The sequence below is a fragment of the Microvirga sp. CF3016 genome (assembly GCF_036314085.1).
GTDB lineage: Bacteria > Pseudomonadota > Alphaproteobacteria > Rhizobiales > Beijerinckiaceae > Microvirga.
In genome coordinates, this window is the sequence record NZ_JAYGGM010000013.1 from 1 (window position 1) to 57671 (window position 57671).

The window sequence follows — 57671 nt, forward strand, 5'->3', positions numbered from 1 at the left end:
GGTTCAGGGTGGGGGCGACCTCTACAGGCTCAGCCGAGTTCTTGGTCACACGACTCTCCAGATGTCCGCTCGATACGGACACCTTCGAACCGATGACCTCCACGATGAGCTTGAGCGTGTGGCACAAAAGCGGTCACAGGAGCACCAGATCAAAGCTCCAAAATCATTTTCGGAGGATCTGGAAGAGCATGCCCAGCAGCATGCAAAACCCTTGCCAAGTAAGGGTTTGAAGGCATCGAACCTACGAAGGGGGAATGGTACAGCCGCCCCGGCTCGAACGGGGGACCCCCAGATCCACAATCTGGTGCTCTAACCAACTGAGCTACGGCTGCACGTGAGGCAGGGTGTAATCGTCCGGACGGGCAATTTCAAGCCCTGTTCGAGCTCTCACGGCCTGAAATGAAAACGGCGGGCCAGGAAGCCCGCCGCCTCGAATGCTCAAGCTGAGAGTGGCTTATTCGGCCGTGGCGCCGGCAGCCTTGAGGACCGGGGTCCAGCGAGCCACCTCGCTCTCCACGAGCTTCTGCAGGCCCTCGGGGGTCCGCTCTGCCGCCGTCGGCAACACGCCGCCGAGGTCGAGAAGGCGCTTCTTGGTGGTCTCGTCCTCGAGGGACTTGATGAGCGCGTCGCTGAGCTTCTTGACCACATCCGGCGGGGTGCCCTTGGGCGCGAAGACCGCGTTCCAGGCGCTGACCTCATAGCCCTCGAGACCGGCCTCCTTGGTGGTCGGCACGTTCGGCAGCACCGGCGAGCGCTGCGGGGTCGCGATGGCGAAGGCCTTGATGTTGTTGCCCTGGATCTGCGGCGCCACGTTGACGATCTGGTCGGTCATGAAATCGACCGTATTGCCCATCAGGTCGTTCAGGGCCGGGCCCGTGCCGCGATAGGCAACCATCGTCGGCTTCACCTTGACCACGGAGTTGAAGAAAATGCCCGTGGAGTGGGAGACGGAGCCCACGCCCGCATGGGCCATGTTCACCTTCTCGCCGTTGGTCTTCAGATAATCGAGGAAGCCCTTCAGGTCGTTGGCCGGGAAGTCCTTCCTGGCCACGATGACGATCGGCGTGCCGGCCGCCACGCCGATGGGCGCGAAGTCCTTGGCCGGGTCGTATTTAAGGTTCGGGTACAGGGCCGGGGCGGCCCCGTGAGTGCCCATGTGGCCCATCATGATCGTATAGCCGTCGGGCTGCGATTGTGCGGCACGAGTGATGCCGGTGGTGCCGCCGGCGCCGGCCACGTTCTCGATCACGACCTGCTGGCCGAGCGTCCGGCTCATGTGATCGCCGACGATGCGGGCGATCACGTCCGTCGGGCCACCGGCCGCGAAGGGCACGACCATGGTGATCGGGCGGGTCGGATAGTTCTGGGCCTGAACGCCCGTTGCGGCCAAGCCGGCGACAGCGGCTAGAGCCAGTACAGCTTTCTTCATCATTCTTCCTCCCTGGAAAGGGTTATGGCCTTACATGTGGGCAAGGCGGGCTCGAAGGCAAGCTACTCCGTGAACACCTCGTCCCTTCCCTTGCGGATGGAGGGCAGGAGGGCGATCACGAGAAGAATGGCGGCAACAGCCAGCAGTCCGGCGCTGATCGGTCGCTCGATGAAGGTCTCCAGCGACCCGCGCGAGATGATGAGCGCACGCCTGAGATTCTCCTCCATCAGCTTGCCGAGGACGAAGCCGAGCAGCATCGGAGCGGGCTCGAAGCCGAACTTGATCAGCACGTAGCCCACGAAGCCGAACAGCCCGATGAACATCACATCGGTGGGCAGCGAGTTGATGGAGTAGATACCGATGCAGCAGAACATCAGGATCGCCGGGAACATCAGGCGATACGGCACCTTGAGCAGCCGCACCCACATGCCCACCAGCGGCAGGTTGATGATCAGGAGCATCAGATTGCCCACCCACATGGACGCGATCATGCCCCAGAACAGGGTCGGGTTCTTGGTCATCACCTGCGGGCCCGGAATGATGCCATGGATCGTCATCGCGCCCACCATCAGGGCCATCACGGCGTTCGGCGGGATGCCCAGAGTGAGTAATGGAATGAAGGAAGTCTGCGCGCCGGCATTGTTGGCGCTCTCCGGCCCAGCCACGCCCTCGATGGCGCCGCGGCCGAAGCGCCTCGGATCCTTGGCTAGCTTCTTTTCCAGCGTATAGGCCGCAAACGGTCCCAGCACCGCGCCGTTGCCGGGCAGGATGCCGAGGATGGCGCCGATCAGGGTGCCGCGCAGCACCGGCTTGTAGGCCTGCTTGAAGTCGTCCTTGTTCGGCAGCAGCCGGCCGATGGCCTGGCGCACCACGTCCCGGTGCTCGGTGTGGTCGAGGTTGCGCATGATCTCGGCGATGCCGAAGATGCCCATGGCCAGCACGGCGAAATCGATGCCGTCGGCCAGGAACGGCAGCCCGAAGGTCATGCGCTCCTCGCCGGTCTCGAGATCGGTCCCGACCGTGGACAGCAGCACGCCGACCAGGATCATGGCGATCGCCTTGAGGATCGAGCCGCGCGCCAGCACCACCGCGAAGACCAGGCCCATGACCATGAGCGAGAAATACTCGGTGGGTCCGAAGATCAGCGCGAGGCCGGTGAGCGGGGCGCCAAGCGCCGCGATGACCAGCGTCGCCACCGTGCCGGCGAAGAAAGAGCCGATGGCCGCGATGCCGAGCGCCACGCCGGCGCGGCCCTGGCGGGCCATCTGGTGGCCGTCGAGCGCCGTGACCACCGAGGTGGCCTCGCCCGGGATGTTGACCAGGATGGCCGTGGTCGAGCCGCCGTACTGGGCGCCGTAGTAGATGCCGGCCAGCATGATCAGCGCGCCGGTCGGGTCGAGCCCGAAGGTGATCGGCAGCAGCATGGCGATGGTGGCAATGGGACCGACGCCCGGCAGCACGCCGATCAGCGTGCCGACGAGACAGCCCAGGAAGGCGAGCCCGAGATTGATCGGGGTCAGGGCAACGCCGAAGCCGAGGCTCAGGTTGGAGAAAAAGTCGCCCATCAGATTCTCCCGCTGTGGTCGGCCACATCGACCGGCATCCGGCGACGGTTGCGCGTGGTGAGGAACACGAGTGCGGCCACGACGGCCATGATACCCGCCGTTGCCCGCAGCACCGCCTTCTGCGACCAGTCGGCCGGGAAGAGACCGGTGAGCGCCTGCGGGAAGACCGGGATGGGCAGGTTGAGGAGGTCGCCGAACAGCACCATGCAGAAGGGGGTGAGGCTGAGCGCCAGGATCACGAGGTCGCGCAGGCGCGCCTCCGGGGTGGCAAAGCCGCCGAGGATGATGGCGAGGGGGCCGGAGACCAGGAGGCCTAGGCCGGGAATGACCAGGGGGCCGACGGCATAGCCGCGGATGGTGAGCGCGAAGGCCAGAATGGCCCCGATGACGAAGACCGGCCCCCGCAGGCTCCAGCGCTCGAGCCGCTCGCCGTCCTTGAGGAAGGCGGCAACCAGGAGCGCTAGGCCCGACAGCCCGACTCCGATGGCGAGCCAGCGCGGCAGCATGGCCGGGCCCATGGCGTTGAGCGTGCCCTGGTCGAGATCCCGCGTCAGCCACAGGGCGAGCGCAGCAAGTGCGACGAGAAGAAGGCCACCGGCCAAGCTTTGCGGGGCCCGCACCGGCCCGCGATGCCGTGAAGGCTCGGAGCCTTCGTGAAGAACAGACATGGACGACCTCCCGACGAACGCATCCTGCGCCCAAGGTTATTGAGACCGATATGGCCCGAGGCCGCAGCCTGGATCAAGCTTCTGTTTTCTTGAAGACAACGCTTCTCAACAAGACCTCTTCGAATGAACAGCCCCGGAGAAAACGTCTATTAAACTATAGGACAGTGGCCTGAGCCTTTCGGGAGATCACTTGATCCCCCGCCACATCTTGTCTAGATGGACCCCTGTAGCCAGGCCGGGCCCCTCTGGTCGCTCCAAGCGGGCGGCGATGTCGGACTGGATGAAAACCAGGGCGGCCTGGGTTCGTTCAAAAAGACGGTTTTGCCTGCATCTCGGCTTCCGGTTCGTCGAGTTCCGGACCAAGCCAGTGCCAGATGCGTCTTTTTGAGCGTTTCGCATGCGCTGCCCCTCAACCGACATATGAGGCACTGCATGTTTGATCTCTCGCAGTTTTTCGGACCCGAGGTCGTCGCCTTCCTGATGGTGGTCGGCATCGATCTCGCGCTCGCCGGCGACAATGCCATCGTCATCGGCCTGGCCGCCGCCGGCCTCCCGAAAGAGCAGCGCAACAAGGCGATCCTGCTCGGGGTTATCGCCGCGACCGTCCTACGCGTCTTCTTCGCGCTCATCACAACGCAACTTCTCCAAATCGTGGGCCTGCTCCTGGCCGGTGGCATCCTACTTCTCTGGGTCTGCTGGAAGATGTGGCGAGAGCTGCGTACCGGCCATGAGGCCGAGCAGCATGCAGCAGAGGAGGCTCTGGAGGGTCGAGACATCAACGAGGACGGCACCATTGCCGGCGGCGTCCCGCGCAAGACCTTTGCTCAGGCTGCCTGGCAGATTGTCATCGCCGACGTTTCGATGTCCCTCGATAACGTGCTCGCTGTGGCGGGCGCCGCACGCGAGCATCCCTACATCCTCGCTTTCGGTCTGCTTCTGTCGATTGCCCTGATGGGCGTTGCAGCCTCGTACATCGCTCGCCTGCTCCAGCGTTACCGCTGGATCGCCTATGTGGGCTTGGCGATCATTCTCTACGTGGCGCTCAAAATGATCTACGAGGGTTGGGTCGAGGTGGCTCCTTTCGTCAACGGCGCCGTCGGCTAAGCCGAAGCACGGATCCAAGACCACCAATCTCCAATTGACGGCGGAGACGCGGGAAGGCAGAGAGCGTGACGCTTATGTCCCCCGCTTTCCGCCCTCATTTTTCCATTGCCGGTCTTCGGCACGGCGCGCGCGCCGCCCTGCCTGCCTTTCCCGGCTTCATCATGTTCGCCGTGGCCTTCGGCACGGCGGCATCGCAGAAGGGGCTGTCGCTCGGCGAGACGCTGGGCCTCTCCGCCTTCGTCTATGCCGGCGCCTCCCAGATGGTCGGGCTCGAAATTTGGCAGCAGGTCTGGACTCCTTCGACGATCCTCACGATCGTGACCGTCACCGCCGTGGTGAATGCGCGCTTGATGCTTCTGGGCGCCACTCTTCAACCCTGGCTCAAGGATGAGCCGCTCGCCCGCACGGCGCTCAATCTCTTTCTCCTCACGGAGGCCGGCTGGCTTGTCGGGACCCGCTATTACAATGAGGGCGGCCGCGATGTCGGCGTGCTCTTAGGCTGCGGGGTCGTCCTCTGGCTGGTCTGGCTGGCCGGGACGCTCATGGGCTTCTTCGCAGGCGCCCTCGTGCCGGAGCCGAGGCGCTTCGGCCTCGATCTCGTCATGCCGATCTTCTTCGCCGTCATGCTCGTGCCCTTGTGGAAAGGCGCGAAACCCGCCCTGCCCTGGCTGGTGGCGGGCCTTATCTCCCTGGTCGTCCATGCGCTCGTGCCCGGCTACCTCTTCATCATCGCCGGTGCTCTGGCTGGAGTTGCAGCCGGGATGCTGATCGAATGAACACGCTCGGTACCGCCATCACCAGCCCATGGGGTTCCATTCTCGCCATCGGCGCCATGACCCTCGTGACGTTCCTGTGCCGTATCGCGGGCGTCGTGGTCATGAGCCGGGTGCGCCTCACGCCGCGCCTCGAGCGGGGTCTGCGTGCCCTTCCCGGCTCCATCATTGTGGCGACGATCCTGCCCGCTGTGCTCGACAACGGACTGCCTGCCATCGTTGCGCTGACCGCAGCCATCGTGGCCATGGCCGTGACGCGGATCGACATCGTCGGCCTCCTCGTCGGCCTAGGCACCCTCTCCGTCATCAGGGTTCTTGGATGAGCCCTGCTTGAGCCGCAGACGGATGCGGTACATCAATCCGTCCCGGATATTGCGATAGGCATCGAGCACCTGCTCGCGGGATCCTTGCGTGATCGTCGGATCGGGCGTCGGCCAATACTCTACTTCGGCCGCAATGGTACGCGTCAGTTCCAAGGCCGCGTGATGCGCCTCCGGCGAGAGGGAGATGATGAGGTCGAAATTGAGTCCCTCCCACTCCTCCAGTTCTCGGAGCGTGCGCGGCTTGTGCTTGGAGGCGTCGATACCGATCTCCGAAAGGATCGATGCCATGAAGGCGTCCGCGTCGCTTTTGCGGACACCGGCGGATTGCACATAAATCGACTTGCCGAAGTAATGTCGCGCGATGGCCTCCGCCATGGGGGAACGCACCGCATTCATGGCGCAGACGAACAGAACCGAATGGATCCGTTTCGAGCGGGGCTCCTCCAAGCGTCAGCCCTTCCAGTGAAGCGCAAAGATCAATGTGAAGATGCGGCGCGCCGTATCGAAATCGAAGATCAGCTTGCCGTCGAGGCGCTTCATCAGGAGTTCGGCCGCTTCGTTGTGCAATCCCCGCCGCCCCATATCGATGGCTTCGATCTGTGCCGGCGAGGCCGAGCGGATGGCCTGATAATAGCTGTCGCAAATCAGCTCGTAGTCGCGGATCACCTTGCGGAATGGCGTCAGCGACAGGTGATGCGAGACGAGATGCGCGCCTTCCTGGGCCGTGACCTCGAAGCAGAGCTTCTTCTCGATCAATGAAATCCGCAGAGCGTAGGGCCCGCCATCGTAGTTCGGCAGGGCGAAGGTGTTCTCCTCGAGAATGTCGTAGATGGCGATGGCCCGCTCGTGCTCCTGATCGGGATTGCCGCGTCCGATGGAGGCCTCGTCGAGCGTGACGGCGACCAGCCGGGCCCGCTCCTTCGCTTCGCTCGCCATCCCCCTCCCCTTGCCGTTAAAGGTTCAGGCGGATCGCGACCGATCGCGCATGCCCCTCCAGCCCTTCCGACCGCCCGAGCGTAATCGCTGCAGGGCCAAGCGCACGCAGAGCGTCCGCATCGCATTTCAGGATCGAGGTTCGCTTCATGAAGTCAAGCACGCCCAAACCCGACGAGAAGCGGGCGGACCGGGCCGTGGGCAGAACGTGATTCGGGCCGCCCACATAATCGCCGATGGCTTCGGGCGTATGGCTGCCGAGGAAGATCGACCCGGCATTGCGTACCCTGGAGGCCAATTCCTCGGCATTCTCCGTCTCGATCTCCAGATGCTCCGGAGCGAGTCGGTCGACCAGGGGAACGGCGTTCTCGAGACGGTCGATCAGGATGATCGCGCCGTAATCGCGCCAGCTCGCGCTCGCGATCTCCGCCTTGGGCAAGGTCTCGAGCTGGCGCTCGACCGCCTTCTCCACCGCATCGGCGAGGGCGGGACTGTCCGTGACGAGGATCGACTGGGCGGCAGGATCGTGCTCGGCCTGGGCCAGAAGATCGGCCGCAATCCAATCGGGATTAGCGTGGGCATCCGCCAGGATCAGCACCTCGGACGGGCCCGCGATCATATCGATGCCGACCTGGCCGAAGACACGGCGCTTGGCGGCCGCCACATAGGCATTGCCAGGACCGACGATCTTGGCCACCGGCCGCATCGTTTCCGTCCCATAGGCCAGCGCCGCCACCGCTTGCGCGCCGCCGATCCGGAAGGCCTCGTCGACGCCGGCAAGGCGCGCTGCCGCCAGGACGAGCGGATTGGTCTCGCCCTTCGGGGTCGGCACCACCATGACGATACGCGGAACGCCCGCAACCTTAGCCGGTACCGCATTCATCAGGACGGAGGACGGATAGCTCGCACGGCCGCCGGGCACGTAGAGGCCAACGGATTCCAGTGCCGTCCAGCGCCAGCCCAGCGTAACGCCGAGGGGGTCCGTGGTCAGGGAATCCTGCGGGCGCTGCGCCCGGTGATAGGTCTCGATGCGCTCCTTCGCCAAAGCCAGAGCTTCCAGCGCCTCCTTCGGGCACTGGGCCTCAGCGGCGTCGATCTCGGCGTCTGAAATGCGCAGGGTCTCCGGCTGGAGCGCCAGCCCGTCAAAGCGATAGGTGAAATCGATCAGGGCCTCGTCGCCGCGCACCACCACCTCCTCGATGATAGCCCGCACCGCCTGGTCCACATCCTCCGACACCTCCCGCTTGGCGGCGAGGAGAGCGGCGAATGCCTGCGGAAAGGACGGCTCCCGCGCATCGAGCCTCTGCACCATTTAGAGGCGCTCCGCCGATTGGAACTGTTCCTCGTGCGAGGGCCGGCTTTCGGCAGCCCAGACCGGGCCGGTGTCTTTCATCTGCATTTCGATGCACTCCAGGTCCACCTGGATGGCGCCCCCTTCGGCAAAGATCAAGGTGGCAGTACCCGATGGGGCATTGGTCTCCTCGAACGCAATGGCGAGAAGGTTAAGAACCGCATCCTTGTTGGTCTGGTCGATGCCGCGGACGCGCACGCCCGTGACATTCTCGAAATGCATGCAGGTCAGCCGGCGCTGGGGGGTTGTCGCCTCCCAGTCGTACCGGCGGGTCTGAATGGCGAAACGCCGCTCCTTGGGCAGGTAGGCGATATCGCCCACCCGAAGCAAAGAATCCTGCAAATGAGCGGAGATGACGGCAAGATCGTCCGGGTCGAAAGCGACAAGTCTCAGGAGGTCCATGGAGCCACCAACCTATTGTTGAACTTTAAGGTTTAGGTAGAGAGCCCCTTGCCCTGGCGCAACCTTTCCGCGGCAGCTTCTTCTTCCTGGCCTGGAAAAGAAATGGCCGGCTGAGAAAGCCGGCCCCTTTCGATCTCTAGCCCCGCAGGCGCTCGATCTGCGCGCCGCAGCGGGCGAGCTTGGCCTCAAGCGCCTCGAAGCCGCGGTCCAGATGGTAGACCCGGTTGATGGTGGTCTCACCGTCAGCCACGAGACCCGCGATGACCAGGGACACGGAGGCACGAAGATCCGTCGCCATGACCGGCGCTCCCTTGAGGCCGGCCACGCCGTCCACATAGGCGCTGTCCCCGTCGAGGCGGATCTGGGCGCCCAGTCGGGCGAGTTCCTGCACGTGCATGAAGCGATTCTCGAAGATCGTCTCGCGAATGCGGGACGTGCCATTGGCCCGGGTCATGAGGGCCATGAACTGAGCCTGCAGATCGGTTGGAAAGCCTGGGAATGGATCAGTGGTAACATCTACCGGCTGAATACCATTGCCATTGCGCCGGATGCGGATGCCCCCGTGGGTCGAGGAAACCTCGGCGCCCGCCTGGCCCAGGACGTCGAGAGCGGCCTGGAGATATTCGGACCGGGTGTTGTCCAAGACGAGATCGCCGCCCGTCATGGCCACGGCCATGGCATAGGTGCCGGTCTCGATCCGGTCGGGCATGACGTCATGGGAGGCACCGCCGAGGCTGGACACGCCCTCCACGACAATGTCCGAAGTGCCGGCCCCCTGGATCCTGGCGCCCATCTTGATCAGGCATTCGGCCAGATCCACCACCTCCGGCTCGCGGGCGGCGTTGCGGATCACCGTCGTGCCCTGAGCGAGCGTCGCCGCCATCAAGGCCACATGGGTGCCGCCGACCGTTACCTTCGGAAAGTCGATTTCGGCGCCAATAAGCCCCTTGGGAGCCGTCGCCACCACGTAGCCGCCCTCGATTTCGATGGCAGCACCCAGCTTGGCGAGCGCCATGATGAGGAGGTCGACCGGTCGGGTGCCGATGGCACAGCCGCCGGGCATGGATACTTTGGCGTGGCCGAAGCGGGCCACCAGGGGAGCGATGACCCAGAAGCTTGCCCGCATGGTCGAAACCAGTTCGTAGGGGGCGGTGGTGTCGATGACGGTCTTGGCGCTCAGGCGGATGGTCTGTCCCGTTTCCGAGGACTGGCCGGGCCGGCGGCCGGCGATCGAATGATCGACGCCGAAATTGCTCATGATTCGCAGGAGGGAGGAGATGTCGGCGAGCCGTGGCACATTGCCGAGCTCCAGGGTCTGCTCCGTCAGGAGGCTGGCGATCATGAGAGGCAGGGCCGCATTCTTGGCACCTGAAATCGGAATCAAGCCGTTGAGAGGCGCGCCGCCCCGGATGCGAATGCGATCCATCAAATTCCCCTTGCAGTACTTTCAGCGAGCCATGCGCTATGCGCGCCTTGAGCTTTATAAGCTAGTCGGACGGCTTGTCGCGCTCGGTCGAAACGCTCAAGCTCCCGGCTTCAGTTCCGGATGTCTTCACGGCCTGCCGCCCCCGTGCCTGAGCCTTTCGACGCTTGAGATTCTCTTTCAAGGCCGCCTTCAGCCGGTCAGCTTTCTCTTGCGATTTCACGTCAGTCATGGTTCACGCGACCCATCGTCGCCTTTATCAAATAGAGGCTTCGCAAGCGGCTCTCAACTGCAATATCACGGTGCAGGACTTTGACCCGGATCAATGCGATCTGGCATAATAGGTCCACGATCCCCGGGCATTGCGTTGCCCACCCGGTGAGATGATGAATTACCAAAGCTTCTTCACGTCAGCCCTCGAGCGCCTCCAGGCCGAGCGGCGCTACCGCGTTTTTGCCGATATCGAGCGACTGGCCGGCCGGTACCCTCAGGCGATCTGGCATTCGCCGGAAGGCCCCCGCCCCATCACCGTCTGGTGCTCCAACGACTATCTCGGCATGGGCCAGAACCGGGACGTGACCCGCGCCATGGTCGAGGCGGCCTGGCGGCTCGGCACCGGGGCCGGCGGCACCCGCAACATCTCCGGCAACAGCAACCCCATTGTGACCCTTGAGGCCGAGCTCGCCGACCTGCACGGCAAGGAGGCGGCGCTGGTCTTCACCTCGGGCTATGTCTCGAACCAGACCGGTATCTCCACGCTGGCCAAACTCATCCCGAACTGCTTGGTCCTCTCGGACGCGCTCAACCACAACTCGATGATCGAGGGTGTGCGACAGTCCGGCTGCGACAAGGCGATCTTCCGCCACAACGACCTCGAGCACCTGGAGGAGTTGCTCCGGGCAGCCGGCGACCGGCCGAAGCTGATCGTGTTCGAGAGCGTCTATTCCATGGATGGCGACATCTCGCCGATCCATGCCATCTGCGATCTGGCCGAGCGCTACGGCGCCATGACCTATATCGACGAGGTCCATGCGGTCGGCATGTACGGCCTCCGTGGAGCCGGAATCGCCGAGCGCGAGGGCGCCATGCACCGGATCGACGTGATCGAAGGCACGCTGGGCAAGGCCTTCGGCGTCATGGGCGGGTATCTCACCGGCACCCGAGCCGTGATGGATGCCATCCGCAGCTTCGCGCCCGGCTTCATCTTCACCACCGCCCTGCCCCCGGCCGTCGCCGCAGCCGCCACCGCCTCAATCCGGCACCTCAAGGAATCCTCCACCGAGCGCCAGCAGCAGCAGCGCCAAGTAGCCCGCACCAAGGCGGTCCTGACCGGCGTCGGCCTGCCGGTCCTCGATACGCCAACGCATATCGTGCCCGTGATGGTGGGCGATGCGGAGGCCTGCAAGGCAGCCTCCGACCGGCTGCTGGAGAAGCACGGCATCTACATCCAGCCGATCAACTACCCCACTGTACCTCGTGGAACGGAGCGGCTGCGCATCACCCCTGGGCCGTTCCACTCGAACGCCCATATCGATGCCCTGGCCGCCGCCCTGGTCGAGGTCTGGACGGCGCTGAGGCTCCCCCTTGAGCCTAAAGTCCAGGCAGCCGAATAAAGATCATTTTCAAGCTTGCATGGAGGGCTGCCCTGTGGCAGTAAGCGGCCCTCCCCGTTGGCGCGCTGCCGTAGCTCAGTGGTAGAGCACTCCCTTGGTAAGGGAGAGGTCGAGAGTTCGATCCTCTCTGGCAGCACCATCCCCTCTCTCGGGATTTTCGCCAACTTAAAGCAGGACTTCAGGTTTCGGACGCCCGTTTGCTACACAAGGGCGATCCGCATAGTCCTCGCGACGACACGCCCCGCAAACATCCCAGAACCGGCATCTACGAGTTCCGCAAGCGCGTCCCGACCGGCTGCGGCCTCTCGTCGGCAAGCGAGAGGTGAAGCGCTCCCTCAAGACCATGGATTTTGCTATCGCCCGCGAGCGGCACGCGGACATGGTCCGCGAAGCTCAGGGCAGTTCCACTGCTCCAGCACACCCCTGATGGAGTTCGACGCCTGTTCACGAATTGGCTCGCCTAGCCTACCTTTCTTGGCATTGTCGCTCTCGTCGTCCGTGACCTCGGTGCGCAGTGGTACATCGGAAGACAGGTTCCGTCGCAGGGCCTGCCCCGCCGAGGATCATTTCCTCGTAGCCGGGCAGGCATCTTCCGGGATTGCAGTCTCGGTCGGTGAGGTGGGCGGCCGTTCAGTCCGTCATCGTGGTCTGCCTCAACTCATGCCGATGGAACGCGCTCAGGCGGGGCGAACTTGAACCGCGTGCTCATGCAAGCTTGAGCGACGCAGACCGCCGCGAGTTTCGCCACGGGGTCCGTCCCGTCTTCAGCAGTGGGCTGGGTGCGCCCGACCCGCTCGCCCCGGGTTCTGATGCGGCTGTGAGCGCCGAAGATCCACGGACTGCCTGTCGGGACCCATGCCGCGTATGCCCGGAGCTTGCACATCGCCGACATCAAAGAGCCTGGAGACGAGAACGTACTCTCAAAGCTGTCGGCCAACATGAAGCGGGAAGAGTCCACGTGTCGTACAGGCGGTTGCAGAGCGATCTCAAGGAGAACGAACTCCGTGCCTTCTCCCAGGTCCTCGCACAGCGGCACAAAGCGCACATCCATCCGCTGGCATATTGCATTGAGCTCCAGCTCGTGTGCCAACATTATGCACCCGCAGCCGGTAAGGGTCCGGCACATCACCTTCCCAATCTTCCCCTTCCCACTATCCTTGCCGTTGCAGGCTGAGTGGCATCAACAGCGAACCTCCTTGTTCGACCGCTCCAGCTTCGCGAAGGGCCCTCTTATGGAATGAACAGCTTAGCAGTAAGAGCCAGTTACGCTTCTTTCCGATAAGGTAAGCGGATGGAAGAATAGCGACAGCGCTTATAGTACATTATCTTGTAGCAAATGCATCGCGCCGAGGCGCTCTTCGCGATCCTCTGCATGGTCTACACAATCTGGAACAAGTACCCACCGGAACCGGAAATTGAGGTGACGGATGAGTCAGATTTCAAACGCTATGATGGGCGCTTCAATCTCATAAGGGGTTCCGACTAGGCGAGATCTTAGCTTCCGATCATGCACTGATAGTCAGGACTGCATTTGCAGATAATGAGATGAACTTCGAAGACGCTGCTGTCGTACCCGCTCCAACAAAATCATTGCTGCTCAGAAGACCATAATCTTTTCGGATCAGCCACTTACTTCGCGGTTGGGGCATTCGCTTCCGACTGCCATTCCGATGTGCATGGATCATGGGAGGCTACTTGGCACCCACCTATCAAATAAAGGTACTCCTTTGGGGGTAGACAAGCCAAACATTCCGACCAGATTAATTGGGAGCGCGAAGGCGCTGACAGGCAGGCGCACGCCAGACCTGGGAAAATTAGTAGCTGCAAACCGGTGTAACCGCAATCTGCGCACAGTCGAGAGAGAGGAACCCTAAGATGCCGCATCCCAGCCAAACGAGCGATCAGTGGTGGATCAACGATCAGACGCCGGACAACCCCTATGGCAAGAGCGAGGATTATGAGTCCTTTCTTGACTATCTTGGAGCACTGGGCCGCAGTCTGACGCCAGCGATCGCTGCGGGAACGCTGAGGATCAACGTCTACGAGCTCAATGACCACCCCGATTACAAGGCCGCGGCTATCGGCGCCTTACAGATGTGGTCGTCTGTCACTCCTCTGAAATTCGAGATCGTCGACGACGCGCCATTTAATGGAGCAACGGACTGGATGGAGGTTGTCAGCCCCGAACTCGGTGAGGAGGACGATGGCAGCGCCTATTCAAGCAATCGCTATGTCAGCATCGGTCAGCGTTTCCACGACACGGAACCCAATAAGACCGATATCGGCGGTTATGTCTTCGATTCCTTCATCCATGAGTTCGGCCATGAGTTCGGCCTCAACCATCCTGGGCTCTATAACTACAGCGGTCCCGGCGGTGTGCAGATCAACTATCTGAACAATGCGACCTGGACCTATGATCGCCAGCAATACAGCGTCATGTCGTATTTCGACGGGATCGATGTGGGCGAAACCAGCCGCTGGTCCGCCTCGACGCCGCTGATGGCCGACATCGAGGCCGTCATTCGACGATATTTCTCAACCGTCGACGCGAATGGCGTGCGCACCTACCAGCACATCGACCTCAACACAGGCGACAATGTCTACGGCTTCGGCAGCACGCAGTACGGATACCAATTGACATCCTCCGGCATGCAGCATGACATCGGCTTTGCGATCCATGACACTGGCGGGACAGACACGATCGACTTCTCCGGCTCGACGGCGGGTACGATTCTTGACTTGCGTGCGGGACAATTCTCCAGCGTCAACGGTCACAGCAACAATGTGTCGATATTCGCTGGACACAACGCGGATGGGACCGACTATTACATAGAGAACGGCATCGGCAGCAGGTATGACGACATCCTGATCGGCAACGATGGCGCCAACACTCTGGACGGCCGCAGCGGCGGCGACCGCATGGCAGGCAACGGCGGCGATGACATCTATTTCGTCGACTCAGTGGACGATATCGTTCGGGAGGAACTCAACGGCGGCGATGACACGGTCATCCTCCTGGCCAGGAACTTGAGAATCAGGAAGATCGCCAACGTCGAAAACATCATCTACGCCGACGTATCGACGACCCAACCTAATGGCGGTGGCGAGACCCCACCGAGCGTCGGCGACAATACGATGACAAGCATCGCCTTCGGCGGCAGCGGAAATGATACGCTTGACGGCGGTGCCGGCGACGACACGATCTTTGGTCAGGGAGGTGACGACCTGATCATCGGCGGCCGCGACTCGCTCGCCAGTCGCGACATCAACAACACGATCGATGTCGAGGACCTTGAGGACCAGACGGAAAGCGATGATGGCAACGATGCGCTCTACGGCGGCGGCGGCAACGACGTCATTCTTGGTGGCCAAGGTAACGACATTCTCGACGGCGGCGCCGGCAACGACACGCTGAGCGGCCAGGACGGGATCGATGTCTTCAGGGGCGGTGCGGGAGTCGACACAGTCGATTACAGCAAGGAGAGCCCTTTCCAGCTTCTCGTCAACCTCGCCACGAACGTCGCCAGCGGTGGCACCGCATCGGGTGACACTTTCGACAGTATCGAAAACCTGATCGGTTCCGATGACCGCATCGACCGCTTCATCGGCACATCCGCAGCAAACCATTTCTGGGGCCGAGGCGGCGGGGATTACTTCAACGGCGGCGGCGGCAATGACGTCCTGGATGGCGGCAATGATGGCGACATCCTGTATGGCGAAGCCGGCAATGACACGATCATCGGTGGTGCCGGTCAAGACTATCTGGATGGCGGGTCTGGCACCGACACGGTGGTCTACGCGGGCAGCCCTGGCGGTGTGACGATCGATCTTGCCGATGGCACGGCCACCGGGGGCGACGGCGATGGTCCGGTGCAGATCGTCGGCCGAGGCACAGCTATCCGGCATGATATCCTCGTCGGCTTTGAGAATGCCGTCGGCTCGTCTTTTGATGACCATCTCATCGGCACTGCTCGGGTCAATGAGCTCTCCGGCGGCGGAGGCGACGATACGCTGACCGGCGGCGGCGGTGCCGACCGGTTGAACGGCGGCGCAGGCCGCGACACGGCAGATTACGCTGATGCAACGGGCGGCGTTAGGCTTACTCTCGCTGGAGGCAAGTCCGGCGGAGACAGGTATGTCTCCATCGAGAATCTTGCAGGCTCGGGATTTAATGACCGACTGACCGGCGACGGCGCAGCCAATGTATTGACCGGCCAGGGCGGGAACGACACGATCGACGGCGGCCGTGGCGATGACACCCTGCTCGGCGATTTCGACTATCAGGGCGACGCACCGCCACGCCCGGGCATGGGTACCGGCTACGCCACGCTGGGACCGGACGCGGCGAACAACTCGATCGCAGCCGCATTCGATATCTCCAACAACTTTTCGCTCGCCAGTGACCCTGACATCTTCGATTCGACGACGATCCTCCATACGACGGTCAACGCCACCGGAAACGGAAAGGGCGGTTACTACAAGATCAATCTGGCGGCCGGCACGGTCATTACGATCGACATCGACGGAATTGCCGATCCAAACGTCCATGACAGTTGGCTCAGGCTGCTCGACAGCGACGGCAACATCGTCGCTCAGAACGATGATGGCGGCGGTGACCCCGGCTCTACAAGCAACCGGGATTCAAGTGCGGTATTCGTTGTTCAGGAGACTGGAACCTATTACATTGTGGAGGGCAGCTGGTCAGAGACGGCGCCGGGCAATGGCTGGGCGGAGGTTGTGCCGGAAGGCTCGACATATGAGTTGAACGTATCTGTCGAGTTTCCCCCTGCACCGGCTCAACCGGGCATTGCGGGATCCGATAGTCTCACGGGCGGTGGCGGCAGCGATCTGCTGGATGGCGGTCTAGCGGCCGACACGCTCACCGGCGGTGCGGGAGAGGATAGCTTCCGCTTCTCGACAGCGCTCGGGAACGGCAATGTCGACTGGATCAAGGACTTCAAGGTCACCGACGACACCGTCCTGCTGGACAACCTCATCTTTGCGAGCCTGGGTAGCGACGGTGCTCTCGCGTTAGGCGCATTTCACAAGAGTGCGGCGGGCGTGGCTCATGATGCCGATGACCGTATCATTTATGATACCGATAGCGGCGCCCTGTCCTATGACGCCGATGGTGCCGGACAAGCTGCAGCCATTCAGTTTGCGCGGTTGAGCAAAAGTCTGAATGTTTCGGCGGCCGACTTCGTTATCATCTAGCATGATCGCAGGTGGGGCGCCTGGAAGCGCCCCACCTCGTAGTTCAGTTGCGATTGGTTCCGCTTTTCGAACTGCAAGCTGAGCGGCGATGCCATCCCCGCAGAGGTGTTTCAGGGCGATCATGGAGAACGTGCGATGAAGCGCCAGGCCAGCCGCCGCACAGTGTTAACGACCGCCGGAGCAGCAGCTGTCGCTGCGGCCGTCAGGCCCGCCGCGGCGCAATCGACAGATATTCGCGGCACTGTCACATTCGAGGGCGGTGCGGTCATCCCGAAAGGCCATCTTGAGATCTATCTCGAAGACTCCGCCATTCAGGGGGATGCGAGACGTCGCGCCGCGAGAACGCGTATCGAAAGCGACGGTGGATCGAAGGCAATGGCCTTTTCCTTGTCCCCGCCTGCAAGCTCGACTTCTTCGCCAACACTGCAAATCGTTGCGCGCCTGGAGCGTGCCGATGGCTGGTTGATCGCACGAGGCAGCGCACAGCTCAAGGCGGGCTCGCCCGTCCATGTCACACTCAACGCGGTTATGTATTGAAGTGACAAAGGTAATGCCTGACCAGCGCTGTCAGTGATGAGGTCATTAGCATCGGTGCGCTAGCCTCTCCATTGCGGATGATGTCATCGCTCCACTCGGGGCGATTTCAAGACAAAACCTACGGCATCGCTCAGGGCCTCAATCGCAACGAGATGCTGACCGTTAACATTTCGTGATCAAGTGCTTGTCGACACCACGTACATCAGAGTGCTGCCAATCAACAATCGGGCTCACGCCTGCTAAGTGCCTACTAAGATTTAGGTTTGCCCTCTTAGATTGAAGCATACCTCAAGGCCCCAGCCTGTCATTGATGCTCCCTTCAACGAAGGGGTAGATCCGCCTTGATCAGCAGCCGACACAGATGCTTCTCGTAGCCTTCCTTAGCTTCACGTCGCGGGCACGTTGTAAGGCCTCCGATTTCTGCCGTATCGCCTCAATTCGGGCGGAACTCTCCTCTGGCGTGAGCACCTTTTCTACGGGCGCCCCTGGAGGAGCGGCCTTTGCGGCTGGCACTTGAGCATATGCAGCCTGGGAGGCAAATCCGAGAGCAAGGATGGGAAAGGCTAAGAGAAGGCGCATGAACCGGCTCGCGATGTGAGATCTGAAACTCTAGCCTAGCATGGACTGGCGAATTCGAATGGTGTCTATTCCGCGGCTAATCGCATCTATAATGGTAGTCGCTCGTCCTCGCGAATTGGGCCAGCCTCTCTGCCTCGCTCTGTGACCTTGGGGTTGAGCACTAGGCTGCGGCTTTATGTCGGCGATCTCGCCGCCTCCCTGCCTTACGAGGGATCCTCCGCACCATCGCCTTCACATGCTCTTTGACAGCATGCTGGTTCGGCTCTGCGGCGCCTTGCTTCGGCTGCGTCATGCCACCCTCCAATGCCCTGCTGTCCACGCCATAGCAGGGCAGGATGACGTTCGCTCATTCTGCGAAGCTTATCTGTGACCAAAGTCACACAATTCTTGACTGCAATACTAAAGTATAATTGCCCCTAATCTTCATTCCCTCTGCAAGGATCTGCTTACGCATCCGGATGCAGCGGGACAATCTCTACGAACCCGGTCGGAAGGCACCGAGCGATCATCGCTGCCGGGCGGATCTCGCAAGACGAGCCTGTTCCTGGAGGTGCAGCTTCATTCAGCCCAGGTCGAGCATACGCCTCACCTTGGCGGCCAATTCAGCATAGGTGAAGGGCTTGCCGATCAGGTGCACGCCCGGGTCCAGGCGGCTTTGGTGAACGATTGCGTTGGAGGTGTAGCCTGTCGTGAACAGAACCGGGAGCCCGGGCCTGAGCCGCAAAACCTCTTCCGCAACAGCGCGCCCGTTCATCCCGCCCCTCAGAACCACATCGGTAAACAGCAATTGGACTTCGGAATGCTTTTTGACGAGCTCCAGTGCCTCTCGGCCATCGGCTGCCTCAAGAACGCGGTACCCGAGGTCGCACAGGGCCTCGATAGTATAGGCCCGCAGATCGGGCTCGTCTTCAACGACCAGGATCGTCTCGCCTGATCCCTGCACGGTCGTGGCGTTCTTCGGCGGTTTTTCCGTGGCTTCCTCACTGGAGCCGATCAGACGAGGCAGATAGAGCTTGATCGTCGTGCCCTCACCCAACTCGCTATAGATCCTGACATGGCCGTTGGACTGCCGAACAAAGCCGTACACCTGGCTGAGGCCCAACCCGGTGCCCTTGCCGACCTCCTTCGTCGTGAAGAACGGCTCGAACACCCTGTCCATCGTAGCGTTGTCCATCCCAGTTCCGGTATCCGAAACGGCCACAAGGACATACTGCCCGGCCGGGACGGGTTCGATGAGCGCCTCGACATAGGCTTCATCCAAGTGAGCATTGGCTGTCTCGATGGTAAGCTTGCCGCCATCGGGCATGGCATCGCGGGCATTGACCGCCAGATTGAGGATTGCGTTCTCCAACTGATTCGGATCCGCCTGGGAACGCCAGAGCCCGCCCCCGAGAACTGTCTCCAGCATGACGGCTTCACTCAAAGTCCGCCGCAGGAGATCTGTCATCCCTGCCACGAGCTTGTTGACATCGATGGGCTTGGGATCGAGCGGCTGCCGCCGCGAGAAAGCGAGAAGCCGGTGCGTCAGGGTCGCTGCCCGCCGTGTTGCGTCCATGGCGTGATCGGCGGCTCGGTGAAGGCGGTCGGCCTCCGCCGGCAGGCGACGCTGCATGAGCTCGATGTTGCCGACGATGATGGTGAGAAGGTTATTGAAGTCATGAGCAATGCCGCCGGTGAGCTGGCCAATCGCTTCCATCTTCTGGGATTGCCGCATCGCCTCCTCGGCCTTCAGGCGCTCGGCGACCTCGTGCGCGACCCGCTCCTCCAAAGTCTCGTTCAGGCGCTTGAGTTCCGCGGTGGCCTGCTCGGCTTTCTGGCGCGCTAGAAGCAACTCTTTCTCGTACTTTCGCCGGTCGGCGGCATTGAAGAGGGTGATGCGGTTGACGACAGGATGCCCTCCTTCATCCCGTTTCTGGACGGTGTTGGCGAGAACGGGCAAGGAGCGTCCGTCAGCGCAGGTCAGATCGAAGGCAATTTCGTTCACGAAGCCCTGCATCCGCAGCAGCGGCGCGAAGTGTGTGTCGTAGAAGATCCTGCCGCCGATGCTCAGAAGGTTTTGGAAGCATTGATGACCGACAAGGTCCCGCCGCTCCATGCCGAGCCAAGTGAGGAGGGTTTGGTTCGCTCTGATGATGGTGCCATCCGGCAGGGTCGAAAGATAGCCGCAGGGGGCACTCTCGTAGAGTTCGTCCAGACTTTCCGTCAAAGCTTTCGGATCAATGCTCACTCTGCCGCCGTCGTGCTTGGAGCCGGATCACTCAGGAATGTTTCCATGGCGGCAATCGTCTCCTCGGGCGCACTCAGGTTCGGGCAGTGTCCCGTCGCCTTTAACAGGACGAGCTCACTGTCCTGGAGGTTCTGGTGCATGTAGCGCCCGACCACCTGGGGGGCGATCACGTCCTGGGCGCACTGAAGGATAAGGGCTTTTGTCTTCAGGTTTGGAAGGTCGACCCGGTTATCGGACAGAAACGTCACCCGGGCAAAGTGCTTGGCGATTTCCGGGTTAGTGCGGCAGAAGCTGTTGCTAAGCTCCTCACCGAGTTCCGGCCGATCTGGGGTGCCCATGATGACCGGAGCCATGGTGCTCGACCAGCCGAGATGGTTGCTGTCGAGGAAGTCGAGCAGGCCCTCAATGTCCTCCGGTTCGAACCCGCCGACATAGTCCCCGTCGTTGATATAGCGTGGCGATGGGCCGATCAGCAGCAATCGATCGAACCGCTCAGGCTCCCGGATGGCGGCCAGGATGCCAATCATCGCGCTGACCGAGTGGCCGACGAAGATGACATCCTTCAGGTCTAGCTCACGGCAGATCGCCAGCACATCGTCGGCATAGCCATCGAGCGAAGCATATCTTGCCGGATCGAAGGATCTCCCGTCTGACTGTCCATGGCCGACATGGTCAAAGAGGATAATCTGATAGCGGTCCTCGAAGGCGGGCGTGATAAACCGCCACATGTTCTGATCGCAGCCATAACCATGGGAGAAGATCATAGGCTGCTTGCCGCTGCCAATGATCTTGACGTTGTTTCGTTGAAGAACGGCAGACATGGGCGCTCCGGACGATTAGGAAAGCATGGATCGGCAGCCTGCCCCCGCCGATGATTACGAGCTTTGCAGTCCAAACGGACAATTTAGATGCACTGGCTTGCTTTTCAACACACGGGTTCGCTCTCCAGTCGCTCTGTACCGAACGAGCTCTGATGGCAGACTCTACTTGAACTGGGATGGCCTCCAACCGGTCAAGTCGTAGCTGATGCCCGTGGGAAGGTCCGCTCATCCTGCCAAGGCGGAACTACGGCTAAGGTCGATCGAGCGCAGGAAAACGACTTGAACAGCCGGATACATATCACCTTCAGCCTTGACTATGGCCTGCATGGTCGTGACCAGGGCCATGTCGAGCGATATCCAGCCTGCGCTCCTCCAACGCGGGATCGGACGTTGAGGGGCGTTGATTCCGGTTCAGCCGTCATGTCCCTTACACGCTGGCTGAACGAGATTCGCCAAGAGCCTGAAGGCGCCGGGAACCAGCTTGTCCAACTGATGTTGCAGCACGAGTGCCACATGCGTGTGGCGCCCACGCCCAATGCGGGCCGAGATCAAGGAACCTTTGAGCGGATTCTCTCCGGCGTCATTCAAGGCAATCAATTCTTCGTAGGAAGCGTCGTATTCGGACGCAAAGTAAAGACCCCTCTCCTTGTCCCAGCCTTGCCAGTCATTCGCGTCAATCCGGTTTGGATAGGTCAGCAGGGGCGAGTCCGGTTTCAGAACCGTTACCGGAGCGGCAGGATCCGTCACGCGCCACCGGAGCGACGGGGAGCCGATGACCAAACGGCGTGGCGGCGTACGGTCGGGATCCCAGCCATCGGTCGGGCGGTGATAAAGCGTGACCAGATGCCCGCCCTCTTCCACGAAGCGGTGCAGCCGGCCCGTTGCAACTCGGAGATCGCGCCTCAAGCCGAATGCAAAGATGCCGACGACAAGGGTTGTAAACTCCGAGAGAGAACATGCTGCCAAGTCGGCCTCAGATAGATCCGTCACATTGAGGCCGAGGCGCCGCATTGCAGTGCCGACATTGTCACTTCCGCCTCCCACATACCCGATGCGTCCATCGGACGGGAGAGCAACATCAAGGGTGAGAACCCTGAGTTCCACCGGTGCAAGGAATGATGCTGGTCGAATGTGAGGATAGGCAATCGTACGGATCTGGTTGGCCGGCCTGCCATCCACGATCGGGACCAGCTTTGAAACTCCAGCGCTCGGTTGTTGCGGCGGATCAATGATCCAATCTGGTCCGCCTCGTCTGACGCACCAGCCCTCCGGCGCCTGCCACTCGGCAGGCTCGGCTCCCACAGCCTGAATCCGGATGCTTGATGGGCGGTTTCCCGCTTTGATGATGGCTGTGGTGGGCTCAAGCGCCAGGGATTGCGACGGACCGATCCTCAGGGGCTCCTCGGGATCGAGATCCACCATGATGGTCCGCTCACCGATCCTGCCCGATATACGAAGACTTGCATCTCCGTTCCCGCCCATCGGGTCGAAGGATGCAGGATAGTTCCCTGTGTGGGACGCCGATGCCGGGATATCAAGAGCATACTGCACATGTCCGGCATCCATCGTGGTTTCGATGGCATCGATTTCTGGCGGAAAGCGGGCCTCGACCGCCAGTTCCGCAAGATCCGGCGCGTCGATACGGACTTCCAGCGTTATTTTGGCGCCCGGATGGGGCGGACCCTTGAAGAATGCCCGTGCCGTGCTGCCATGAGCCTCGAAGATAGCTGCATCGATCTCCCGCAGCTTGCGATCCAAGCGATGGCCGATCAAGTCGATGGTGCTTGGATCCAGGCCGCTTTTCGCCTCTTTGATCAGGTGTGCCGCCTGCCCCAGCGACTGGCCGATCCGCTTGCGAGCTGGGAATGCCGCAATGGCGGCATCGATCAGCTCCTGCGCCTCCCTTAGAGCCTTAGAAGCAGCCTCCGGCAAACCCGCTAAGGTCGCGATCTCTGCAAGAGTTGCAGGGAGCCGATCGCGAATATCGCGCTCGTGGGCCGGGAGCCCATCGGCCCAACGCTTCAAATGAAGAGCCCATTGATCGACCGGACTGTCGCGCCAAACCCCCATGCCCTGGGACGCATGCGCGGCGCGCGACCACTCACCCAACTGCCGATATGCCAGACCAGTCACCTCGTCTTTCGTGGCCATCCGAAGATTTAGCGTCGTGGGCGGCGGAGGCACTTCATCGTCATACGCGTAGCCAGCGCCCGACCACGCAGGAAGATAGAACTTCGAAACCTGCCAGGGCCGAAGGCCCGATCCGGCATGCTCGGGAAAGACGGAAGGATCGGCTGCCAGCACAAAAGCTTGCTCGGCCGCCCGCGTCATCGCCCGGTGGTGGCCGTGCTGCCCTGGCACGTCGAGAAAGGTCGGGATCACGATGTCCGGGCGATACTGCCGATAGGTCCGGACGAGCCGCTCCACGATACGCTCCTCGCCCCATCGCTGGAGCGTATCGTCTCCATTCTTGGAAAAGCCGAAATCGTGAACCGGATCTTCGGGCCCGTGGCCAAGCCACGCCACATCAACATCAAGGCGACGAGCCGCCTCTTCCATTTCCGCGGTTCTCAGCACTCCGAGGGCACCGCCCCGCTCAGGCCCCAGCGCGTTCTGACCGCCTTCACCCCGTGTCGAGCAAGCCACGACGACGCGCATGCCGTAGGCAAACCGCAGGGCGGCCAACATGCCGTTGATCTCATCATCCGGATGAGCTCCGGTGTTCATCACGGTCAAAGTCGACTTGAGCCGACTCAAGCTGCGATGCAAACGGACTAGGGCTGGTTGATGGACGGCCCGGGCAAGGCGGCTATGGTCATCCAACAAGAGAAATCTCCTCGTTCGATTGTTTCCTGTGAACCGCCTGGGCAGTATCGAGCCGGGGCGTCATCGCATCCAGGAGAGGCAGGGCAGCGGCCCCGAGGGCGGCAGTGAGCCGTCCTGTCCGACCCTGGATCAGACGGGCTTCACTTCGATTTCTGCGCCTGGCGACCGACAGGGGCAGAGGCTGCATGGCCAGGGTAAGGTCTTCCAGAAGACCGGGCGGGAGGGCCCCGCCGATGACAATCGCCTCGGGATCGAAGAGGTTCTCGAGCATTGCGATCTGATATGCGAGATACTTGGCCGCCTCCTTGATCCATGCCTCGACGACTGAGTGCTTCTCGTGGTGAAGCTGCTCCAGATGCGCATAGTCGACCTTTCGAATTCCGGCGTCGGCCAGCCTTTCGGTCAAAGCATGAATGGATGCATAAGCCTCAAGGCAGCCGCTCTGACCGCATGAGCAGAGACGACCTCCCTTCTCCACCAGCACGTGTCCGATCTCGCCCGCATTGCCGTTGGCTCCGCGATACGGACGTCCATCGATCATGATGCCTAAGCCCAGCCCCTGTCCGAAATAGATGAGGCAGAAGTTCTTCAAGTCCTTGGCAGCGCCATGAAGCCGCTCACCAACGGCCGCTGCGGTGGCATCATTCTCAAGTGTGATCGGCGCGCCGAGCATGTCCCCGATATGGGCCACTGCATCGAAATCCAGCCATCCTGCCAGGGTCGTCGGACCAACGGACGTCATGCCTTCGACGTTGAACGGGCCTGGCATCACAACGCCGGCGCCGAAAAGCTGCGGAACAGGAGACTCCACCTGCGCCTGCGCTGCCTCAATCTCCGCCTTGATGACGGGAAGCACTGTTTGGGGATCGTTCTGCTGAATCGGCAAGGTTCGCTGCGCGCGAATGCGACCTCCGACATCGATCAGAAGCGTTGAGACGTGGTCGGCCGCGATCTCGATTCCTGCAGTCATACCGCCATCGGGATTGACGGCGAACTGGAGTGGCGGCAGGCCGCGGCCCGCCCTGAGCCGGCCAGTTTTGATGAGAAGGCCATCAGCGACCAGGTCGTCGACGATGTTCGAGACGGCCTGGGTGCTCAGATGCGCATGGCGTGAGATCTCCATCCGCCCGACCGGGCCGAGCCGACGCACCACATCCAGCACCACACGGCGATTGTGAGAGCGGTTACGCTCCGGGTTGCTTCCGATCGTCGACTTTGCGCCGACCTTAGATTTTCTCGGCATCTCCGCCTCCCTATTGGCACGATGACGCGACGGCAAGAATAACTCAAGTGAATTATCTTATTGACAGGTCAGTAACTCTAAGGGAGCCTGAAGCCGGAACGGTCCTCGAGAAGGCCGCGACCAGAGAAGGATCGGCGCCCGGCGCCCAGCAAAAATGGAGAGGGATATGCAATTTCGTCATCTACTTGCGGGCGTTGCCGTGGGCTTCGCCACCTTGGCGACATCCAGCGCCAAAGCTGTCGAGATCGAATACTGGCAGTACATCTTCGACACGCGCGTCAAGGCGATGAACCAGCTGATCGCCAAGTTCCAGGAGGCAAACCCGGACATTAAGGTCAAGCAGACCACATTCCCTTATGCCGATTATCAGACGAAGGTTGCCGCTGCGATCCTGGCGGGCCAGGGCCCGGACGTGGTACAGCTGTTCTATGGCTGGACCGACAACTTCGTCTCCGGCAAGATGATCCGGCCTCTCCGGGCGGAGGCATTCCCGCCTGCCGAGATCGAGCGCGACTTCTTCCCGATCGTGAGCGCCATGAAGCGCGGCAACGACTATTATGGGCTGCCGACCGCTGTGCGTTCCTTGGCGCTCTTCTACAATAAGAAGGCCTTCAAGGATGCGGGGCTCGATCCCAATAATCCGCCGAAGACCCTCGACGAGCTTGTCGCCGCCGCGGAAAAGACGACCAAGCGCGATGGCAGCGGCAACATCGTCTCTGCCGGCATGACACTCGACATGGGCGGGCAGGATCACCAATGGTGGCGCGAAGTCCTGATCCGCCAGTTCGGCGGCGTCCCGTATACGGAGAACGACACCAAGGTCGCCTACAACGACGAGGCGGGACTGAAGGCCCTCACCTTCTATACCGACCTCCAAAAGAAGCATAAGGTCGGGCAGACCGGTTTCATGGATGAAGGACAGGCAGCCTTCCGCGCCGGTCTCGCCGCCATGACGATTGATGGCACTTTCCGCCTCGGCTCATTCAACACGATCAAAGGCTTCGAGTGGGGTGTAACCGAGCTCCCCGCCAATGCCCAGGGCGTGCGCAGCAACTACGCGAGCTACTTCGCAAATGCCATCACGACGAAGGCGGAAGGCGAGAAACTGGCGGCGGCTGAGAAGTTTCTGAAATACGTCTCCTCACCTGAGGCCATGAAGATCTGGATGGAGATCGTGGGCGAACTTCCGGCTCGTCGGACCGCTGCTCTGACGCCTGAGAACATCGCACACCCGGTCTACGGACCATTCCTGAAGGGTCTGGAATATGCCCATACGACCCTGTTCAAGGATGAGGCCGCCCAAAGGCAGCTCACCATCGATATGGCCAATCGGGTCCTGATTGGCGGCGAGGATCCGAAGACTTCCCTCGCCAAGGCTGCCGAAGCCGAGCAGGCAATCCTGGACCGCGCCAAGCGCTAAGTAAAGCCCGCGAGGAAGAAGCCGATGTCTGTTGTCGTACATCGAGAGGTCGCCCCCGGCGGCCTCTGGCCAAGGATGAGCCTTGGTCGGAAACAGGTGATATGGGCATGGGGCTTTCTCGCGGTTCCATTGGTGTTCTACGCGGTGATCCGCTTCTGGCCGACATTCCAGGCGTTCTATCTCTCCGTCACGGACTGGACGATCACGAAGCCCGCCTCCTTCGTTGGGCTTGAGAACTACAAACGGCTCCTTTCAGATTCCCTCTTCTGGCAGGTCTTCCGCAACACCTTTCTGTACCTGCTCCTCGGCACGCCCATCAGTCTTCTGATCTCGTTCATGGTGGCTTACTATCTCGACAGGGTGCGGTTCATGCACTCTTTCCTCCGTGCCTTATATTTTCTGCCGTTTCTCACCACGGCAGCGGCTATGGCATGGGTCTGGCGCTGGTTCTACCAGCCCGTTCCCATCGGCGTGATCAACGATATCCTCGCAGGATTCGGCATTCCCCAGCAGCCATTTCTCCGTTCTACCAGTCAAGCACTGCCGGCCGTTCTCGCACCAGCCGTCTGGGCGGGCCTCGGATTCCAGATCATCATCTTTCTTGCCGGATTGCGGGCCATTCCGGTGACCTATTACGAAGCCGCGCGGATCGACGGCTTGTCGGAGGGCGCAATCCTGCGAAAGATCACGATTCCCCTGCTGAAGCCGACACTCGTCTTCCTAGTGGTATTCTCGTCGATCGGCTTCCTGCGCATCTTCGACCAAGTCTACAACATCAACACGAACGACCCTGGAGGCCCGCTGAACTCGACCAAGCCTCTGGTGCTGATGATCTACCAAACGGCCTTCAGTTCCTACGAAATGGGATATGCAGCCGCCCAGACAGTCGTCCTCTTCCTGATCCTACTCGTGATCTCCCTTGCTCAACTGCGCCTCATGAGAGACCGCTGATGACAGACGCCGCCTTCTCTCAGGGTCTCCCCATGCCGCGGATCCGGCCCGGCAGAATCGTCGCCTGGACACTCCTGCTCATCGGCGGCGTCATCATGGTAACCCCCCTCCTCTTCATGTTGTCGACCTCCCTCAAGGATGCATCGCAGGTCTACGATCTACGGGTGATCCCGGAGGCGCCGACGCTCGACAATTACATCGAGATCCTGGGCGACGGACGTTTCACGCGCTGGTTCCTTAACTCGGCGATCGTCGCAGCCATCGTCACGCTCTCAAACGTCTTTTTCGACAGCCTCGTGGGCTATACGCTGGCAAAATTCCGGTTTCGTGGCCGGTACATCGTGTTCATTGCCATCCTGTCCACCCTGATGATCCCGACCGAGATGCTGGTCCTGCCCTGGTATCTCATGGCCAGTCAGTTTGGATGGTTGGACAGCTACTGGGGCATCATGTTCCCAGGCATGATGACGGCTTTCGGCACCTTCCTGATGAAGCAGTTCTTCGAAAGCGTGCCGGACGATTTCTTGGAAGCCGCGAGGATCGACGGGCTCAACGAGTTCACCATCTGGTGGAAGATCGCCATGCCGTTGGTGACTCCAGCCCTCTCAGCGCTTGCGATCTTCACATTTCTTGGCAACTGGACAGCGTTCTTCTGGCCGCTCATCGTGACGACAAGCGCCGATCTCTACACGTTGCCCGTCGGCCTCTCGAGCTTCGCGGTCGAACAGTCGATCCAATGGGAGAAGATCATGACGGGCGCGAGCATCGCGACTCTACCAACTCTGATCGTCTTCCTTCTTCTTCAACGCTACATCGTCCGAGGCGTGATGCTGGCCGGACTTAAGGGCTAAAGCCAATGACTGCAGGCACTTTCGACGACACCTCCGTCTTTCCAGACCCAGTCTACAAGGAGACCGTGCTTGGCCCGCTCTTTCACGGGGCCAAGGACCACCATGTCGAGGGATTTCGCCTGATCGACCGGGCTCACCTCGTCATGCTCCATGAGACCGGGATCCTGACGATCGAGCAGGCACGACCTATCGCCCAGGCACTCGAGGCCATCGACCGTGAGATCGATGTCAGCACACTTAACTATAGCGGTGAAGTGGAGGACTTTTTCTTCCTGATCGAGAAGGAGTTGCGCAAGCGCTTAGGGCCGGATCTCGCAGGCCGCCTTCATACCGCGCGTTCTCGCAACGACATCGATCATACCCTGTTCAAGCTCGGCCTCAAGCACCGGATCGATCCCCTGCTGGAACGCTCGGTGCGGCTCGCTGAAACCCTGGCATCCGTGGCGGAGCGCGAGAGCAAAACGCTCATCGTCGCCTACACCCATGGGCAGCCCGCGCAGCCTACCGTCTTCGGCCATTATCTTGCGGCCGTCCTCGAAACGCTGCTGCGAGACATCTCTCGGCTGGAGGCTGCTCGCGATATCGTCGACCGAAGCCCCATGGGAGCCGCTGCCATCACCACGAGCGGCTTTCCCATCGATAGGGACCTGATGGCTCGCCTCCTCGGCTTCAGCCGTCCATTGCAGAACTCCTACGGCTGCATCGCTTCCATCGACTATATCACCTCGACCTACTCGGCGATCGGGCTGATCTTCCTGCATCTCGGAAGGTTTATTCAGGACCTCCAGTTCTGGACGAGTTTCGAGGTCGGCCAAGTCTATGTACCGAATGCCTTCGTGCAGATCAGCTCGATCATGCCGCAGAAACGCAATCCCGTTCCTATCGAGCACATACGCCATCTGGCATCACAGACTGTCGGTCGGGCGCAGGCCATGCTCACGATCATGCACAACACCCCATTCACGGACATGAACGACAGCGAGGGCGAAAGCCAGAGCTTCGGCTATGGCGCGTTCGAGAGCGGCGGACGTGTCCTCGACCTGCTCGCGGCGCTCATTCCCGCTCTGCGCATCAATTCCGACAAGGTCCGACAGAATATCCGCCGCAGTTGCATCACGGTGACGGAACTTGCCGACAGCCTGGTACGCCGGGAGAGACTGTCGTTTCGCGAAGCGCATGAGATCGCGGCCGAAGTCTCCCGCTCTGTGGTGGCCGTTGAAGGCGATATTGCCGTCGATGGTTATGGAGCCTTTCAAACGGCCTTCGAACGCTGCACGAAACGCCAGACGATAATCGACAAGACCCTGTTCGCCGAGATCGTCTCGCCGGAGAACTTCGTTGCGGTCCGCGATCGGTTCGGTGGGCCGGCTCCCAAAGCGCTCTCCGAGGCAATTGCCGGATATAATCAGGAAATCTCCGGCCTGCGACAGCGCTTGCAGGAAGCGGCACTACGCGCCGAGGCATCCGCGCAGGACCTCAAATTCCGTTTCAACGCACTTCTCGGAGCCCGCTGATGGCGACCATTGAACTCAATCGTCTGATCAAGCGCTATGGACAGACGACTGTAGTCCATGGGATCGACCTGTCGATCCAGGATGGCGAGTTCGTCGTGCTGGTCGGACCTTCGGGCTGCGGCAAGTCCACGACGCTGCGAATGATCGCGGGGCTTGAGGAAATCAGCGGTGGCGAAATCCGGATCGATGGACATGTCGTCAACGATCGTCAGCCCAAAGACCGGAACATCGCCATGGTGTTCCAGAACTACGCCATCTATCCGCACATGAGCGTAGCCGAAAACATTGCCTTCGGCCTCTACCGTTCCAATCTGACGAGAGTCGAAAAGCGTCAGCGCGTCGAGCAGGTCGCTCAGACACTCGGCCTGTCGCAACTCCTGGAGCGTCGTCCCTCGGCCCTTTCCGGGGGGCAGCGCCAGCGAGTCGCCATTGGGCGGGCAATGGTGCGCGACCCTGCTGCATTCCTCTTCGATGAGCCGCTCTCTAACCTTGATGCCCAATTGCGCACACAGATGCGCATCGAGATCAAACGGCTGCATCACAGGCTTGGCACCACTTCGGTTTTCGTGACCCACGACCAGGTCGAGGCCATGACGATGGCCGATAGGATCGTGGTAATGCGCGACGGCCGCATCTTACAGGTGGGCACGCCCTTGGAACTTTACGATAAGCCTGTGGATGTCTTCACTGCACGGTTCATCGGCAGCCCTACCATGAACCTGCTGCCTGCCACCCTGCGCAACGGTGGGGCGGATCTATCTGTCGGCGGTTCCGTTCAAGTGCCATACGCGTCGGCGACGACATCCGACATCCTGGTCGGCGCCCGACCACAGGACCTCGTTCCAATGGCAGTTTCCTCCCAGGGGCTGACGGTGTCGGGCACCGTTGCCGTTGTGGAAACCTTGGGCTCGGAAACGCTCGTACATATCGAGAGCGCGGGCCAGACCATCATTGGCTCTACACCAGGCCGGCAGATTCCCCGGATCGGCGAACATCTGACACTCCACGCCCCTGCCGAGCGCCTCTATTACTTCGACAAGGAAACAGAAAAGGCATTGACAGTCCAATGAGCGGAGTGCCTTCCGAGCGCAACAAGGTTGTCTGCCTTGGGCGGCTTTATTGCGACATCATCTTTACAGGCTTGCACGAGATGCCTGCGCTTGGTCGAGAGCGCTTCGCGCAAGACGTGACGATCGCGGCTGGCGGAGGCGCCTATATCACTGCGGCCCATCTCGCAGCGATTGGCCGCCCGGCAGCGCTTCTCAGCCGCCTTGGAACGGACCCCTTGTCACGAAGCCTCACTCAAGAGCTCGAAGGGAGCGGGATTGACCTCTCTTTCATCGAACAGTCGAACGATGCCGGTCCCCAGCCCACCGTTGCTCTTGTCAGAGAGAGCGAGAGAGCCTTCGTGTCCCGGCGTGCCGGAAGCTCGCGTCCGTCAACCCTGGAGCAGGCCCTTGCCGCTCGAGATGTCAGCCACTTGCACATTGCGGAATTTGCGACCCTCAAGGACAATCCGGACGTTGTCGACATGGCGCGGCGCTTGGGTCTGACGATCTCTCTCGATCCGAGTTGGGACGACGAGCTGATCCGCCGGGATACGAACTTCTTTGAGATCTGCTCAGGGATTGACGTCTTTCTCCCGAACTTCGAAGAAGGAAAGGCCCTGACTGGAGAAAGTTCAGCCGAGACGATCCTACGCAGCCTGCGAGAGCACTTTCCTCTGGTCGCGTTGAAGCGCGGCGAACATGGTGCAATGGCCTCCATCGGATCGGTCCATGTTGCGGCCGCCGCGCTTTCGGTCGATGTCGTCGACACGACCGGTGCAGGAGATGCTTTCAACGCCGGTTTTCTGCACTCCTGGCTCCGAACATCGGATCTTCAGAGAAGCTTGGCAGCGGGGATTGAAGCGGGCGCCCTCTCCATCCAGTCAGCAGGCGGAGCCCCGGCACGCCTATCCTGAAGACCGAGCATAGGCCCGAGACACCAGCGACGACGGATCCTTCAGATCCACAGCGCGACCAGCAACAGGACGCAAATGAGCGGTTATAAAAGGGGCCCCAAAAGGTGAATGACGCCAGGCGCCCCGAGCGATACGCCTGAGAGAAAGAGAAGGATGAACACGATGCGCCGCATCGTGGTCGGGGAAACAGGAGGCGGCCAGCGGCGCGCGGCAAAGGTCGCTCCTACGACGGCCGGAATGGCGAGAAGGCCACTCAGGGTCGATGCCGGCGGAAGATCGCCCGCTGCAATGACAAGGCCGATGCGGAAGACGGCATTGAGCGCGAATACCGTCACCAAAGTTTCTCGAATTCTAACCAGCGGCATGGGCTGACGATAGAAATGATAAACGAGCGGAGGTCCCGCCGTTGAGAACATCCCGCCCATCAATCCGGCGATGGCGCCGAAGAAGAGGAATGATCCATCATGCGATTGCCTCGCCAAAGGCTCGGGCTTTCGTGCCAGCTGAAGGCTCGATACGATGATCACGAGACCGAGGATCAGACGCAGGACATCAGCCTGCGTTCCGGCGAGCCATTCCAGCAGCCAGTACCCGACGAAGAGCAGCGGAATGCTGGCGGCCATGACGAAGCCGAATTCTCGCCATGCCACGTCTCTCCATCCTTTCAGGAGCATCTGCGTGGCGTTCACCAGCGTCAGCACGCTCACGATCATGGCGGCATCCGGCAGCGACAGGATCCCCGTCAGACCCACTCCACCCATGGTGATGAGCCCGAACGCGAATCCCGTCAGAGTCTGCGCATAGGCGGCAGCGCCCGTCAGCAGAAGAAAGCCGATGAGCTCCGCGGCCGACATCGGTCAAAGGCTCCTCAGGCTTGCAAACAGTTCCTTGAATTCCGATCCGCTCCGGTAGAACGCCGGCGGTTCGCCGAACGGGGCAGGCACCGTGACGTTCTGCCCGCCCACGAATGTCTTGCCGGACCATACATGGACCCAGTCCACCCCGTCCGGCAGGTAGGTGCTCCATTCCGTCTTCCCTGAATGCCAGACGGGCGCAACGAGCAGGTCGGGACCGTAGAGATAGGCCTCTTGGATTGTATAAGTGCGGGGATCGTCCTCGAAATGGAGGAACAGCGGGCGCTGCACCGGCAGGCCCCGCGTGGAGGCCCCCGTTACCAGGGACTTCAGGTATGGCACGAGGTGGACGTAAACGTTTGTCATCCGCGCAAAATGAGCGAGGACCTGAGGGTCTTGATCGATCTGCAGGTTCTCGCGCGGACGATTGCCTTCATGGGTCCGCATGATCGGCGTGAATGCTCCCATCTCCGCCCAGCGCATGATGAGCTCGGCCGTGCGCACGTTGCCGAAAAGGCTCGTATAGCCACCGATGTCCGAATGGTGATAGGCGTTGCCGAGAAGCCCCGACGAAAGCGCACCTGAGATCACCGTCACGAGTCCGTCGTGACGGCTGAAATCGACCGATTGATCTCCGCCCCACAGCAGCGGACAGTGCTTTTGGACGCCCGTGAAGCCGGCCCGCATGAAAAACAAGGCCTCGCCGGTCTTGCCGCGGTTCGCTACCGCTCGCGCATTCACTTCGGCCCAGATCGTCGGCCATGCGTTGTGCATCAGCTTCGCATCGACACCATTGGCGAGTTTCACGTCGATCGGCAGGTACTCTCCAAAATCGGCCATCCAGCCCGACAGACCAAAATCGAGCATGTTCTGCCCAATCACACGCTCGGCGAACCAAGCGGCCGCCTCAGGATTGGTGAAATCGACGACACCGCAATCGAACTCGCCGAAATCCACCAGAGCCGTCTTTCCGCTCTCGTCCTTCGCGAAATAGCCGGCGGACTCCGCTTCTGGGAACAGCGAGCCGTCCACCGCAAGATAAGGGTTCACGTAACCGAGGAAACGGATGCCGCGATCTTCGAGCTCCGCGATGCGCTGGCGCAGCCCCGGATAGCGATCATCGTTGGCTTTCCAGTCCCAGAACAGACGCGCGCCGAAGGATGTATGGCGCAGGCCTACCCAATCCTCACACCAGAGACCGGACACCTTCGTGCCCGCCGCGATGATGGCCTCAAGCCGCTCAAAGGACGTGGCACCATCCTTCAGGCCGATGATCGCCCCGCCATAGACCCACTCTGGCAGCGGCGGCTGGCGGCCGAAGCGCTCCGACATTGCTTCGACGAGAGAGATAAATGTCGGGCGTGCGGTGACCTCGATCCGCTCCGGTAAAGTCCAGATCTCGATTTCGTGGAAATCCCCGCGGCGGAAATCGAAGGCCGAATAGGCGGTCGTCTCGACATGCAGGGCGTAGCGCCGGGACGAGAGATAGGTCGGCTGCGGGTAATTGGTGTTCCAGTAGTCGCCACCCGACTTGCCCGTGACGTCCGCCTTGAAAGTGATCTCCGTCGTCTTGTCGCGCCCGACCCCGGGCTCCGACGTCCAAAGGGGGAAACGGCGGCCGCGCATGTCGAAATACGACATCTGCTCGCCACCGCCCCAGACATGCTCGCCTTGCTCCGCTGGGATGCGGATCCAGATTCGATTGAGGAGGGCGTCATCCGCTCGAAAGGCAATGATGCCGTTCCGGTCATCACCCGAAACCTGGAGGACCAGCCGGGCCGGCTGTCCCGGAGCAGCAGAAAAGGCAATATCGGATCCGGATACGACCGCATGAGCAAGCGGCGTCCGCTCGACGACGTAGTCCTCGATGTCGAAATTGCCGCGGTACATGTCCATCCGCGCGTCGCCGTGCCCTACGAAGAGACAAGGCGCATTGCTGCGATGTCGCAGGATGACCCTTCCGTCGAGGACGAGATCGAAGCCGCCGGCGGTCGTGTGGATCTGCATGGTGCACTCTCAGTTCTGGGTCAGGCCGGCATCGACGATGAAGTTCGCCCCCGTGCAGCCGTTGCTCTCGTCGGAGCCGAGGAATAGGGCCATCTTCGCCACATGACTGGCATCGAGCCGGAACTTCAAAGCCTGCAGATCGAGGAATTGCTGGTTCAGTTCAGGCGTCAGCCAGAGCTGCTTCTGGCGTTCCGTAAGGATTGCGCCCGGCACGATACAGTTCACCCGGATGTTGGACGGCCCTAGCTCGCGGGCGAGCGTGCGGGTCAATCCGTTGATGGCAGCCTTCGCTGTCGTATACCCGACCATTCCGGGACGGCCTCGCATCCAGGAAATGGAGCCTAACATGACGATGGAGCCAGCGCCCCGTGCCGCCATGCCCTTTGCAACGGCCTGCGTTGCGAAGAACTGGTGGTCGACGTTCAGGGCGAGAGCCCGGCGCCAGTAATCCGGCTCCACCTCGGCCAAGTCGTGCCGGTCGTCCCTGCCCGCATTGTTGACGAGAACGTCCACGCCGCCGGCATCGTCTTCAATCTTGGCCAGCACCTCTCGGAGTGCCGGAATGTCGGTGACATCGCAGGCGTGGAAGGTCGCGCCCGTTGCGCGGGCCCGCGCATTGCCCGCCTCCTTCGCGATGTCGATGAAGGCAACTCGCGCCTCCTGCGCAACGAACGCCCTGACCATCTCCTCGCCGATGCCGGATGCGCCACCTGTGATGACGACGGAGCGGCCATGAAGGGAACGGTATTGGGCGGTTGAGTAGTCGAACGACATCGCAATGCGGCCTCAAATGGAAGGATCAAAACGGGTTTCGAGCAGCCCTGGCACATCGACCGGCATGGAAAAGAGGCTTCCTGAGTGTGGAAAGACCTCAAGCTCATCCTCGGAGCGGCCGGTGCGGGCGGACGTTACATAGAGGGTCTTCAGGTCGGCGCCACCGAAGCACACCATGGTGGGGCAGCGGACGGGAACGGGATATTCTGCTAGGAGATGCCCATCCGGCGCGTAGCGCTGAATCCTCCCTCCCTCGAACAGGGCCGTCCAATAGCAGCCTTCCGCATCCACTGCTGCACCGTCCGGCCGTCCTCTGTCCGTTTCGGTGGGTTCAAGGCGCGCAAACAAGGTCTTGTTCGTCGCCTCTCCGCTTCCAGGATCATAAGCATAGCGCCACACAGTGAAAGTTGGCGTATCCGAATGGTAGAGTGTGCGCCCATCCGGCGAGAACGCAACACCGTTCGATGTCAGAAGTCCGCTTGCTATGACCGTCAATCCCCGCCGGTCGTAGCGGTAGAGATGCGCCTTTCCGCCATCCCTCGGCTCATCGATAGTGCCGGCCAGGAAGCGGCCTGCTGGATCGATGCGTCCGTCGTTGAATCGGCTCGTGCGATGATCCTCCGGATTGTCGGCCAGCTTTGCCTCACGGTTTCCCTGGGAGTCCAGCAACCAGAGGCCCGAGCGGAATCCCGCGATGAAGCCGCCACCTCTCTTCAGTCCGATGCAGCCAATCTCCTCGGTCATCGTCATGACGGCGTGCTCGCCCGTCGCAGGGCGGAAGCGATGAAGCGCCCTACCCTTGATGTCGACGAAGAACAGCGCGTGCTCGTCGGCATCCCAGATCGGGCACTCGCCCAATTCTGCGCGGACGTCGAGGGCGATGGTCAGCGACATTTCACGGACTCTCAATAGGCTGCGGCCGGAGCGTTCGACGGTGCCGGCTGATCGCGCAAGGCGCCTAGCCATTCGGACGCGCGGCTCGTCATCATGGCGATGTCCGAAGCCACTGCGACGTAGCTGTAACCGTAGCCGATGAAGCGCCGCACCATGTCCGGATTGGGACCGACAATGCCGACCGGCTTGCCGGCGTCATGGGCCATCCCGGCAGCCTTCTCGATCAGGGCTTGCACCTCGGGATGCGCAATGTTGCCTATATGCCCCATGGCGGCGGCGAGATCGCCGGGCCCGACGAACAAGGCGTCGATCCCGGGAACGGCAGCGATCTCCGGCAGCCGCTCGACAGCCTCCGGCGTCTCCAATTGCACGATCACCGCGACCTGATCATTGGCGCGTTTGAGGTAATCGACCGCACGGCCGAACCGTGAACCACGATGCACGGCGGCAACGCCGCGCACGCCCTCGAGCGGATACTTCGCGAAGGAAACGGCCTGCCTGGCCTCCTCGGCCGTCTGGACGAAGGGAACCATGATCGTCTGGGCACCTGCATCAAGCACGCGCTTCACGAGCACCTGATCGTTCCAAGCGAGCCTCACCACCGCGTCCGCCGGCGTGCAGCCGATGGCGCGCAGGATATGGGCCAGATCCGACACTTCGATCGGCACGTGCTCCATATCGACGACGAGGAAGTCGAAGCCGCTATAGCCCATCGCCTCAGCGGTCGCGGGAGCCGCCGCCATGAGCCAAGTGCCGAGCGGCGGGCGCGGTCCGCCCCCCTTCAGCCATCCATTGAAGCGGTTCTCGATGTCGATCATGGCATGCCCTTAGAAGATTGACGGCTCGACCACTGGGCCGGTCGTGCTGAGGAAATCGAAGTCGCAGCCCTGATCAGCCTGCGAGACGTGGCGCTGGTAGAGCGCCGCGAAAGATCGGCCATACACGTGCGCGGTCGGCTTCCACGCGGCGCGCCGGCGCTCCAGTTCGGCTTCGGCGACCTTCATCTCGAGACGCCCCGCTTCCACGTCGAGCTCGACGAGGTCGCCTGTCTTGAGGAGCCCGAGAGGACCACCCACGGCCGCTTCGGGCGCCACGTGCAGGATGCAGGTGCCGTAATGAGTGCCGCTCATGCGTCCGTCGCAGATGCGAACCATGTCGCGTACGCCTTGGCGGAGAAGCTTCTTCGGGATCGGCAGATTGCCCCATTCCGGCATGCCCGGCGCACCGACAGGACCGGCATTACGCAACACGATGACCGTATCCTCCGTCACGTCGAGGTCGGGATCGTCAATCGTTCGATTCATTTCGGCTGGGCTGTCAAAGACGAGGGCCGGCCCGATATGCTTGAGGAACTTCGGGTTTGCGGCCGACGACTTCATCACGGCGCCATTCGGCGCAAGGTTGCCGCGCAGCACGGCCAACGTCTTGCCGCGCGAGAGCGGCACAACCGGGTTGTCCTCTCCCCGGATAACATCGTCATTCCAACACTCCGCTCCGGCGATGTTCTCTCCCAGGGTCTTGCCGTTCGCGGTCACGGCATCTTGGTCGAGGTGCCGCTCCAGCTTCCTGAGCAGCGCGAGCAATCCACCCGCGAAGTAGAAATCCTCCATCAGGTACTCGCCGGACGGAAAAAGATTGGCGCAGACCGGCACCCTCCCGGCCATGTCGGACATGTCGTCGAGGGTCAGATCGACATTGGCGCGACGTGCCATGGCGATCAGGTGCACGGCGGCGTTGGTCGAGCCCCCGAGTGCCATGTAGGTGACGAGCCCATTGCGGAAGCTTCTCGCATCGAGAAAAAGGGATGGTTTCCAGTCCTCCCAGATCATCTCGACGATGTGCTCGCCGCAGGCCGACGCCATGCGCGGGTGGCCGCTGTCGGCGGCCGGTATCGAGGACGCCCCCGGAAGCGTGAGGCCCATGGCGTCCACGATGGACGTCATGGTGGATGCCGTTCCCATCGTGTTGCAGGTGCCGATGGAGCGGGTCATTCGGCTTTCCAGATCGACCCAGTCGGCCTGCGTGATGTTGCCGGCCCGAAGCTCGTCCCAATATTTCTTGGTGTGGGTGCCCGCTCCCGTCTTTTGTCCCCGCCACTGCCCGTTCGACATCGGACCGGCCGGGCAGTAGATCACGGGAATATCCATGCTGATCGCACCCATGAGGAGCCCGGGCGTGGACTTGTCGCAGCCGCCCAGCAACACGGCTCCGTCGATGGGATGCGAGCGCAGGAGCTCCTCCACTTCCATGGCGAGGAAGTTGCGGTAGAGCATGGTGGTGGGTTTCACCATCACCTCGCCGACCGACAGGGCCGGTAGCTCCACCGGATAACCGCCTGCCTGCCAGACACCGCGCTTCACGGCCTCCGCGCGGTCGCGCAGATGCGAATGGCAGGGACTCAGGTCACTCCAGGTGTTGATGACGGCCACCACGGGCTTGCCGAGAAACTCCTCCCGACGCAGGCCCATCTGCTGGGTGCGCTGTCTATGCGCGAAGCCGCGCATGTCGTCGGAGGCGAACCAGCGCTGGCTCCGCAACTCCCCAATGGGTCGGCGTGTCATTGCAATAATCCCTATCCCTTGATGCCGCCGGAGGTCAGGCCGGACACGACACGTTCCTGGAAGATCACGATCAGGATCGCGACAGGCACGATGCCGATGACGAGCGCCGCCGATATCACCGGCCAGGGGAATGCAAACTCGCCCTGATAGAGGGTGATGCCGACCGGAAGCGTGCGCAGCATCGGATTGGAATTGAATGAGAGCGCCAGCAGGAACTCGTCCCACGCGTTCACGAAAGCGAGGATCCCAGCTGTGAAGACACCCGGCGCCGAGAGCGGCACGACAACCTTGAACAGTGCCCCGATGCGGGTGCACCCGTCGATCATCGCCGAGTTCTCGAGATCGCGCGGAATGCCCTCGAAGAAGGAGACCAGGATCAAGGTGCAGACCGGAAGGCTCAGCACCGTATAGGGCAGGATGAGGGCCACCCATGTGTTGAGCAACCCAAGTGCCCGCATGATCTCGAACAGAGGTACGAGCAGGGTGACGAGGGGGAAAGTCGACACAGCGATGATAGCCGACAGGATGAGATCCCGCCCGCGGATCTGGAGCCGGGCCAATGCATAGGCGGCCAGCACGGATATGAACAGCGTCAGCGCAGTGGAGAGGATCGCCACCATGAAGCTGTTGAAGAGGAACAACAGAAGAGGCTGATCCGTGAAAGCCCGCAGATAGTTCGCAATCGTCGGGGCATGAGGCAGCCACGTGATCGGCTTGACGGTCAGCTCAGCTTCCGTCTTGAGCGACGTGAACAGGATCCACAGGGCCGGGAATATCCCGTTCACGACCAAGATGAATCCGATCAGGATGCGCAGCGGCTTGCCGGAGAAGATCGAGCGACTGGCAGGCGTATCATGGCTCATGGCGGTCACCCCTTGGCCCGGATCATGCGCAGGTAGATCGCCGTCACACCCATGGAGAGTGCGAACATGACCATGGCGAGCGCCGAACCGTAGCCGAGATCGAGGAAATCGACCGTGTTCTGGTGGATGTACATCGCAAGGGTCGCGGTGGACGTGCCCGGACCGCCGCGCGTCATGGTGAAGGGAATGTCGAAGGTCTGCAGCGCCGTGATGGTGCGGAAGATCAGCGCCACGACGATTGAAGGCTTGAGCAGCGGCAAGGTGATCTCGAAGAACTGCCTGATGCGCCCTGCCCCGTCCACCTCCGCCGCCTCGTAAAGAGAGCGCGGAATGGTCTGGAGACCGGCGAGGATGATGAGCGCCATGAAGGACGAGGTTTTCCAGATAATTGTTAGGCAGATCGCCGCGAAGGCCCAGTTTGCGGAGTTGAACCAGATCACGCCTTCGAAACCGATACGGCGGAACACATCATTTACGACACCATATTCGGAATGAAAGAACCAGGCGAAGATGAGCCCTGCGAACGACAGCGGCAGAGCCCAGGGAATCAGAAGCGAGAGACGAACCGGCCATTTCACGTTGAAGGGCAGGTTTGCCATCAGGGCAAGAGCTAAACCGACAAGCAGCGCGCCAGGGACCGTGATGAGCGTGATGAGAACGGTGTTCCAGGTCGTTTCCCAGAACACCGGATCTTCCAGCATGAGAGAATAGTTCTCAAGCCCTGCGAAGGCCGCTGGAACGCCGGAGGTCAGCGACAGGTTCTGGAAGCTGGTCCAGATCAGGCGACAGACCGGATAGACGATGATGAGGGCCAGCAGCAGCGCCGCCGGCATCAGCAGCAGCAGGGCGAGGGTGCGCTCGCTCGGGTCGAGGAAACGCGTCCACCACTTCGTGCCGCTCTCGTTATGCGCCGTCACTAAGTTCGTTTCGCTGGCCATTGCCATCGTGGTGATCCTGCCCGGTTGCAACGTTGGGAATGGATGCCTTCAGGCATCCATTCCGTGGAATTTTGTGCGGATTAGCGCAGGACGCGGCGCAGGCGGCCTTCCATCTGCGTAGCGCCTTCTTCAGGCGTCGACTGTCCCGCCAGAACGGCGTTGACCGTAGTGCGGATGATCTCGCTTACCTCGTTGTAGCGGGGCGTCACCGGCCGGGCCTTCGCGGTCTCCACGACCGGGCGCGCGCTGGCGAACCACGGAACGGCCTTGGCCACGTCCGCATCCGTGTAGACATCCGGAAATTGTGGGAGCAGAGCGGCGTTGATAGCCATGAACTCCGAGGTCTCGGGGCTCGACAGATACTGCACGAATTTCTGTGCTTCGGTCTTGTTGTTGGAATAGGCGGATACGCCCCATTCCCAGCCCCCGAGGCATGAAGCCGGCTGGCCACCCTGCACGGCGGGGAGTTTCACGACACCAACCTTGTCTTTCACGGCGGATTCAGCCCCTTGGAACTGACCCCAGGCGTATGACCAGTTGACGGCGAAGAGCACGTTGCCGGCCTGGAACTCCTTACGGGTGTCGTCTGTCGCGACTTCAGCGATGTTCTTCTTGGCGACGCCCTGATCGACGAAGTCCTTCCACATTTTCAGCGACTTCACGGCGGCTTCTTTGTCAAAGGAGAGCTTGCCGTTGGACACCAGTTGCTTGCCCATGCTCCAGTACGGCAGGAGGAAGGTGCAGACCGCTCCCTCGATCGCCTTGCCCTGGAAGGAGAGGCCCTGCAAGTTCGGATCCTTCTCGACCTCGGCGACCTTCTTGGCCGCGGCGGCGAGTTCGTCCCAGGTCTGCGGCGGCTGAACGCCGTGCTTCTCAAGAAGATCCTTGCGGTAGTAGAGGAACATGGCATCGGCAAAGGCCGGCAACGCCACGACCTTGCCATCGACGGTGTTGGCCTCGGCATAGGCCGGGAGATAACGCTTCATATAGGTATCGGCATCGCTGCCGAGCACCTCGTTGAACGGCACCGTCCAACCGGCCGCCGCATATTGCGCGGGGCGGATCACGTCGAGAATCATGACATCGAGCGAGGTGTCCTTCGCAGTCATGACGGTATTGAGATACTGGGCCTGCGCTTCGGAGGTGTTGCCGCCGGTCTCGATGGTCACCTTCACGTTAGGGTTCTTGGCCTCGTACATGTCGAAGGCCTTGCGCCATACATCCGGGCGATGCTGGCTGGAGACGAACACGCGCAGATTGGTCTGAGCCATGGCGGCAGATGCCGACAGAGTGATGGCCGCACCGGCCAGAAGCAGCTTCATGGTCTTGTTCAAGATCATCGTTTCCTCCGTGGTAGTTTGGCGGTGCCAGTTCCTTGCCGACACCCCTTGTTGAACACTCGTTATTGACGCGGCCCTCAGACGAGGGCTCGCTCAGTCGCCGCATCGAACAGGTGGATCCGGGAGGGATCGACACCAATAGACAGGGCTTCTCCGGGGCTCGGCCGCATTTCCGGCGCGACACGGGCCGTCAGCATGGACGAACCGAGGGCAAAATGGATCAGCGTATCGGAGCCCAGCGGCTCGACGACCTGCACCCTGCCCGACAGCCCATGACCTTCGCCCGCCGGCATGAAATGCTCAGGCCGGATGCCGACGATGACGTCACGCCCTTCGAGACCGCCCGCCTTTCCGGAGGGGTGGTTCTGGAGCGGGATGCCGGATCCACCGTCGAAGGCCACGGCGCCGCCATGGATCTTGCCCCTCGCGAAATTCATGGCGGGCGATCCGATGAACCCACCGACGAAGACGCTGGCCGGGGTGTTGTAGACCTCGTCCGGGGTGCCGACCTGTTCGATCTCGCCGCCCTTCAGGATCACGATGCGGTCTGCAAGCGTCATCGCCTCCACCTGATCGTGCGTCACGTAGATGATGGTGGTACCGATGGCCTGATGGAGGCGCTTGATCTCCGTGCGAACCTGACCGCGCAGCTTGGCGTCAAGGTTTGAAAGCGGTTCGTCGAACAGGAAGACCTGGGGACGGCGCACAATGGCGCGGCCCATGGCCACGCGCTGGCGCTGGCCGCCGGAGAGTTGGCTCGGCTTACGGTCAAGGAGTTGAGAGATGCCCAGCATCTCCGCCGCCTGAGAAATACGAGGTTTGATCTCGGCAGCCGGAACGCCGCGCACCTTCAGACTGAAGGCCATGTTTTCGTAAACGGTTTTGTGCGGATAGAGAGCGTAGTCCTGGAACACCATGGCGATATCGCGCTCGCGGGGCGGCAGCTTGTTCACCACCTTGTCGCCGATGCGGATTTCCCCGTCGCTGATGCTCTCCAGACCAGCGAGCATCCGCAATGTGGTCGACTTGCCGCAGCCGGATGGGCCGACCAACACGACGAACTCACGATCCGCGATTTCCAGGTCGATGCCCTTCACGATCCGAAGCGCGCCGTAACTCTTCTCAAGCTTACGGAAGCTGACTGACGACATGCTCCCTCCCTGTTGCTTTGTGGCGCGCTTGAAGTCGGCACGCCTGCACTCCACCCCTGTGACGGATCCCAGGAGAGATTGGAATGACTTTATCATAGCGCTACGATTAGCCATGCGCAAGTAAGTTTTCCAATCATCCCAAAGCCCAAGGTTCGGCATCCTAGCGGTAAGAAAATCGATGAAAATCCGGCTGTAATGAGCAATTTCGATTGAATCACAGCCCCGATATCGATTATCGTACGGAAGTCCCTCTATCGAAGCGCTACGAAAAAGGAAGCCGATGGACGCCGATAGCAGCAGCTTACAGAGCCGCGGCACCCGAAAGCGGCGCAAGATGCAGCGAGTCACGATGATGGATGTGGCCAAGCTCGCCCAGGTGTCGCCATCCACCGTCTCTCTCTATCTGCGCAAGCCGGCCGCCGTCTCCCCGGCGGCAGGGAAAGAAATCGCCCGTGCCATCTCCACGCTGGGCTACGTTCCCAATCTGGTGGCAGGAGGCCTCGCTGCCGCGTCCTCGAAGGTCGTGAGCATCATCGTTCCCTCCATTCGCAACGCCTTCTTTGCCGAAACGGTCTCGACGCTGCAATCCGAGCTGGCTGCGGAGGGCCTGCAGGTCCTTCTCGGCCACAGCGAGTATGGCGAGGACCAGGAGGAGGCACTGGTCCGAACGGCTCTCTCCTGGGCGCCGGCAGCCGTCGTCCTGACAGGGCTGTCCCATAGTGCCGAGACCCTCAAGCTTCTGCAGGCCAGCGGCGTGCCCGTTGTCGAGATGTGGGAGCTCGGTGGAAAACCGATCGACATGGCCGTCGGCTTCTCGCACCCGCATGTAGGCGCATCCGCGGCCAGGCATCTCCTGTCGAAAGATCGTCGCACACTCGCCTTCCTGGGCGCACGCATGCAGGAGGATCATCGTGCCGAGAAGCGCGCGAGCGGCTTCTCTGAGACAGCCTGCACGGAAGACCTCGTTGCATGCGAAATCATCAATCATCCCGGCGCAGCGACGGTAGAGGCCGGATCGCTCCTGCTGAACCGCGCTCTCCAACAACTCCCGAACCTCGATGGCATCGCCTGCTCGAACGACCTGATCGCCCTTGGCGCTCTTTTCGAATGCCAGCGCCGAGGGATCGTCGTTCCGGACGGGATCGCAGTCGTCGGCTTCGGCGATCTCGACTTCAGCGCCTCATGCATCCCCTCCCTGACGACCATCCGGCCTTCGGGGGATCTCATCGGTCGGGAAGTCGCCCGGCTCATCCTCAACAGCATTCAGGGTCAACACCCTGAGGGAGCCGCGAGAATCATCGATACGGGCCATGTCTTGATCGAACGGCGAAGCACCTAAATGATGGCCCGCCGAGCCTGCATGCTCGAATTTGAACGATTAGTTCGCTTGCGAAACGCGGGCCTTAAGCGTTTGAGACTGATCAACATTTGGCATATCGGGAAGCGTTGGTCGCAAGTTATTCAGACGATCTCGTGCTCGAATCAGCGGCCCTCGCAATGTGCAGGACCTCGACGCCATACCTTGCGGGCGTCCGTGTCGCGCAAGATCCGGCAATGGCCTGGGTTTGTGCTAAGGCCCTGATCCGTGACAACATCTGCGTGGTCGGCTGAGAATGGGACCGGATTGGACTCGCTAATCTTGCGGAGATAGGTCATCGGCACCTTCGAAGCAGACGCGATTGCCCCGTAGTATTTCGCTTTGGCGCGCAGACATCTATGATTCTGAATCGTATTTATCGGATCGGATTATAGACGATGTCTGTAAAATCATTGAACCGGGTCGATAGACACGTTGGAGCGAGAATCCGGCTTCGACGGTCTCTCACTGGCGTCCATCGGGCACAGCTTGGCAGGATCCTCGGTCTCACCCTCCAGGACATTCAGAAATTTGAAGCAGGCCGGACGCGTGTCGGAGCCGGGCATCTGCTAGATATTGCCAACGTTCTCGGTGTACCGGTCTCGTACTTTCTTGAAGGATTGCCTTATGCCGATGAGCGAAGTGATGAAGGAACAGCCATTCAGCTGTTTCTGAATACAAGCGAGGGCTTGGAACTTGCTTCTGCTTTCACCAGAATCGAGAACCCGGTCTTACGCCGGGTTCTCTTGGATCTCGTCAGAGCAGCTGCTCCCAGAGTGAACTCTCAGATGTGACCGGCAGACTTTTTATACTGCCTTGACGACTTTTGCGGCTCATCTCCCCAGCCAATTTCCTTCGGAAGTACGGAAACCGCGGCTATTGCTTCCTCCAAACCTGGCACTGCTCGAATCTGCTCCGTGCTGAACTTCTGTGCGATATCCATCCCATGTGCCCAGAACTGCAGGATCATCATTTCTTCATCTGGGTTCAGAATGATTTTGGGTGCCTTCATGGCTTAACTCGCGAGACGTCGAGTGAAGCTCTCCGGCTCTGCAAGCACGCGTTGCCGGTTGCCGCGCATGTCTTGGAGACGAGCCAGAGTCCGACGATCAAATGAGGCGGTGACAGCTACGACATCTTCATCCCCTACCCTCTGAGGCAACCCGAGCGGCATGACACGGAAGTGGAGCTGCACTAAACGCAGAAGCCACAAGGGATTCATCTGGATAATGATCGTGTTGACACCACTCTCTAGGCCCCACTCTACTATTCCGGAGAGCAGCATGTTGGCGACCGGACTCAACGTACGCCCACGCTCGCGATGCGCCGGCTCCACGCAGTATCGGGTCCATTCCCAGATATGCTCACCCACAGGCGGCACATCCTCGCACAAATGCGGCAGAACATCCGAGAGCAGATGCGGACGCGTAGACGGCAGCATACGCTGATATCCCAACACCTTGCCCTCTTCGATGTAGAGCATATGGACTGCATGCTCATTGTCGAATTGATCAACCTCTCGGCCGTCCGGCTTTGAGAGATCCGTCCACTTCTTCTCCTCGACGAAGACGCGGTGACGAAGCCGATATGCTTGCTCCATCTCGTCTTTATAAAGGTACTCATTGTCAGGGGATACGATATGAATCATAGGCTCCTCCTTGTAGGGCGACATTTAATCACCGCCGAAGAAGCGCATAAGTACGCGATCGCGTACCCTCTATTTGATGAGGCCCAAGCGTATTCCTTCCGCTACGGCATGCGTGCGCGTGCGTGTTCCGAGCTTCTCACGGGCCGAGCGCATATGCTTATCGACACCATGTTCCGAGATGCCCATGCGTTCACCGATCCTCCACTCGGATTCGCCCTCTGCTGCCCATTGCAAGGCTTCACGTTCCCTCGGGGTAAGCCTGACAGTCTCGCGCTCAGCCGTCTCCCGCAGCAGGATGGAGCGGCCAAGAGAGTAAGTGGCCAAGAGCGCCAACACTCCCCTGTCTTCCGGCGCCAGTTCAAGCCGCTCGCCGGCAATTGATAATCCCGCGACTTCTCCTTCCAAAGTTGCGACAGGAATGGTGAAGCCTTGGCGAAGCCTGAAATCGCTGGCCTCTTCCATCACACGGCGCCCAGCGGCGTCCTCTCGATACAGAGGCTTCAGCTCACTCCATAGAAAGGGGGCACTGCTTCTCCTGACCGTGCGTATTGCTGGATCCTGAAAGACATATCCATGGGAGAAATAGCGATGGCTCCATTCCTTCGGCCAATGATCAAGGACGATACTTGAGATCTGATGCTGTCGACTTGCTCCTGGCATGGGGATGACACCGGCCAGAATGTACTCGGCGCCAAACTGTCGAGTGGATTCCAGCAGCGTGCCGCAGACCTCGGCTGGCGTCCTAGCGCGATCAAGGCTGCGGATGACTTCTAGTGTTCTCGCAAAGGCTTTGGACGACATCTGTTCTGCCCTCCCAAGCACAATGTTATGCTATTTCAATTTCGTCAATCTTACCAATGTGATACCAGAAGACTTCGATTCAGCTTCTCAGAGATCCGAACTGACAGGAGGCTGCGTGTCGCGCTACGACGGGGCATGTCTCGAACGTCGCGTCCTATAGCTTCCGATGCCAGCGGTCGCAGATGGAAGTGTGCCATTTGTGAAAATGCGCTCGTCCTGGTGAGAGGGCGTCATCCGCTCGGCTCCTGACGATGCCCGAAGTACCAGGAAAGTCTCCCGGGATCCTGAAACTGGGCAGAGAATAGCAATCAGGACCAGATTGGGATCTGGAGATCACCTGCGCCCGTATCTGGCACTCGGACCTGTCCGAAAGTGCAGTATCCTTCAGGCTAGAGCTTTGCAATACTCGTACTCAGGAACGCCTGTCTCTTCTTGCAGGCAATCCGGCCAAAATGACTGGGGGAAAACCTCCGGCATAGGGGGATATCATGAAGAACGTGGCCACTGCGCCCGAGATCGTCGATCCTTATGCGACGCTCGAAAAGATTCTCAAAGTCATTGGCAGATCATGGCTGAGCGAAGAATGGCGCCTTGAAGACATTCGCCTGTTAGCCCAGGAAGCAATTGCGGCACGCGGCAAAAGGGTTAATGGAAAAAGCGCCAGAGCGGCAGCCCCGCCTCTCCAGTCTGAGATCCGCTTCAAACCAGGCATCCACCAAGCTCCGTCCGAACGGAGCGAACATCTTCCCTTATAGCCTATTGTGAAAGGGCTGTCTGATGCTTCGCTGGGGCGCCTCTCAGGTGCGGCCTGAGGCTGGATGAAGCCGCTCCGGAGCGAGGTGCAAATAGCTCTGCCATGCGGCATCTTGTCGAAAGAGGCAATTGTCCAAGCAGGTCGGCTTTTAGTCCTCCCAAAGTTCCTTTATGGATCCTGAAGCGATAAAGGTCGCGAGACCAATCAAAGACAACACTCTCGCTGGGGTCTACATTCGATGATAAATCGCGATTTGATATAGCATTTATTAGTTGAAGCGCGCTCAGATAGCAAGATTAAGCATTTTGGAAGAGATATTCCTTACTGTTAAAAAAGCCGGACTGATTTCCGCTTACCGGCCAGAACTCGCACGAATCTTCGCTTTACGTATTTCTGCTCAAATTGTCTGAAGAACCATGCCTGCTGTCGAGACGTTCACTTCAACTGGGAATGCCTACATTGATGCAGTTCTCGGCACCATCAAATGGGTGCCAAGCAACCTGACCTACAGCTTTCCCACGATTGCCACCACCTATGGCTCCTCCTACGGAGACGGCGAGGCGGCTAAGGGTTTTGGCGCGTTCAACGAGACGCAGCAATCCATCACGCGTTCGGCACTGAACCTGTACACAGCTGTCAGCAACCTGACTTTCCAGGAGTGGGGTGGCGCGAGCGCATCGTCAGCCGATCTGCGTTTTGCACAATCAGACCTGCCCAGCACCGCGTGGGCCTATTTCCCGACGACGGATGCAACAGGTGGCGATGTTTGGGTCAATAACTCCAGCCGCAACTACGCAAGCCCGCTGAAGGGCAATTATGCGTATCTCACGATCGTGCATGAGATCGGGCACGCTCTCGGGCTCGAGCATGCCCATGAGGGCAACATGCCCCTGGACCGCGACAGCATGGAATACACCGTGATGAGCTACCGCTCCTATGCGGGCGCTTCGACCAGCACGGGCTATGCCAACGAGACATGGGGCTATGCCCAGTCGCTCATGATGTATGACATCGCAGCGGTTCAACACATCTATGGCGCGAACTACGCAACGAATGGCGGCAATACGATCTACTCCTGGAGTCCGACAACAGGCGAGATGTTCATCGATGGCGTCGGCCAAGGGGCTCCCGGCGGCAATCAGATCCTGCTGACCGTCTGGGATGGCGGCGGCAACGATACCTATAGCTTCACTAACTACACCACTGAACTCTTCATCGATCTCCAGCCTGGAGCTTGGACGACCACGTCTCAGGAGCAACGCGCAAAGCTGCATTGGGATGGATCAAAACTCGCAGCCGGCAACATCGCCAATGCCCTTCTCTATCAGGGCAACACGCTCTCTCTCGTCGAGAACGCCTCCGGCGGCTCCGCAAGCGATGTCATTAAAGGCAACGTGACTAGCAATACGCTCCGCGGCAACGGCGGCGACGACAAGCTTTATGGCCAGAGCGGCAATGATGTGTTGGTCGGGGGAAGCGGCAAGGATCTGCTCAGCGGCGGGACAGGAACGGACATCGCGAGCTACATGACGGCGAAAGCGGCTGTTACAGCCGATCTCCAATCCTCATCGAGCAACCGGAGCGACGCCTCCGGCGACACCTATTCGAGTATCGAAAGCCTTGTCGGCAGCGCGTATGGGGACAGGCTTTACGGGAACGGCGCTTCCAACAGCCTCAAGGGTGAAGGCGGCAAGGACGTCCTCTACGGACGAAGCGGCAGCGATGTGATCGAGGGTGGCGCAGGCAGCGACAAGCTCTACGGTCAGGGTGGCAAGGACATTCTCATCGGCGGCAGTGGAGCGGATGTCTTCGTTTTCCAGGCCCTGAGCGACTCCCGCGAATCGACCGTCGACACGATCAAGGATTTCGCCCGCGGTTCCGAACATATCGACCTGCGCAGCATCGATGCCAATACCAAGATTGCAGGGGACCAGGCGTTCAGCTTCATCGGCAAGACAGCATTTCACGGCAAGGCTGGAGAGTTGCGCTTTGCCGATGGCATCGTGTCGGCCGACGTGAACGGTGACAGATCTGCCGATCTTAAGATCGATGTCGCAGGCCTGACTGCATTGTCGAAAGGTGACCTTTATCTGTGATCGGGTTTGTGATCGACACCCCGGACCCTCTCGGCTGCACTCCGGCAGGCGATGATGCGAGGAGCCAATCTCGTCATCCACTGAACGGTTTCGACTATGGGCATCGTGAATGAAACCATGCATCGCTGCCTGTTTCGCTCTGTTTGTCGGATCAGCCCTTGGCATTGAGGAACGATCCACGGCACGATCGGTGGCTAACTAAAGAATAATGCGTTAACCATCTGGACAGGGAACAAGCTAAGGCATTATCCACGTCGCAAAACCTTCCGGCTTTTGAGGCAGCGCGATGGATCAAACGGGAAAACGCCACCCCTCCAATGATGCTTTGGCCTATCTCATGAACCTGATCGCACTTGCGTTCAGCTTCAGCTGCCTTTGGGTTGTCGCATCGGCGGCGAAGATGTAACTAAGTATCGGATCTCAGCGGGAGCTGAATTCCCTGACCGCATCGGCCGCCTGATAGCTCCAATAGGTGAGTTGAACCGCCGCCCGGCCAAAGAGGCCGCCATTCCACGCCAGATCGAAGGGGGCAAACAGGCGGTAGCGGTCGCTCTCGCCTGTGATCCCTTCGGCAATCACCATACCGCCGATTGCCGTGGTGTTCATGCCATGGCCGCCGAAGGCCGTGCAGTACCAGACACCCGACTTCCATTTCCCGATTTGGGGCATCAGGTGGCGGGCATACGACATGAGACCGGACCAGGCGATTTCCACCTTCAGGGCAGTCAGTTGTGGATAGGTCGCCACCATCTCGCGCCTGAGCAGGGTCGCAATGTCGCGCGGATCGGTCGTGCGGGTGGTGATCCGCCCGCCCCACAAGATACGGCTTCCGTCATCGACGAGACGGTAATAGTCTCCAGCCCTGCGATCATCGAGGATTGCCGCCCGCGTGCGGATGGCTCCCTGGACCAGATCCGGCGCCCGTTCGGTCAAGACAACGTAAGTGGCAATGGGCAGGAATGCGCGCTTGAGCGCTGGCAACACGTCGTCGGTATAGCCACCTGTCGCAAACACCACGTGCCCGGCGGATACTTCTGCGTCCTTGGTGCGAACGATCTTACGCGCATTGTCGAGATCTGCCGACACGACAGGCGAGTGTTCATGAATGGCGGCTCCGAGCCGTGCTGCCTCGCGGGCGAGCGCCCGCCCGTAATTCAGCGGGTGGAAATGGAAGGCGCTCTCATCCAGAACCGCCTCGCAGTACTTGGGCGAGGCGAACAGTTCCCGCACCTCGGTGCGAGACAAGTAGCGCAAAGATAAACCGAATTCGCGCTGCTGGCGTTCGCTGGCAACCTGCAAGGCGCCGCGCGAGTCGTAACGCAGCGCCTTCGCGATTCCAGGCACAGGCTCGGCACCTTCGATGCCGAGTTCGTCGATATTGCTGCGGACGATCTCGACGCCTTCCATGGAAAGACGGAAGAGCTCCCGCGCCTGATCCAACCCCGCACGGCGCTCGATGGCGGCAAGGCCTGTGGCATACCCTGCGGAGACGAAGCCGCCGTTGCGGCCGGAAGCACCCCAGGCCACACGCTGGGCTTCGAGCAATACGATCGTCCGTCCGCTGCGTGCAAGCTTCAGTGCCGCCGTCAGACCAGCCAGCCCGCCGCCTATGATGCAGACATCGGCCTCGATGCGACCCACCGCCCGTGGATAGGTTTCCGACGTGGCTGCGGTACGGCTGTAATATGTGTCGACATAGGCCGGCAGCATCGGTCGGCCTAAAGCGGGAGCTCGGACGCCTTGAGATAGATCTCGACCAGCTGCTCGCAGCCCTCGCGGTCCTCCTCGTCGAACCTGTTCGGGTTAGGACTGTCGAGATCGAGCACGCCCAGGACCTTTCCGTCCTTGATGAGAGGCACGACGAGTTCCGAGCGGGACGCGCTGTCGCAGGCGATATGGCCTGGGAAGGCATGGACGTCCGGCACCACGATGGACTCCCTGCGCTCCACGGCTGTGCCACACACACCACGCCCGACCGCGATGCGCACACAGGCCGTCTTGCCTTGGAAGGGGCCGAGAACGAGGCCCGGCCCGCGCATGAAATAAAACCCGGCCCAGTTCAAATCCGGCAGGAACTGGTAGATCAGGGCCGACATGTTGGCTGCGTTCGCGATCGCATCCGGCTCGCCTTCCAGAAGTCCGGAGAGCTGCTGGGCAAGGGAGGCGTAGAGGCCCCGCTTGTCGTCGGAGACAGGAATATCTTTGACTTCAAACATGGAAATTTCCTTAGGATTCTCAATGCGTCTTGTCCAGAGGATCTACTCTGCGGCCATGTCGGACCGGGCTCCCTTAGCGAGGTCCAGTCCCTGGTGGTCGCAGAGGCGGCGGTAGAGGCCACCCTTGCGATAGAGTGCGAGATGATCCCCCTCCTCCACGATCCGGCCTTTGTCGAACACGAGGATGCGGTCGAGGGCCCTCACGGTGGAAAGCCGGTGTGCGATCACAATGGAAGTGCGCCCCACCATGAGCCGCTCCATGGCCTGCTGGATCAGCACCTCCGATTCCGAGTCGAGGGCCGACGTCGCCTCGTCCAGGATCAAGATAGGCGCATCGGCCAGGAAGGCCCGCGCGATGGCAACCCGCTGGCGCTCACCGCCCGAGAGCTTCACGCCGCGCTCGCCCACGAGGGTCGAGTAGCCCTTAGGCAGGCTCATGATGAAGTCATGCGCATTCGCAAGCTGCGCCGCGCGTTCGATCTCGGCCATTGAGGCACCGGGTCGTCCATAGGCGATGTTCTCGGCGAGTGTCCGGTGGAACAGGATCGGCTCCTGCTGCACGATGGCAATCTGCGAGCGCAGGGACGCCTGCTCGGCCTGCGCGATGTTCTGACCATCGATCAGGATCTGCCCGCCTGTCACGTCGTAGAGACGCTGAATCAACTTGACCAGCGTGGTCTTGCCCGATCCTGAGGGTCCCACGAGACCGACGCGCTCGCCTGCCCGGATCGCCAGCGACAGATCCTGGTAGAGCGGCGTGTCGTGGCCGGCATAGTGGAAGGTGACATGGTCAAAAGCGACCTCGCCGCGTGAGATGCGGATCGGCTTAGCACCAGGACGATCCGGCACCCCGATGCGCTCCCGGTGGATCTCGACAAGTTCCTCCATGTCGTTCACCGAGCGACGCAGGTTGTTGATGTGCATGCCGACATCGCGCAGGTAGCCGTGGATCACGAAGTAGGTCGTAAGCACGTAAGCGAGATCGCCCGGCGTCGCGCGGTTCCGCCACCACAGCCAGATGGCCGTACCAATGATGGCAGCACGAATGCCGAGAAGCGCGATGAACTGCACCGTGCCGCTGTTGGTACCGCGCTGCCAGACGCGTCGCGTACGGCCCTGCCACTTGCCCAGCACCCATGTGAGGCGCTTGTCCTCACGTGCCTCGGCACCGAACGCCTTGACAACCGGATTGCAGCTTAAGGCATCAGCCAGGGTGCCGCCGACACGCGTATCCCACATATTCGCCAGCCGTGCCGCAGGCGCGACATAGCGGGTCGCCAGAAAGCCCGTCATAATGATGTATGCGAGTGCGCTCACCCCGATGACGAGGCCCATCACCGGCCAACGTAGACCCAACACGATCATCGAACCGGCAAGCACGGTGAGCGAAGGCAGCAGCGCCAGCAGGAGCGTGTCGTGCATCAAGTCGAGCGCCCACATGCCGCGGGTGATCTTGCGCACGGTGGAACCAGCAAAGGAATTGGCATGCCAGTCGGTCGAGAAGCGCTGCACGCGAGCGAACGCATCCTGCGCCACGCGGCCCATGACCCGCAGCGTGAGTTCCACGATTCCGTAGAATGCCAGATGCCGCATGACGATCATAAGCAAGCCGAGGCCTGTCATGAAGGCAAAGGAGACGAGTGCCGCGTGAAGCGCGGCCTCGCGGTCGCTGCCGCCCATGGCGATGGCATCGACGAGTCGCCCCGCGAAGACGGGCATGAACACATCGGCCAGGGTCGAGACCATCATGGTTACGACGATCAGCGCCACGTAACGCGGTTCTTCGCGCCAGTGACTAAACGTGAATTTCAGGACATCGCGGGTGGCGTCCCCGCTCTTCTTCTGCTGGTTCATGGAAGCGAACAGGCGGCGCCTGGAGCGCGCACCTCTCCCCGAAGTTTTGAAGAGCGGCAGGGGGAACGCTGGCCTACAGCGTGGAACGCCGCTCGAAGATCATTGATTCTCAAAGCTTGATAAGGGTTGCCGGGCCTCAGAGCCCCGCCTGGTCCGACCTAACGTCCGGACACGGGAGGAACGTTCAGCAAGCAGATAAAAGCCATGCAGTCCTCCCTCTCTAGAAATTAAACCTAGGCCCAAGGTAGTGCAGTTCGTTCAACTTGGCAACCGCACTTTTGTTTCAGGTCAAATTGAGCTTTCACACGACCGCAAGCGCCCGGTGAGGCCCGGGCGGCATTTCCACCTGAATGCCATCCCCCGATCTCACTTCGCCGCTTTCGAGCACAATCGCCATGATCCCCGATTTGCGGACGAGATTGCCATGCGCGTCCTTGCCGAGCACGGCCTTCATGAGACCCTTTTGAAAGCGATCGATCTGGACACAGGGGTTGCGCAAGCCGGTCACCTCGATCACGGCGCTCCTTCCGACGAGCAGGCGCGCACCCGCCGGCAGCCCGAGCAGATCGATGCCGCGCGTGGTGACGTTCTCCCCCATGTCGCCGGCGGAGACGTCGAAGCCTGCCTCGCGCAGCTCGTCGTGCAGCTCGGCATGGATGAGATGAACTTGGCGCAGGTTCGGCTGGTTCGGGTCCTTGGCCACCCGGGAGCGGTGCTTGACCGTGGTGCCGAGATGCGCATCCCCCTCGACGCCGAGACCTGCGAGAAGCCGGATGACGTCTCGATTGGTTTTACTGAAGCTGTGGCTTGGACTTGAACTGACTGCGGTTACAATTGCCTGCATCGCGTGCCTCAGCCTCTCTGACGATTTTTCCCTTGTAGCGTCAGAGGACCGTCAGATCCACCGTCTCGAGTCCCTTCTCGGAAAGACGCTGCGCCAGCACACGGCGGTGGCAGTTGGCGGGATCGCGCTCGAAGCAGAGAAGACAGATCGGCTGGGCCTGCGCCAGCGCCTCGAGCTCACGAAAGGCCTCCTGAGCCGGTTCGGTCGCCAGAACCTCATCGCAATAGATCCGGCGCATCAGGTCGCCATCACCGGCCCGCGCTGCCTGACGCCCCTCCTTCGGCGTGCCGAGCCTGATGAAATGCTGGTAGCCGATATCGTGGCTTGCCAGGGCATCGCGCAGAGCCGATTTCGAGAACCCGCGCTTGCGAGAGAGCGCGACGGCCCGCACATCCGCGAGGATCGCGACGCCTGCATCTTTCAAGGTGGCGAGGAAACGGTCCACGTCCGCTCCCTCGTATCCGATCGTGAAAACCTGCGGCCTTGCCATACCGCGAGGTTACATGGATGGCTGCGGATGTCGAGGCGCCTCGGGTTGAGTGTAGGGCCGCAGCGCCTCGGGGGTGCGGAAATCCCGCGGCGCCTCGAAATCCCGTGCCGCACCATGGCTCTCTTCGATTCCCCGGGGATAGCCGGTGCGATCGGAATAATCCTGCATGGGCGGCAGCGGATGCGGGCTTTCGCGGCTCAGCGTCTGGGCGCAGTAGACGTCCAGCGCCGTCACGCCGGCCACTGCCGCCATGGCGATGCCGACATTGCCCTTCTTCGGATTGTTGCCCTCGAGAGCCGTCGCGAGCGTCGCAAGGTCGAGCCCATCGCCGGCGACACGACCCCAGATCCAGGGTGTCGGATCCTTCGATGCCAGAATGCCGATGCCGGTCGCGATCTCGCGCAGGCCGTAGCCGGCGATCAGCCCTTCCTGCCCTTTCATGCCCAGCGCTCGCGCCAATGCGCGAGGCGCCGCAACTTCGGCAATCCCGAGAGCGATGGAGAACAGGCCGAGCCCGCGGGCCAGGGTATCGGTTGCCGTATCAGCATGACCACGCCGGCGCGTTCTTTCGGTTTCGTAGCGCATGATCTCACCTATCAGGGTTTGAGAACGACCTTGATGCAGCCGTCCTGCTTGTCTCGGAAGATCTTGTACATATCCGGCCCCTCATCGAGGGACACCGTATGCGTGATGACGAAGGATGGATCGATCTGCCCCTTTTCGATGCGGTGCAGGAGATCGTCCGTCCAGCGGTTCACGTGCGTCTGGCCCGTACGGATGGTGAGGCCCTTGTTCATGATCGCACCGAAGGGAATCTTGTCGAGCAGGCCGCCATAGACGCCGGGGATCGAGAGCGTTCCGGCCGGGCGGCAGACATAGGCCATCTCGCGGAGCACATGCGGGCGATCCGTTTCCATCATCGTCGCCTGCTTTACCCGGTCGTACATCGCATCGACCGTACCGGCAGCGTGCGCCTCCATGCCGACCGCGTCGATGCACTTCTCAGGGCCTTTGCCGTTGGTCAGTTCGTTGAGCCGCTCAATCACGCTCTCCTCGTCGAAATTGATCGTGACCGCGCCACCCGCCTCCGCCATGGCGAGACGTTCCGGGACACGGTCAATGGCGATGACCTGTTTCGCTCCGAGCAGGATGGCGCTGCGAATCGCCATCTGGCCGACGGGACCTGCACCCCAGATCGCCACCGTGTCGGTCGGCTGAATGTCGCACTGGACCGCCGCCTGCCAGCCGGTGGGGAAGATGTCGCTGAGGAAGAGAAGTTTCTCGTCTGGAATGCCATCCGGCACTTTGATGTGCGTGGCATCGGCGAAGGGCACGCGCAGATACTCGGCCTGTCCGCCAGGATAGCCGCCGGTCAGATGCGTGTAGCCGAACAGGCCGGCAGTCGTGTGACCGAACGCCTTGGCCGCGATATGGCCGTTGCGGTTCGTCCGCTCGCAAACCGAGAAATTGCCGCGCTTGCACTGATCGCACTCGCCGCAGATGATGGTGAACGGGATCACCACACGGTCGCCGACCTTGAGCTTGCCTTTCGACTCGGCCCCGACTTCGACGACCTCGCCCATGGACTCATGGCCCATGATGTCGCCGGATTTCATGCCCGGCATGAAATGGTCGTAGAGATGGAGATCCGAACCGCAGATGGCGCAGCTCGTCACCTTGATGATCGCGTCGCGCGGATGCTCGATCTGTGGATCGGGAACCGAATCGCAACGGATGTCGGTGGTGCCATGCCAAACAAGCGCCTTCATCGAAATCTCCTCACATGCCCGGAAACGGCCAAGCTCCGCCGCTTGGCCGCTATCGTCACAGGAAAGACTTCTTGAGGAGCTTTGCGTTCCCTAGGGAAGGCCGAAAACTGCTCACTATTCCGTAGGAGCAACGTCCAGGACGTGCTCCGGCAGGCTCCGGATAAGATGAGCAAGCGCCGGTTCCAGAACCTGATGGGCAGCCTCCTCGACGGGGAACCACTGAGACTTCCTTTGGCCTTTTTCCCGCCAGGACTTGAGCTGCTTGGAAACTTCGAGGGGATACACTTCGACGCGACATAAATCGAAGTGCGCCGCACGGCGCTTCCAATAATCGTAGGAGCCGAGCGGCTTATCCTCGATCTCGCCTTTAACGCCGGCCTCCTCCTCCGCCTCCTGCTCAGCTGCCCTGTGAGGCTTCTTGCCCTTCATCGGCCATCCCTTGGGAATCAGCCAGCGCTTGGTCTCGCGCGAGGTGACAAGGAGCACCTCGATCCTGCCGTCCTTGATCCGGAAGGGAAGTGCCGCGACCTGGCTGAGTTTTTCTTTGGGAATCTGGGCCATCCGACGAGATTAGAACTTCAAGTACGTTAATCTGTAACTTATGTTAAATAAGTCGGCTAATAAAGGTCTCGTACCAAAAAAGCTGACCGCATCATCATTCTCATGCGTCATACGACCATCTATCCTCTCAAAGTTCCATGACGAGCTCATAACAACGAAGGCCCTATTT

50 protein-coding genes and 2 tRNA genes are annotated in these 57671 nt (G+C 60.9%); 18 read left to right on the plus strand and 34 right to left on the minus strand.

The window, feature by feature from the left end:
- Positions 1-255: 255 nt before the first annotated feature.
- From VB672_RS18675 to VB672_RS18690, 4 genes are all read right to left on the minus strand, one after another.
- A tRNA-His gene (locus VB672_RS18675) sits at positions 256-332 on the minus strand.
- 122 nt (positions 333-454) lie between these two features.
- Positions 455-1429, minus strand: coding sequence for a tripartite tricarboxylate transporter substrate-binding protein (locus tag VB672_RS18680; RefSeq protein WP_329785714.1), 975 nt, complete (start codon positions 1427-1429; stop codon positions 455-457).
- A gap of 62 nt (positions 1430-1491) precedes the next feature.
- Positions 1492-2994, minus strand: coding sequence for a tripartite tricarboxylate transporter permease (locus tag VB672_RS18685; RefSeq protein WP_329785715.1), 1503 nt, complete (start codon positions 2992-2994; stop codon positions 1492-1494).
- Positions 2994-3662, minus strand: coding sequence for a tripartite tricarboxylate transporter TctB family protein (locus VB672_RS18690; RefSeq protein ID WP_329785716.1), 669 nt, complete (start codon positions 3660-3662; stop codon positions 2994-2996). The genes VB672_RS18685 and VB672_RS18690 overlap by 1 nt, the downstream gene beginning before the upstream one ends.
- A gap of 432 nt (positions 3663-4094) precedes the next feature.
- On the opposite strand from VB672_RS18690, the gene VB672_RS18695 reads away from it, so the two are divergent.
- The 3 genes from VB672_RS18695 (at position 4095) to VB672_RS18705 (ending at position 5862) form a co-directional block, all read left to right on the plus strand.
- Positions 4095-4766: a TerC family protein gene (locus tag VB672_RS18695; protein WP_329785717.1), complete on the plus strand. Its 672-nt coding sequence runs from the start codon at positions 4095-4097 to the stop codon at positions 4764-4766.
- A 74-nt stretch (positions 4767-4840) separates the two neighbouring features.
- Positions 4841-5542 (plus strand): AzlC family ABC transporter permease, encoded by a 702-nt coding sequence (locus VB672_RS18700; protein ID WP_329785822.1) that lies wholly within the window; start codon positions 4841-4843, stop codon positions 5540-5542.
- Positions 5539-5862 (plus strand): AzlD family protein, encoded by a 324-nt coding sequence (locus tag VB672_RS18705; RefSeq protein ID WP_329785718.1) that lies wholly within the window; start codon positions 5539-5541, stop codon positions 5860-5862. Before VB672_RS18700 ends, VB672_RS18705 begins: the two co-directional genes overlap by 4 nt.
- Here VB672_RS18705 and VB672_RS18710 read toward each other — a convergent pair.
- The 5 genes from VB672_RS18710 to murA form a co-directional block, all read right to left on the minus strand.
- Positions 5827-6309: an arsenate-mycothiol transferase ArsC gene (locus tag VB672_RS18710; RefSeq protein ID WP_329785719.1), complete on the minus strand. Its 483-nt coding sequence runs from the start codon at positions 6307-6309 to the stop codon at positions 5827-5829. The genes VB672_RS18705 and VB672_RS18710 overlap by 36 nt on opposite strands.
- Positions 6310-6312: 3 nt before the next feature.
- The gene (locus VB672_RS18715; protein WP_329785720.1) at positions 6313-6798 is read right to left on the minus strand and encodes a UPF0262 family protein; all 486 of its coding nucleotides are present in this window, start codon (positions 6796-6798) and stop codon (positions 6313-6315) included.
- A gap of 16 nt (positions 6799-6814) precedes the next feature.
- Positions 6815-8104, minus strand: a complete 1290-nt coding sequence (gene hisD / locus VB672_RS18720) for a histidinol dehydrogenase (protein WP_329785823.1) — start codon at positions 8102-8104, stop codon at positions 6815-6817.
- A 3-nt stretch (positions 8105-8107) separates the two neighbouring features.
- Positions 8108-8548: a DUF2948 family protein gene (locus VB672_RS18725; RefSeq protein ID WP_329785721.1), complete on the minus strand. Its 441-nt coding sequence runs from the start codon at positions 8546-8548 to the stop codon at positions 8108-8110.
- A gap of 136 nt (positions 8549-8684) precedes the next feature.
- Positions 8685-9974 (minus strand): UDP-N-acetylglucosamine 1-carboxyvinyltransferase, encoded by a 1290-nt coding sequence (gene murA, locus VB672_RS18730; protein ID WP_329785722.1) that lies wholly within the window; start codon positions 9972-9974, stop codon positions 8685-8687.
- A 383-nt stretch (positions 9975-10357) separates the two neighbouring features.
- Between murA and hemA the strand changes: the two genes are divergently transcribed.
- The 5 genes from hemA to VB672_RS18750 all read left to right on the plus strand — a co-directional run bounded on the left by hemA (position 10358) and on the right by VB672_RS18750 (position 17335).
- The gene (gene hemA, locus VB672_RS18735; RefSeq protein WP_329785723.1) at positions 10358-11584 is read left to right on the plus strand and encodes a 5-aminolevulinate synthase; all 1227 of its coding nucleotides are present in this window, start codon (positions 10358-10360) and stop codon (positions 11582-11584) included.
- A 64-nt stretch (positions 11585-11648) separates the two neighbouring features.
- A tRNA-Thr gene (locus tag VB672_RS18740) sits at positions 11649-11723 on the plus strand.
- A 156-nt stretch (positions 11724-11879) separates the two neighbouring features.
- Complete coding sequence (locus VB672_RS22660; RefSeq protein WP_442932116.1) at positions 11880-12011, plus strand: DUF6538 domain-containing protein; 132 nt, start codon at positions 11880-11882, stop codon at positions 12009-12011.
- Positions 12012-13459: 1448 nt separating this feature from the next.
- The gene (locus VB672_RS18745; RefSeq protein ID WP_329785724.1) at positions 13460-16798 is read left to right on the plus strand and encodes a M10 family metallopeptidase C-terminal domain-containing protein; all 3339 of its coding nucleotides are present in this window, start codon (positions 13460-13462) and stop codon (positions 16796-16798) included.
- Between the two features lie 135 nt (positions 16799-16933).
- Positions 16934-17335 carry a hypothetical protein gene (locus tag VB672_RS18750; RefSeq protein WP_329785725.1) on the plus strand — a complete coding sequence of 134 codons (402 nt, stop codon included), beginning with the start codon at positions 16934-16936 and terminating at the stop codon, positions 17333-17335.
- Between the two features lie 1141 nt (positions 17336-18476).
- Here the strand turns inward: VB672_RS18750 and VB672_RS18755 are convergent.
- The 4 genes from VB672_RS18755 to VB672_RS18770 all read right to left on the minus strand — a co-directional run bounded on the left by VB672_RS18755 (position 18477) and on the right by VB672_RS18770 (position 25031).
- Positions 18477-20141: a PAS domain-containing hybrid sensor histidine kinase/response regulator gene (locus VB672_RS18755; protein ID WP_329785726.1), complete on the minus strand. Its 1665-nt coding sequence runs from the start codon at positions 20139-20141 to the stop codon at positions 18477-18479.
- Positions 20138-20962: an alpha/beta fold hydrolase gene (locus tag VB672_RS18760; protein ID WP_329785727.1), complete on the minus strand. Its 825-nt coding sequence runs from the start codon at positions 20960-20962 to the stop codon at positions 20138-20140. Before VB672_RS18760 ends, VB672_RS18755 begins: the two co-directional genes overlap by 4 nt.
- Before the next feature lie 411 nt (positions 20963-21373).
- On the minus strand, positions 21374-23788 hold the full coding sequence (locus VB672_RS18765; RefSeq protein WP_329785728.1) for a PIG-L family deacetylase: 2415 nt from the start codon (positions 23786-23788) through the stop codon (positions 21374-21376).
- The gene (locus VB672_RS18770) at positions 23778-25031 is read right to left on the minus strand and encodes an ROK family transcriptional regulator (RefSeq protein ID WP_329785729.1); all 1254 of its coding nucleotides are present in this window, start codon (positions 25029-25031) and stop codon (positions 23778-23780) included. The genes VB672_RS18765 and VB672_RS18770 overlap by 11 nt, the downstream gene beginning before the upstream one ends.
- Positions 25032-25185: 154 nt before the next feature.
- On the opposite strand from VB672_RS18770, the gene VB672_RS18775 reads away from it, so the two are divergent.
- The 6 genes from VB672_RS18775 to VB672_RS18800 are packed head-to-tail and all read left to right on the plus strand — an operon-like array spanning position 25186 to position 31730.
- A complete protein-coding gene (locus VB672_RS18775; protein ID WP_442932109.1) occupies positions 25186-26451 on the plus strand; it encodes an extracellular solute-binding protein in 1266 nt (421 codons plus the stop codon).
- A 24-nt stretch (positions 26452-26475) separates the two neighbouring features.
- Positions 26476-27402: a carbohydrate ABC transporter permease gene (locus tag VB672_RS18780; protein ID WP_329785731.1), complete on the plus strand. Its 927-nt coding sequence runs from the start codon at positions 26476-26478 to the stop codon at positions 27400-27402.
- Positions 27402-28253 carry a carbohydrate ABC transporter permease gene (locus tag VB672_RS18785; RefSeq protein ID WP_329785732.1) on the plus strand — a complete coding sequence of 284 codons (852 nt, stop codon included), beginning with the start codon at positions 27402-27404 and terminating at the stop codon, positions 28251-28253. The genes VB672_RS18780 and VB672_RS18785 overlap by 1 nt, the downstream gene beginning before the upstream one ends.
- A gap of 5 nt (positions 28254-28258) precedes the next feature.
- Positions 28259-29767 (plus strand): argininosuccinate lyase, encoded by a 1509-nt coding sequence (gene argH, locus VB672_RS18790; RefSeq protein WP_329785733.1) that lies wholly within the window; start codon positions 28259-28261, stop codon positions 29765-29767.
- On the plus strand, positions 29767-30837 hold the full coding sequence (locus VB672_RS18795; protein WP_329785734.1) for an ABC transporter ATP-binding protein: 1071 nt from the start codon (positions 29767-29769) through the stop codon (positions 30835-30837). The genes argH and VB672_RS18795 overlap by 1 nt, the downstream gene beginning before the upstream one ends.
- Complete coding sequence (locus VB672_RS18800) at positions 30834-31730, plus strand: carbohydrate kinase family protein (protein WP_329785735.1); 897 nt, start codon at positions 30834-30836, stop codon at positions 31728-31730. The genes VB672_RS18795 and VB672_RS18800 overlap by 4 nt, the downstream gene beginning before the upstream one ends.
- Before the next feature lie 83 nt (positions 31731-31813).
- On the opposite strand, the gene VB672_RS18805 is transcribed toward VB672_RS18800, so the two are convergent.
- From VB672_RS18805 to VB672_RS18850, 10 genes are all read right to left on the minus strand, one after another.
- A complete protein-coding gene (locus tag VB672_RS18805) occupies positions 31814-32584 on the minus strand; it encodes a sulfite exporter TauE/SafE family protein (RefSeq protein WP_329785736.1) in 771 nt (256 codons plus the stop codon).
- A 3-nt stretch (positions 32585-32587) separates the two neighbouring features.
- A complete protein-coding gene (locus VB672_RS18810; protein ID WP_329785737.1) occupies positions 32588-34591 on the minus strand; it encodes an alpha-glucosidase in 2004 nt (667 codons plus the stop codon).
- 9 nt (positions 34592-34600) lie between these two features.
- Positions 34601-35365 carry an SDR family NAD(P)-dependent oxidoreductase gene (locus VB672_RS18815; protein ID WP_329785738.1) on the minus strand — a complete coding sequence of 255 codons (765 nt, stop codon included), beginning with the start codon at positions 35363-35365 and terminating at the stop codon, positions 34601-34603.
- Positions 35366-35377: 12 nt separating this feature from the next.
- Positions 35378-36259, minus strand: a complete 882-nt coding sequence (locus tag VB672_RS18820; RefSeq protein WP_329785739.1) for an SMP-30/gluconolactonase/LRE family protein — start codon at positions 36257-36259, stop codon at positions 35378-35380.
- Positions 36260-36270: 11 nt separating this feature from the next.
- Positions 36271-37077 carry an HpcH/HpaI aldolase family protein gene (locus VB672_RS18825; RefSeq protein ID WP_329785740.1) on the minus strand — a complete coding sequence of 269 codons (807 nt, stop codon included), beginning with the start codon at positions 37075-37077 and terminating at the stop codon, positions 36271-36273.
- Between the two features lie 9 nt (positions 37078-37086).
- Positions 37087-38820, minus strand: coding sequence for an L-arabinonate dehydratase (gene araD / locus VB672_RS18830; RefSeq protein WP_329785741.1), 1734 nt, complete (start codon positions 38818-38820; stop codon positions 37087-37089).
- 11 nt (positions 38821-38831) lie between these two features.
- Complete coding sequence (locus tag VB672_RS18835; RefSeq protein ID WP_329785742.1) at positions 38832-39683, minus strand: carbohydrate ABC transporter permease; 852 nt, start codon at positions 39681-39683, stop codon at positions 38832-38834.
- A gap of 5 nt (positions 39684-39688) precedes the next feature.
- Entirely contained in the window at positions 39689-40621 is a 933-nt protein-coding gene (locus VB672_RS18840) for a carbohydrate ABC transporter permease (protein WP_329785824.1), read from the minus strand.
- Between the two features lie 80 nt (positions 40622-40701).
- Positions 40702-41943 carry an ABC transporter substrate-binding protein gene (locus tag VB672_RS18845; RefSeq protein WP_329785825.1) on the minus strand — a complete coding sequence of 414 codons (1242 nt, stop codon included), beginning with the start codon at positions 41941-41943 and terminating at the stop codon, positions 40702-40704.
- A gap of 95 nt (positions 41944-42038) precedes the next feature.
- Complete coding sequence (locus VB672_RS18850) at positions 42039-43112, minus strand: ABC transporter ATP-binding protein (protein WP_329785743.1); 1074 nt, start codon at positions 43110-43112, stop codon at positions 42039-42041.
- Between the two features lie 334 nt (positions 43113-43446).
- On the opposite strand from VB672_RS18850, the gene VB672_RS18855 reads away from it, so the two are divergent.
- Both VB672_RS18855 and VB672_RS18860 read left to right on the plus strand, forming a co-directional pair.
- Positions 43447-44451 (plus strand): LacI family DNA-binding transcriptional regulator, encoded by a 1005-nt coding sequence (locus tag VB672_RS18855; protein WP_329785744.1) that lies wholly within the window; start codon positions 43447-43449, stop codon positions 44449-44451.
- Positions 44452-44867: 416 nt separating this feature from the next.
- Positions 44868-45263, plus strand: coding sequence for a helix-turn-helix domain-containing protein (locus VB672_RS18860; RefSeq protein ID WP_329785745.1), 396 nt, complete (start codon positions 44868-44870; stop codon positions 45261-45263).
- Here the strand turns inward: VB672_RS18860 and VB672_RS18865 are convergent.
- The 3 genes from VB672_RS18865 to VB672_RS18875 all read right to left on the minus strand — a co-directional run bounded on the left by VB672_RS18865 (position 45254) and on the right by VB672_RS18875 (position 46918).
- Positions 45254-45481, minus strand: a complete 228-nt coding sequence (locus tag VB672_RS18865) for a hypothetical protein (protein WP_329785746.1) — start codon at positions 45479-45481, stop codon at positions 45254-45256. The genes VB672_RS18860 and VB672_RS18865 overlap by 10 nt on opposite strands.
- 3 nt (positions 45482-45484) lie before the next feature.
- Entirely contained in the window at positions 45485-46117 is a 633-nt protein-coding gene (locus VB672_RS18870) for an acyl-homoserine-lactone synthase (RefSeq protein WP_329785747.1), read from the minus strand.
- 69 nt (positions 46118-46186) lie between these two features.
- On the minus strand, positions 46187-46918 hold the full coding sequence (locus VB672_RS18875; protein ID WP_329785748.1) for an autoinducer binding domain-containing protein: 732 nt from the start codon (positions 46916-46918) through the stop codon (positions 46187-46189).
- Positions 46919-47406: 488 nt separating this feature from the next.
- Here VB672_RS18875 and VB672_RS18880 point away from each other — a divergent pair, with 488 nt between their 5' ends.
- Positions 47407-47673 carry a hypothetical protein gene (locus tag VB672_RS18880; RefSeq protein ID WP_329785749.1) on the plus strand — a complete coding sequence of 89 codons (267 nt, stop codon included), beginning with the start codon at positions 47407-47409 and terminating at the stop codon, positions 47671-47673.
- Between the two features lie 415 nt (positions 47674-48088).
- The gene (locus VB672_RS18885; protein WP_329785750.1) at positions 48089-49768 is read left to right on the plus strand and encodes a M10 family metallopeptidase; all 1680 of its coding nucleotides are present in this window, start codon (positions 48089-48091) and stop codon (positions 49766-49768) included.
- 420 nt (positions 49769-50188) lie between these two features.
- Here the strand turns inward: VB672_RS18885 and VB672_RS18890 are convergent, their stop codons facing one another.
- The 8 genes from VB672_RS18890 to VB672_RS18925 all read right to left on the minus strand — a co-directional run bounded on the left by VB672_RS18890 (position 50189) and on the right by VB672_RS18925 (position 57502).
- The gene (locus VB672_RS18890; RefSeq protein WP_329785751.1) at positions 50189-51478 is read right to left on the minus strand and encodes an NAD(P)/FAD-dependent oxidoreductase; all 1290 of its coding nucleotides are present in this window, start codon (positions 51476-51478) and stop codon (positions 50189-50191) included.
- Positions 51479-51486: 8 nt separating this feature from the next.
- Entirely contained in the window at positions 51487-51984 is a 498-nt protein-coding gene (locus VB672_RS18895) for a GAF domain-containing protein (protein WP_329785752.1), read from the minus strand.
- A 42-nt stretch (positions 51985-52026) separates the two neighbouring features.
- On the minus strand, positions 52027-53838 hold the full coding sequence (locus tag VB672_RS18900) for an ABC transporter ATP-binding protein (RefSeq protein ID WP_329785753.1): 1812 nt from the start codon (positions 53836-53838) through the stop codon (positions 52027-52029).
- A 301-nt stretch (positions 53839-54139) separates the two neighbouring features.
- A complete protein-coding gene (locus VB672_RS18905; RefSeq protein WP_329785754.1) occupies positions 54140-54682 on the minus strand; it encodes an MOSC domain-containing protein in 543 nt (180 codons plus the stop codon).
- 40 nt (positions 54683-54722) lie between these two features.
- The gene (locus VB672_RS18910) at positions 54723-55172 is read right to left on the minus strand and encodes a DUF488 domain-containing protein (RefSeq protein ID WP_329785755.1); all 450 of its coding nucleotides are present in this window, start codon (positions 55170-55172) and stop codon (positions 54723-54725) included.
- 9 nt (positions 55173-55181) lie between these two features.
- Entirely contained in the window at positions 55182-55757 is a 576-nt protein-coding gene (locus VB672_RS18915; RefSeq protein ID WP_329785756.1) for a cyclase dehydrase, read from the minus strand.
- 11 nt (positions 55758-55768) lie between these two features.
- Complete coding sequence (locus VB672_RS18920; RefSeq protein ID WP_329785757.1) at positions 55769-56941, minus strand: zinc-dependent alcohol dehydrogenase; 1173 nt, start codon at positions 56939-56941, stop codon at positions 55769-55771.
- A gap of 114 nt (positions 56942-57055) precedes the next feature.
- On the minus strand, positions 57056-57502 hold the full coding sequence (locus VB672_RS18925; protein ID WP_329785758.1) for an NUDIX hydrolase: 447 nt from the start codon (positions 57500-57502) through the stop codon (positions 57056-57058).
- Between the last annotated feature and the right edge of the window lie 169 nt (positions 57503-57671).

Bases quoted from the DNA above. Each gene is read 5' to 3' on its own strand.
- VB672_RS18780 (WP_329785731.1), top strand. From the start codon at position 26,476: ATGTCTGTTGTCGTACATCGAGAGGTCGCCCCCGGCGGCCTCTGGCCA.
- VB672_RS18760 (WP_329785727.1), bottom strand. From the start codon at position 20,962: ATGTCTGCCGTTCTTCAACGAAACAACGTCAAGATCATTGGCAGCGGC.
- VB672_RS18725 (WP_329785721.1), bottom strand. From the start codon at position 8,548: ATGGACCTCCTGAGACTTGTCGCTTTCGACCCGGACGATCTTGCCGTC.
- VB672_RS18865 (WP_329785746.1), bottom strand. From the start codon at position 45,481: ATGAAGGCACCCAAAATCATTCTGAACCCAGATGAAGAAATGATGATC.
- VB672_RS18880 (WP_329785749.1), top strand. From the start codon at position 47,407: ATGAAGAACGTGGCCACTGCGCCCGAGATCGTCGATCCTTATGCGACG.
- VB672_RS18855 (WP_329785744.1), top strand. From the start codon at position 43,447: ATGCAGCGAGTCACGATGATGGATGTGGCCAAGCTCGCCCAGGTGTCG.
- VB672_RS18840 (WP_329785824.1), bottom strand. From the start codon at position 40,621: ATGGCCAGCGAAACGAACTTAGTGACGGCGCATAACGAGAGCGGCACG.
- VB672_RS18785 (WP_329785732.1), top strand. From the start codon at position 27,402: ATGACAGACGCCGCCTTCTCTCAGGGTCTCCCCATGCCGCGGATCCGG.
- VB672_RS18745 (WP_329785724.1), top strand. From the start codon at position 13,460: ATGCCGCATCCCAGCCAAACGAGCGATCAGTGGTGGATCAACGATCAG.
- hemA (WP_329785723.1), top strand. From the start codon at position 10,358: ATGAATTACCAAAGCTTCTTCACGTCAGCCCTCGAGCGCCTCCAGGCC.
- VB672_RS18695 (WP_329785717.1), top strand. From the start codon at position 4,095: ATGTTTGATCTCTCGCAGTTTTTCGGACCCGAGGTCGTCGCCTTCCTG.
- VB672_RS18800 (WP_329785735.1), top strand. From the start codon at position 30,834: ATGAGCGGAGTGCCTTCCGAGCGCAACAAGGTTGTCTGCCTTGGGCGG.
- VB672_RS18925 (WP_329785758.1), bottom strand. From the start codon at position 57,502: ATGGCCCAGATTCCCAAAGAAAAACTCAGCCAGGTCGCGGCACTTCCC.
- argH (WP_329785733.1), top strand. From the start codon at position 28,259: ATGACTGCAGGCACTTTCGACGACACCTCCGTCTTTCCAGACCCAGTC.
- VB672_RS18795 (WP_329785734.1), top strand. From the start codon at position 29,767: ATGGCGACCATTGAACTCAATCGTCTGATCAAGCGCTATGGACAGACG.
- VB672_RS18835 (WP_329785742.1), bottom strand. From the start codon at position 39,683: ATGAGCCATGATACGCCTGCCAGTCGCTCGATCTTCTCCGGCAAGCCG.
- VB672_RS18875 (WP_329785748.1), bottom strand. From the start codon at position 46,918: ATGTCGTCCAAAGCCTTTGCGAGAACACTAGAAGTCATCCGCAGCCTT.
- VB672_RS18850 (WP_329785743.1), bottom strand. From the start codon at position 43,112: ATGTCGTCAGTCAGCTTCCGTAAGCTTGAGAAGAGTTACGGCGCGCTT.
- VB672_RS18690 (WP_329785716.1), bottom strand. From the start codon at position 3,662: ATGTCTGTTCTTCACGAAGGCTCCGAGCCTTCACGGCATCGCGGGCCG.
- VB672_RS18700 (WP_329785822.1), top strand. From the start codon at position 4,841: ATGTCCCCCGCTTTCCGCCCTCATTTTTCCATTGCCGGTCTTCGGCAC.
- VB672_RS18705 (WP_329785718.1), top strand. From the start codon at position 5,539: ATGAACACGCTCGGTACCGCCATCACCAGCCCATGGGGTTCCATTCTC.
- VB672_RS18805 (WP_329785736.1), bottom strand. From the start codon at position 32,584: ATGTCGGCCGCGGAGCTCATCGGCTTTCTTCTGCTGACGGGCGCTGCC.
- VB672_RS18750 (WP_329785725.1), top strand. From the start codon at position 16,934: ATGAAGCGCCAGGCCAGCCGCCGCACAGTGTTAACGACCGCCGGAGCA.
- VB672_RS18895 (WP_329785752.1), bottom strand. From the start codon at position 51,984: ATGTTTGAAGTCAAAGATATTCCTGTCTCCGACGACAAGCGGGGCCTC.
- VB672_RS18715 (WP_329785720.1), bottom strand. From the start codon at position 6,798: ATGGCGAGCGAAGCGAAGGAGCGGGCCCGGCTGGTCGCCGTCACGCTC.
- VB672_RS18820 (WP_329785739.1), bottom strand. From the start codon at position 36,259: ATGTCGCTGACCATCGCCCTCGACGTCCGCGCAGAATTGGGCGAGTGC.
- VB672_RS18905 (WP_329785754.1), bottom strand. From the start codon at position 54,682: ATGCAGGCAATTGTAACCGCAGTCAGTTCAAGTCCAAGCCACAGCTTC.
- VB672_RS18920 (WP_329785757.1), bottom strand. From the start codon at position 56,941: ATGAAGGCGCTTGTTTGGCATGGCACCACCGACATCCGTTGCGATTCG.
- VB672_RS18770 (WP_329785729.1), bottom strand. From the start codon at position 25,031: ATGCCGAGAAAATCTAAGGTCGGCGCAAAGTCGACGATCGGAAGCAAC.
- VB672_RS18680 (WP_329785714.1), bottom strand. From the start codon at position 1,429: ATGAAGAAAGCTGTACTGGCTCTAGCCGCTGTCGCCGGCTTGGCCGCA.
- VB672_RS18915 (WP_329785756.1), bottom strand. From the start codon at position 55,757: ATGCGCTACGAAACCGAAAGAACGCGCCGGCGTGGTCATGCTGATACG.
- VB672_RS18845 (WP_329785825.1), bottom strand. From the start codon at position 41,943: ATGAAGCTGCTTCTGGCCGGTGCGGCCATCACTCTGTCGGCATCTGCC.
- VB672_RS18825 (WP_329785740.1), bottom strand. From the start codon at position 37,077: ATGATCGACATCGAGAACCGCTTCAATGGATGGCTGAAGGGGGGCGGA.
- VB672_RS18885 (WP_329785750.1), top strand. From the start codon at position 48,089: ATGCCTGCTGTCGAGACGTTCACTTCAACTGGGAATGCCTACATTGAT.
- VB672_RS18810 (WP_329785737.1), bottom strand. From the start codon at position 34,591: ATGCAGATCCACACGACCGCCGGCGGCTTCGATCTCGTCCTCGACGGA.
- VB672_RS18815 (WP_329785738.1), bottom strand. From the start codon at position 35,365: ATGTCGTTCGACTACTCAACCGCCCAATACCGTTCCCTTCATGGCCGC.
- VB672_RS18910 (WP_329785755.1), bottom strand. From the start codon at position 55,172: ATGGCAAGGCCGCAGGTTTTCACGATCGGATACGAGGGAGCGGACGTG.
- VB672_RS18900 (WP_329785753.1), bottom strand. From the start codon at position 53,838: ATGAACCAGCAGAAGAAGAGCGGGGACGCCACCCGCGATGTCCTGAAA.
- VB672_RS18860 (WP_329785745.1), top strand. From the start codon at position 44,868: ATGTCTGTAAAATCATTGAACCGGGTCGATAGACACGTTGGAGCGAGA.
- araD (WP_329785741.1), bottom strand. From the start codon at position 38,820: ATGACACGCCGACCCATTGGGGAGTTGCGGAGCCAGCGCTGGTTCGCC.
- VB672_RS18870 (WP_329785747.1), bottom strand. From the start codon at position 46,117: ATGATTCATATCGTATCCCCTGACAATGAGTACCTTTATAAAGACGAG.
- VB672_RS18890 (WP_329785751.1), bottom strand. From the start codon at position 51,478: ATGCTGCCGGCCTATGTCGACACATATTACAGCCGTACCGCAGCCACG.
- murA (WP_329785722.1), bottom strand. From the start codon at position 9,974: ATGGATCGCATTCGCATCCGGGGCGGCGCGCCTCTCAACGGCTTGATT.
- VB672_RS18685 (WP_329785715.1), bottom strand. From the start codon at position 2,994: ATGGGCGACTTTTTCTCCAACCTGAGCCTCGGCTTCGGCGTTGCCCTG.
- VB672_RS18775 (WP_442932109.1), top strand. From the start codon at position 25,186: ATGGAGAGGGATATGCAATTTCGTCATCTACTTGCGGGCGTTGCCGTG.